General features: G+C 74.0%; 28 protein-coding genes and 1 pseudogene. 11 read left to right on the top strand and 18 right to left on the bottom strand.

The window, feature by feature from the left end:
• Window positions 1–202 precede the first annotated feature (202 nt).
• The 3 genes from IE329_RS35755 to IE329_RS35745 all read right to left on the bottom strand — a co-directional run bounded on the left by IE329_RS35755 (window position 203) and on the right by IE329_RS35745 (window position 3,837).
• On the bottom strand, window positions 203–1,336 hold the full coding sequence (locus IE329_RS35755) for an agmatine deiminase family protein (RefSeq protein ID WP_373311401.1): 1,134 nt from the start codon (window positions 1,334–1,336) through the stop codon (window positions 203–205).
• A gap of 149 nt (window positions 1,337–1,485) precedes the next feature.
• Entirely contained in the window at window positions 1,486–2,649 is a 1,164-nt protein-coding gene (locus IE329_RS35750; protein ID WP_190215214.1) for an agmatine deiminase family protein, read from the bottom strand.
• Between the two features lie 630 nt (window positions 2,650–3,279).
• Entirely contained in the window at window positions 3,280–3,837 is a 558-nt protein-coding gene (locus tag IE329_RS35745; RefSeq protein ID WP_190215218.1) for a TetR/AcrR family transcriptional regulator, read from the bottom strand.
• Between the two features lie 290 nt (window positions 3,838–4,127).
• On the opposite strand from IE329_RS35745, the gene IE329_RS35740 reads away from it, so the two are divergent.
• Window positions 4,128–5,900 carry a serine/threonine-protein kinase gene (locus IE329_RS35740; protein ID WP_229928028.1) on the top strand — a complete coding sequence of 591 codons (1,773 nt, stop codon included), beginning with the start codon at window positions 4,128–4,130 and terminating at the stop codon, window positions 5,898–5,900.
• 130 nt (window positions 5,901–6,030) lie between these two features.
• Here IE329_RS35740 and IE329_RS35735 read toward each other — a convergent pair whose 3' ends face one another.
• The 4 genes and pseudogenes from IE329_RS35735 to IE329_RS35720 all read right to left on the bottom strand — a co-directional run bounded on the left by IE329_RS35735 (window position 6,031) and on the right by IE329_RS35720 (window position 9,505).
• Window positions 6,031–6,486: a hypothetical protein gene (locus IE329_RS35735; protein WP_190215213.1), complete on the bottom strand. Its 456-nt coding sequence runs from the start codon at window positions 6,484–6,486 to the stop codon at window positions 6,031–6,033.
• Window positions 6,476–7,117, bottom strand: a pseudogene (locus IE329_RS42130) (hypothetical protein); the annotation flags it as partial. The gene IE329_RS35735 and the pseudogene IE329_RS42130, both read right to left, overlap by 11 nt.
• Before the next feature lie 284 nt (window positions 7,118–7,401).
• Window positions 7,402–8,202, bottom strand: a complete 801-nt coding sequence (locus IE329_RS35725) for an MBL fold metallo-hydrolase (RefSeq protein WP_190215211.1) — start codon at window positions 8,200–8,202, stop codon at window positions 7,402–7,404.
• 292 nt (window positions 8,203–8,494) lie between these two features.
• Complete coding sequence (locus IE329_RS35720; protein WP_190215210.1) at window positions 8,495–9,505, bottom strand: GlxA family transcriptional regulator; 1,011 nt, start codon at window positions 9,503–9,505, stop codon at window positions 8,495–8,497.
• 212 nt (window positions 9,506–9,717) lie between these two features.
• Between IE329_RS35720 and IE329_RS35715 the strand changes: the two genes are divergently transcribed.
• Both IE329_RS35715 and IE329_RS35710 read left to right on the top strand, forming a co-directional pair.
• Complete coding sequence (locus tag IE329_RS35715; protein ID WP_190215209.1) at window positions 9,718–10,533, top strand: class I SAM-dependent methyltransferase; 816 nt, start codon at window positions 9,718–9,720, stop codon at window positions 10,531–10,533.
• A gap of 65 nt (window positions 10,534–10,598) precedes the next feature.
• Window positions 10,599–11,045 (top strand): DUF4259 domain-containing protein, encoded by a 447-nt coding sequence (locus tag IE329_RS35710; RefSeq protein WP_190215208.1) that lies wholly within the window; start codon window positions 10,599–10,601, stop codon window positions 11,043–11,045.
• 40 nt (window positions 11,046–11,085) lie between these two features.
• On the opposite strand, the gene IE329_RS35705 is transcribed toward IE329_RS35710, so the two are convergent.
• Window positions 11,086–11,976 (bottom strand): helix-turn-helix transcriptional regulator, encoded by an 891-nt coding sequence (locus tag IE329_RS35705; RefSeq protein ID WP_190215207.1) that lies wholly within the window; start codon window positions 11,974–11,976, stop codon window positions 11,086–11,088.
• A gap of 226 nt (window positions 11,977–12,202) precedes the next feature.
• Here IE329_RS35705 and IE329_RS35700 point away from each other — a divergent pair, with 226 nt between their 5' ends.
• From IE329_RS35700 to IE329_RS35685, 4 genes are all read left to right on the top strand, one after another.
• Window positions 12,203–12,937: an SDR family oxidoreductase gene (locus tag IE329_RS35700; RefSeq protein WP_190215206.1), complete on the top strand. Its 735-nt coding sequence runs from the start codon at window positions 12,203–12,205 to the stop codon at window positions 12,935–12,937.
• Window positions 12,938–13,224: 287 nt separating this feature from the next.
• Complete coding sequence (locus IE329_RS35695) at window positions 13,225–14,199, top strand: aldo/keto reductase (RefSeq protein WP_190215205.1); 975 nt, start codon at window positions 13,225–13,227, stop codon at window positions 14,197–14,199.
• Between the two features lie 120 nt (window positions 14,200–14,319).
• Window positions 14,320–15,171, top strand: a complete 852-nt coding sequence (locus IE329_RS35690; protein WP_190215204.1) for an aldo/keto reductase — start codon at window positions 14,320–14,322, stop codon at window positions 15,169–15,171.
• Between the two features lie 512 nt (window positions 15,172–15,683).
• Window positions 15,684–16,805 (top strand): hypothetical protein, encoded by a 1,122-nt coding sequence (locus IE329_RS35685; RefSeq protein WP_190215203.1) that lies wholly within the window; start codon window positions 15,684–15,686, stop codon window positions 16,803–16,805.
• A gap of 160 nt (window positions 16,806–16,965) precedes the next feature.
• Here IE329_RS35685 and IE329_RS35680 read toward each other — a convergent pair whose 3' ends face one another.
• The 4 genes from IE329_RS35680 to IE329_RS35665 all read right to left on the bottom strand — a co-directional run bounded on the left by IE329_RS35680 (window position 16,966) and on the right by IE329_RS35665 (window position 21,719).
• Window positions 16,966–19,200: an ATP-binding protein gene (locus IE329_RS35680; protein ID WP_190215202.1), complete on the bottom strand. Its 2,235-nt coding sequence runs from the start codon at window positions 19,198–19,200 to the stop codon at window positions 16,966–16,968.
• Between the two features lie 143 nt (window positions 19,201–19,343).
• Window positions 19,344–20,276, bottom strand: coding sequence for an alpha/beta hydrolase (locus tag IE329_RS35675; protein ID WP_190215201.1), 933 nt, complete (start codon window positions 20,274–20,276; stop codon window positions 19,344–19,346).
• Between the two features lie 456 nt (window positions 20,277–20,732).
• Entirely contained in the window at window positions 20,733–21,281 is a 549-nt protein-coding gene (locus IE329_RS35670) for a CGNR zinc finger domain-containing protein (protein WP_373311400.1), read from the bottom strand.
• Between the two features lie 75 nt (window positions 21,282–21,356).
• The gene (locus tag IE329_RS35665; RefSeq protein WP_190215199.1) at window positions 21,357–21,719 is read right to left on the bottom strand and encodes a DoxX family protein; all 363 of its coding nucleotides are present in this window, start codon (window positions 21,717–21,719) and stop codon (window positions 21,357–21,359) included.
• Window positions 21,720–21,974: 255 nt separating this feature from the next.
• On the opposite strand from IE329_RS35665, the gene IE329_RS35660 reads away from it, so the two are divergent.
• Window positions 21,975–22,826, top strand: a complete 852-nt coding sequence (locus tag IE329_RS35660) for a LysR family transcriptional regulator (protein WP_229928027.1) — start codon at window positions 21,975–21,977, stop codon at window positions 22,824–22,826.
• Between the two features lie 102 nt (window positions 22,827–22,928).
• Here IE329_RS35660 and IE329_RS35655 read toward each other — a convergent pair whose 3' ends face one another.
• From IE329_RS35655 to IE329_RS35645, 3 genes are read right to left on the bottom strand one after another with little or no spacing between them, the layout of a single operon-like run.
• On the bottom strand, window positions 22,929–24,029 hold the full coding sequence (locus IE329_RS35655) for a C45 family autoproteolytic acyltransferase/hydolase (RefSeq protein ID WP_190215198.1): 1,101 nt from the start codon (window positions 24,027–24,029) through the stop codon (window positions 22,929–22,931).
• Entirely contained in the window at window positions 24,026–25,786 is a 1,761-nt protein-coding gene (locus tag IE329_RS35650; RefSeq protein ID WP_190215197.1) for an amidohydrolase, read from the bottom strand. The genes IE329_RS35655 and IE329_RS35650 overlap by 4 nt, the downstream gene beginning before the upstream one ends.
• A 10-nt stretch (window positions 25,787–25,796) precedes the next feature.
• A complete protein-coding gene (locus IE329_RS35645) occupies window positions 25,797–27,347 on the bottom strand; it encodes a purine-cytosine permease family protein (protein ID WP_190215196.1) in 1,551 nt (516 codons plus the stop codon).
• A 213-nt stretch (window positions 27,348–27,560) separates the two neighbouring features.
• Between IE329_RS35645 and IE329_RS35640 the strand changes: the two genes are divergently transcribed.
• Together IE329_RS35640 and IE329_RS35635 are read left to right on the top strand one after the other, a co-directional pair.
• On the top strand, window positions 27,561–28,193 hold the full coding sequence (locus tag IE329_RS35640) for a TetR/AcrR family transcriptional regulator (RefSeq protein ID WP_190215195.1): 633 nt from the start codon (window positions 27,561–27,563) through the stop codon (window positions 28,191–28,193).
• A gap of 891 nt (window positions 28,194–29,084) precedes the next feature.
• Window positions 29,085–32,471, top strand: coding sequence for a CARDB domain-containing protein (locus IE329_RS35635; protein ID WP_190215194.1), 3,387 nt, complete (start codon window positions 29,085–29,087; stop codon window positions 32,469–32,471).
• A 237-nt stretch (window positions 32,472–32,708) separates the two neighbouring features.
• Here IE329_RS35635 and IE329_RS35630 read toward each other — a convergent pair whose 3' ends face one another.
• The 3 genes from IE329_RS35630 to IE329_RS35620 all read right to left on the bottom strand — a co-directional run bounded on the left by IE329_RS35630 (window position 32,709) and on the right by IE329_RS35620 (window position 40,111).
• Window positions 32,709–38,153, bottom strand: coding sequence for a tetratricopeptide repeat protein (locus IE329_RS35630; RefSeq protein WP_190215193.1), 5,445 nt, complete (start codon window positions 38,151–38,153; stop codon window positions 32,709–32,711).
• Window positions 38,150–39,577, bottom strand: a complete 1,428-nt coding sequence (locus IE329_RS35625) for an alpha/beta hydrolase (protein WP_190215192.1) — start codon at window positions 39,575–39,577, stop codon at window positions 38,150–38,152. The genes IE329_RS35630 and IE329_RS35625 overlap by 4 nt, the downstream gene beginning before the upstream one ends.
• A 231-nt stretch (window positions 39,578–39,808) precedes the next feature.
• The gene (locus IE329_RS35620) at window positions 39,809–40,111 is read right to left on the bottom strand and encodes a putative quinol monooxygenase (protein ID WP_190215191.1); all 303 of its coding nucleotides are present in this window, start codon (window positions 40,109–40,111) and stop codon (window positions 39,809–39,811) included.
• Between the two features lie 175 nt (window positions 40,112–40,286).
• On the opposite strand from IE329_RS35620, the gene IE329_RS35615 reads away from it, so the two are divergent.
• On the top strand, window positions 40,287–40,790 hold the full coding sequence (locus tag IE329_RS35615; RefSeq protein ID WP_190215190.1) for a DUF1269 domain-containing protein: 504 nt from the start codon (window positions 40,287–40,289) through the stop codon (window positions 40,788–40,790).
• Window positions 40,791–40,889: the final 99 nt, after the last annotated feature.

Raw genomic sequence — 40,889 nt, 5'->3', positions numbered from 1 at the left:
CCCTGCCCCGCTCCGCACGTCCCCTGCCCCGCTCCGCACGTCCCCTGCCCCGCTCCGCACGTCCACAGTTGCCGCACGACGGAATGCCCGGGGCGGACCTCACGGGTGGGCCTTACGGCGGCGGGCCTCGCACCTCGGCCGCCCGTCCGGCCCGGCCCCGGCGCACGGGGGCCGGGGCCGGACGGGGGCAGCCGGACGGGGGTCAGCCGGACGCCGGGGTACCGGGCTGGTCGTGGGTGGAGCAGTGGATCCCGCCGCCGCCGGAGGCGATGTTGTCGATCTTCAGCGGGACGATGTCCCGCCCGGGGAAGTGCTCGCGCAGGATCTGCTGGGCGCGGTCGTCGGCCGCCGCGTCGCCGAAGCGCGGCAGGAACAGCGACTTGTTGGCGACGTAGAAGTTGATGTACGAGGAGACGAAGGCGTCGCCGCGGCCGGTGATCCGGTCCGGGTCGGGCTGCGGCAGCTCGATCACCTGCAGCGGCTTGCCGCTCGCGTCGGTGGCCTCCCTCAGCACCTCCTTCGCCTGGGCCGCGGAGCGCGACCAGACGTCCTCGGGCGCACCGGGGAACGGCTGGTCCAGCAGCACGACGCCGGGCGCGGCGAACCGCACCAGGCAGTCCACATGGGCGTCGGTGATGTCCTGGTCACGCACGCCGGCGAACCAGATCACCTTCGTCACGCCCAGGGCCCGCTTGAGCTCGGCCTCGATCTCGTCCCTGGACCTGCCGGGGTTGCGGCGGTCGTTGACCACCGAACTCTCGGTGACCAGCAGGGTGCCGCGGCCGTCCGTCTCGAACGAGCCGCCCTCCGCGACCAGTGGGGTGCTGACCCGCTCGATGCCGTACCGGGCCAGCAGCGCGCCGGCCAGGGCGGTGTCGTTGCCGTGCTCCTTCTGCTTGTTGCCCCACCCGCTGAAGTTGAGATCGACGCCCTTGAGGGTGCCGGAGTCCTCCACGAAGACCGGTACGGTGTCGCGCGCCCACAGGTCGTCCACCGGCAGCGGGACGACCTCCACCCCGTCCCCGCAGGCGCGTTGCGCGGCCTCGGCCTGGGCCGGCCGGGCGAACATCACCACCGGCTCGTAACGGCCGACGGCCCGGGCCAGGCCGGCGATGTCCTGCCGGACGTCCGGGAGTTGGCTGTCCCAGATGCCGGTGGAGGCGGGCCAGGACATGAAGGTCCGCGCGTGGCTCTCCCACTCCGCCCCGAACCGTCGGGCGGACGGCGCGCCACCGCCGGGCGGGGCAGGCTCCGGCGCCGGCTCCTCGTCCCCCGACGGGGCGCAGGCGACACCACCGAGGGTCAGCAGGCCGACGCCGGCGGCGGCGCGCAGCATGGTCCGACGGGACAGGGCGAAATCTGGCACAGGACAACTCCGAGGGGAATGGGGTGACTTCGGCCGGGCGGCGGCGGCGCGGACGGGCCCGGCGAGCGGGCGGGGTGCGGCCACGGGCGGGATGGGGGGACGGACCGGTCCGCCCCGGGCTACGGCAGCGGCTCGTGCATGGTCGAGCAGTGGATCCCGCCGCCGCCGGCCATCAGCCGGTCGACGTCGAGCTGGACGACCTCACGACCGGGGAAAGCCGCGGCCAGTGCCTGCCGGGCCGCGGCGTCCTTGACCCGGTCACCGAACTGAGCCGTGATCACCGCGCCGTTGACCAGGTGGAAGTTGAGGTAGGAGTCGACGAACGCCGAGTCCCGGGAGCGCACGGTGTCGGGACCGTCGACCCGGAGGACCTGGAGCCTGCGGCCGCGGGCGTCGGTGGCCCGGGAGAGGATGTCGAACTGCTGACGGGCGTCGCGGGCCCAGGCGTCGTTCCGGTCCGCCGGGGGCAGCTGCACCATCACGACGCCCGGCCGGACGAACCGTGAGGTGACGTCGATGTGGTCGTCGGTGATGTCCTGGCCCTTGATGCCGGGCACCCAGATCATCTTGTCGGCGCCGTAGACGTGCAGCACCGCCTCCTCGACCTCGGCCCGGCTCCACCCGCGGTTGCGGTTCTTGTTGACGAGGCTGCTCTCGGTGGCCATCACGGTGCCGTCGCCGTCCGTCTCGATCGCGCCCGGCTCGCCCACGAAGTCGGCGGTGCCGAAGCGCAGGCGGTTGCGGCCCGCGATGCCGCGCGCGACCTCGGCGTCGTCGGCGTGGGTCTGCTTGTTCCCCCACCCGTTGAAGTTCAGGCCGACCGCGTCCAGCGCCCCGTAGCCGTCGCGCCGGAACACCGGGGCGGTGTCGCGCATCCACAGGTCGTCGGTGGGGATCGCGTCGGTGACCGTCACCCCGGGGCCGCACCGGGCGCGGGCGTCCGCGGCGGTCCCGGCGTCCGGGGCGCACAGCACCACCGGTTCGAACCGCGCGACGGTCCGCGCGATCAGCGCGATGTCCTCCTGGACACCGCCCAGCCGGCGCCCCCACACGGACCGCCGGGACGGCCAGGACATCCAGGTCCGGGCGTGCGGCACGTCGTCCGCGGGGACCCACCAGCGCGGCAGCGGCTCGTGCGCGGCCGGCGCGGCGGCCGCCGCACGGGAGCCGAGCGCGAGTCCCGCCGCACCCAGGCCCACCGCGCCCAGCAGGGAGCGCCGCGAGGGGCCGGCTCCGAAGAGGCGGTCGACGAGGGAAGGTCCCGCAGTGCCGGGGTCGTTCATAGCAGTCTCCAGATCAAGTATCGCCTGCGACCGGCCGGGAGGGCGCCCGGCGGCGTCCGACGCCGGTGCCGGACGGGGTACGCGGAGCGCACCGGGGGCCGAAGGGTCGGTCCTGGCCGGGTGCGCGGGCCGTACGGGGGCCGGACGCCGCCGTCCTGGCCGGCCGTGGACCGACGGCGGTCGCCGGGAGGGCGGGCCGTCCTCACACTCTCGCATTGACTGAATTTTCAGTCAAGAATGACTACAGAGGGCTCCCCGGCATCCCGGGCTGCGGTCGACCCGGGGCGGTGGCCCGGTGCCGCGGAGCGGTCGGAGCAGGGGTGACCAGCGACGTCCGGCCCCCGGCCACCCTCGGCCGGGGGCCGGCGATGCCCCTGACGGGCGCTGCGGCCTCCGACCGAGGCACCGCCCGGACGGGGCGGGCGAGCGTGACGCTCCCCACGGCCGGGCTGTCCGGCACGCAGCGGGGACGGACCGGACCGGCCGGGCGCAGCGCGGCGGGCCGTCCGGCCTTGCCCCTCGATGGCCGGCCGCGGGCCGGCTCCACCGGTCGGTCGGGGCGGCACGGGCGGCACGGGCTCGACGGCCGGGATGGGCCCGGACGGCCGGGGCGCCCCGGCCCGGTCCGGCCTATCGCCGGGCGAGCATCTCCAGCTCACCGTCGATGGCGCCGGCCATCAGCTCGCGGGCGTGGGACAACGGGAGGCTGCCGCTCAGCCAGCGCACGCTGAGGCCTTCGAGCAGGGCGGTCAGGCGTTCGGCCGAGCCGGCCAGAGCCGCGGCGCCGCCCATCGGCCGGACCCTGCCGAGCAGTTCGGCGATCTCCTGGACCCAGATCAGCGTGGACCTGGCGAGGTCCTCCCGCAGGTCGGGCTCGAACACCGCACTCGCCCGCAACTCCCCCCAGGCGGTGCTGTTCTCCCGCACCTCGGGAACGTCCTGGAACTCCAGCAGCAGGGTCTGCTCCAGTTCGGCCCTGGCGTCGAGCGGCGGGGCGCCCGGCTCGCGCTGCGTGGTGTAGCGCTCGGCGCGGTCGCTGATGAACTCCAGGGTCGACCGCAGAATGCCGGTGCGGTCCTTGAAGTGGTAGTAGATTAGCGCTGTGGACACACCGGCCTCGGCCGCCAACTCCTCCACGCGCAGCCCGCGGACCCCGCGCCGGGCAATCACCCGCGCGGCCGCTTCCATGATCGAGGTTCTACGGTCTGCCACGGGGCAACACCCTACCCGTTGGCCCCACCAGGACAGAACCCTCGGACCTGACTGAAATTACAGTCGGCTAGAGTGCCTCCAGCAAGCCCGACCCACCTACCCCGACCCACCTACCCTGATCCGGCTGCCCTGATCCGGCTGCCCCGGCCGCCCGGGCCGGATCCCGCCGCGGTGCCGGCCCCGGCCGGTGGGCCCGCACCGGCCCGCGCCGGCCCCGGCCGCCGCACCGACCCCGCCCGACCACCCCCGAGCCGCCGGAGGCCATCGTGACCCCTGGAGACCGCACGGTCCCGCTGCCCTCGACCTTTCAACCGCTCTCGGCGGACGATCCGCGCGAGGTGGGCGGCTACCGCGTGTTCGCCCGGCTGGGCGCGGGCGGGATGGGACGGGTCTACCTCTCCTACACCCGGGGCGGCCGGCCGGTGGCCATCAAGGTCGTCCGGCCGGAGCTGGCGGAGGACCCGGAGTTCCGGCACCGGTTCGCCCGTGAGGTCGCCAGCGCCCGCCGCATCCACGGGCTCTACACCGCGCAGGTGGTCGACTCCGGGGTCGACGCCGCCCAGCCGTGGCTCGCCACCGCCTACGTGGCCGGCCCTTCCCTGCACCAGGTGGTGGACCGGTTCGGCGCCCTCCCAGAGCGGACCGTCCTGCTGATCGTCGCCGGTATCGCCGAGGCGCTGCAGGCGATCCACGCGACGGGCGTGGTGCACCGCGACCTCAAGCCCGCCAACGTCCTGATCGCCGCCGACGGCCCGCGGGTGATCGACTTCGGCATCGCCCGAGCCGCCGACAGCAGTGCGCTCACCTCGACCGGCCTGCGGATCGGCTCGCCCGGCTTCATGGCGCCGGAGCAGGTCCTCGGAGAGGCCGCGGGCCCGGCCACCGACGTCTTCGCGCTCGGCGCCCTCGCCGTCTACGTGAGCACCGGGACCCCGCCGTTCGGCGGTGGCCCCGAGTCGGCCACCATGTACCGCGCGGTGCACGAGGACCCGGACTTCGCCCGGGTGCCGGCCGGGCTGCGCCCGCTGCTGCGCCAGTGCCTGGCCAAGGACCCGGGACAGCGCCCCGGCACCCTCCAGGTGATCGAGGCCGCCTGCAGCCACCCCGCCGTCGGCGGACACCTGCGCTTCGCCGACGGCTGGCTGCCGCAGCCGGTCAGCTCCGAGATCCGGCGCCGCGCCGACCTGCCCACGGCCCCCGCCGGCCCGTCCGCCGCCGAAGTGGCCGCCGGGCCCGTCGCCGGCGAGCCCGTCACCAGCGGACCGGCCACCACCCTGGACCCGTCCCGGGCCGCGACCGCCGACGCACCGACCGCCCTCGTCCCGGCCCGCCCGCCGGTGACCGTCGCGACACCGGCCCCGGCAGCGGCACCAGCACCGGCACCGGCACCGGCATTGGCCCCGGGCGGCGAGCCGGGACAGGACCGCGACCGGCACCGGGGGCCGAGACGCCGGCGGACGGCCCTCACCGCGACCGCCGCCCTGCTGATCGGCGCGGCGGGCGCGGCCGCCGTCCTGCTCTCCCCGCTGCTCGGCGACGACCTGGCGGACGCCGGCACCATGGACGTCGTCCCGGGCAGCGCGCCTCCGGCCACGCCCCCGACCGGGCCTGCGACACCGGCCCCGAGCACGCCCGCCGCGCCGGCGACCACCGCCCCCGGCCCCGGCTACACGCCGGTGTACACGGGGACGGAACTGACCTCGCCGGACCCCACGTACGAGTTCGACATCAAGACCGGCCGGGTGGCCCCGCAGGAGAACGCGACCTGGTACCTGGGGCGCAGCGCCACCGAGTTCTTCGTCCCCGAGGACAGCGACACCTACATCGCCGCCGACGGCCGGCTGACTCCCGAGGACTGCGCCAAGGGCATCGAGAGCCGGCCCGCCACCACGCTGCCGTTCAGCACCCTGCGCGACGGCCGGGCCTTCTGCGTCCGTACCCAGGCCGGCCGCGAGATCGCCGTGGTGCGGGTGCTCTCGGCCGGCACCGAGGACGGTGCGGTGCGGATCTCCATGGACTACTACCGCCGGAACGGCTGACCCGGCTCGGGCCGGGGAAACCACGGTCGCGGCGCCGGGTGACCTGTCCCGGCGAGGCTTGAGCAGGCTCCGTCTCACCGCAGTCCGGCCACGGCGGTCACCGGCGGCCCAGAACTGGCGCGCGAGAGCGTCAGAACGGCGGTTCTGTGGAGCAGGTGCCGGTGTCGGCCCGGGGATCGTCCGCAGGTTCGGGCGGCGGGCCTTGCTGGAGGACTTGCACCGCTTCCCCGATCCGGCGCAGGCCGACGAGGAGCCCGGCCCGGAGCGAGGCGTTGCCGGCCGGGTGCCGTTCGAGGACGGCGAGGGCCTCCTCGGCACGGCCGGCCGTGGCGAGCAGTTCGGACCGGGACCAGGCCGCGTACCAGGTGTCGCCTTCCGGGTGCGTCCGGATCTGCTCGATCGCCTCGTCGCCCCGCCCGTGCCGGACCAGCCGCCCGGACAGCGGGACGGCCACGTGCCCCATCCGGTCGGACGCTGCGGCGAACGTCCCGTAGGCGGCGACCGGCATCGCCACGTCGCCGTGCTCCTCCAGGACCTCGGCCCTGACCGGTCGGGCGAACCTTGAGGCTGAGCTGGCAGTAGCCATCCACCCTTGTGCCGACAGCTGGAGCGAGGCTGGGCCAGGGGCGTCCTGCTCGGTCGGAGGCAGCGGACGTCAGGAGTTCAAGAAGGGTGGACCCCGGGTGGCCCTGGAAACTCGCACAGGCGGAACGGTAGTAGCAGCTCCAGTAGCTCACGACCCGCCGCTGAGTGCGCGCGAAGAAGGCCGGGTTGTCCACGATGAATTGCCCGTAGGCGAGATGGCTGCTGGTGCCGGGCATCGCGAGATCACGAAGCTCATCGCAGATGACGATCAGGATCTCCACGACGTACTCGCCGACCAACTGCACGACGAACGGGACGACCCACGGGTCCACGGAGCCGACGACCTTCGCCAGGTGGCGCTGCCTGACCATCCCGTCGTCGTGCCTTGAGTACAGGCAGTGCAGGAGTTGTCGCTGCCGCGACGAGAGCGACGCCAGCGCGTCAGTCGGCGGCTCGTCGTTGTAGAGGCGCCCGGGGATGGAGACGCGCTGGCCCTCTACGACGACCGAGAACGGGTCAAGCGGCCGGAATCGCGAAACAGGCATGATCGCCAGAGCGGCCTCGGCATCGCCTGAAAGCTCGACCGGGAACGCGTTGATCAACGGATCGCTGTTGCCGGAGAGCGGTTGCACGAGCTGAGCACAGGCGGACGCCCTGGCCACTCGGCCTACCCCTACGGCCCAACCTGGTCACGGTACGTGGTCACAGCACTGGGCGCCGCCTCCGACACGACGCCGGCCAGCGACGGCCAACGTCGTGCAGACGGGTCGGCGTGATGCGGTTTGCGGTTCGCGGTTCGCGGTTCGCCGTACGGTACGCGGTTCTCGGTCCTCGGTTCGCCCCGGAGCGGGTCACCCGGGAGCGAGGCTGACGGGCCGGTCGGCCGGCTCCGGCCCGGTCAGCCGCTGGTGGCCGGTCAGGCGGTCCGGGCCGGGCCGTCGGCGGAGCCCCGGCCGGGCTCGGACTCGGGCTCGGCCGGCCGGACGCGCAGGCGGCCGGCGGCGGCCGCCCGGTCGAGCCGCCGCTGTTCGCGGGCTGCCCAGTTGCGGACGCGCTCCGGGTCGAGCGGGACGCCGTGGCCGACATGCAGCCGGGCGGGCCCGAGCGCGAGCATCGCGCGGAGGCTGGTGAGGTTGCGCCGCGGGTCGTCGTGGAACGGCGGGTTGGCGGGGCGGCCGGGGACGAGGCCCATGAAGGAGTTGGCGATCAGGTCACCGGCGACCAGGTCACCGTCGTCGGTGAGGACGGACACCGAGCCGGCGGTGTGCCCGGGGGTCGGCATGATCCGGGCGTCGACGCCGAACTCGTGCAGCGCCAGCTCGCCGTCGAGGAGCACCTCCGGCTCGAACGGGTCGACGGCGACGTGGAGTTTGCGGTTGCGGGCCATCAGGCGCCCCATCCGGCCGGTCGGCAGGTACGGCTCCCGGACCCGGCCGGTGCGGTACTGCCCCAGGTCGGCGACGTGGCCGGCCACGGGGGCGCCGGTGAGGCGGTGGAGCTCGGCGGCGGACCCGAAGTGGTCCAGGTGACCGTGGGTGATAACGATCAGCCGGAGATCGGCGGGGTCGACGCCGTTGCGGGCGACGGCGTCGAGGATCCGCCCGGCGCTGCCCGGGGTCCCGGCGTCGACGAGCACGGGGTGACGGCCCAGCAGCAGGTGGGCGTTGACGGCGTGCCTGCCGAGGACGGGGATCGGGATGACCTTCGTACGGGACATGTGGGCTCCCTGTGGAGTGGGGTGGTCCTACGGGTTGCGGGGTTGCGGGGTTAGGGGCTTACGGGCTCCGCGGGTGCGTCGGTGGGGCGGGCGTCGATGGGCGTGCGGAGGCGGCGCGGGGCGCGCGACAGCGGCACCCGGCGCAGGTCGGTGCGTGCGAGCGGGACGTGGGCCGGCCGGCCGGGCGAACCGGGGCGTGCGGTGGGGGCCAGGGGCGCGATGCGGACCGGAACGCGTCGTGCGGACCGGACGCCCCTCCCGGCCGGTGTCCGGGCAGGGGGCCCGGACGGGGTCAGACCGCCGGCTGGTGGGCGGGTGCGTCGGGCGAGCGGAACCGCCGCCGGTACTCGGCCGGGGTGGTGCCCAGGCGTTTGCGGAACACCCGGTGCAGGGTCTCCACCGAGCCGAGGCCGGTACCGGCCGCGACGCCCGGCAGCGACCGCTCGCTCTCCTCCAGCAGCCGCCGTGCGGCCTCCAGCCGGACGGCCTCCAGGTAGTCGGCCGGGGTCCGGCCGGTACGGCGGCGGAACAGCCGGGAGAAGTGGCGGACGCTCACGTGCAGGTGGTCGGCCAGCACCGGCACCGGCAGGTCCTCCGCCAGGTGCTCGTCGATCCAGCGCAGCAGGTCCTCGATCCGGTCGTCCGCCGAGTCCTGGAGGGACAGCGGAACGCTGAACTGGCTCTGCCCGCCGGCTCGTTTGACGTACATCACCATGGCGCGGGCGGTGTTCAGTGCCAGCTCCTGCCCGTGGTCCTCGGCCACCATCGCCAGGGCCAGGTCCAGCACCGCGGTGACGCCGGCGCAGGTCCAGACCCGCCCGGCCCGGAGGAAGATCGGGTCCGGGTCGACCGCGACGAGCGGATGGGCGGCGGCCAGCCGCTCGGCGGTCAGCCAGTGCGTCGTGGCGGGCAGGCCGTCCAACAGCCCGGCGGCGGCCAGGATGTGGGCTCCCGCGCACAACCCGGCAACCCGGCGGGCGCCCGGCGCCGCCGCGCGGAGCCAGGCCGTCACCTCCGGGTCGACCACCGCCTCCACCCGCCCCGCGGTCATCTCCATCGCGCCGGCCACCAGCAGGGTGTCGATCCCGGCGGGCACCTCCGCCAGGGCCAGGTCGGCCACCAGCCGGACCCCCGAGGAGGTCGTCAGCTCGCCCGGCCGGGGTGCGGCGACCCGCACCCGGTAGCCGCGCCCGCCGGGCGCGATCAGCCGCGAGGCGATGGAGAACACCTCGGCGGGCCCGGTGACGTCGAGCAGCTCGACGCCCGGGAAGGCGGCGACGAGGACAGTACGGGGATCGGCCATGCCCCGATCCTCGCGCCGCGCCGCGGCGGCCGCAACGACCTGGTTCTGTCACATCCGGCCCTCGGCCCGAACGGACCGCTGGACCGCTGGACCGCTGGACGGCGGATGGCGGGCGGCGGGCGGCGGGCGGCGGGCGGGGCCAGGCGAACCGCCGACGGCCGTACCGCGCGTGTCCTTGACCGGGACGGGCCCGGCTGCGCCGTGGTGGTCGGATGGGCGAGCAGCGGTTCGACGTGTGGGCGGACGGAGCGGCCTACGAGCGGTACATGGGCCGGTGGAGCCGTCCGGTCGCGGACCGGTTCCTCAGCCGGCTCGACGCCGGGGGCGGTCCGCGGTGGCTGGACGTGGGCTGCGGTACCGGGGCCCTGACCGCGGCGGTGGCCGCCCGCTACCGGCCCCGCGTCGTGCTCGGGTTGGACCGGTCCCCCGGGTTCGTGGCCTCGGCGCGGGCGAGCACGCCGGCCCCGGCCTGCTTCGCGGTGGCCGACGCCCTGGCGCTGCCGGTGCGCGACGGAGGGTGCGACGGGGTCGTCAGCGGGCTGGCGCTCAACTTCCTTCCGGCGCCGGCGGCGGCCGTGGCCGAGGCCGCCCGGGTGGTCCGGCCCGGCGGGCCGGTCGCGGCGTACGTGTGGGACTACTCCGGCGGCCTGCCGTTCCTGCGCCACTTCTGGGACGCGGCGGCCACGGTGGACCCGGCGGCGGCCGCGCTGCACGAAGGCCGCCGGTTCCCGGTGTGCCACCCGGATCCGCTGCGCGGGCTGTGGACCGGGGCCGGGCTGCGGGACGTGTCGGTCACGGCGATCGAGGTACCCGCCGTCTTCGCCGGTTTCGCGGACCTGTGGGAGCCGTTCCTGGCCGGGCAGGGCCCCGCCCCCGGCTACGTCGCCACGCTCACCCCCCTCGTCCGGGACCGCCTGCGGGACGAGCTGGGCCGGACCGTTCCCACCCGACCGGACGGGTCCGTCGCGTTCACCGTCCGCGCCTGGGCGGTGAGCGGCCGACGGCCGGCCCGGGCCGGGGGCGGGTGACCGCCGGGCCGGTGCCCGCACGGCGGTGCGGTGCTGAAGCCGGAGGGCAAGCCGAGGAGATCACCATGGGCACCTGGGACATCGGCCCTTTCGGGAACGACACGGCAGCGGACTTCTCCTACACCCTGGACGAGACGCCCCCGGGCGAGCGGGAGAACCTCATCCGGACCACGCCGGCCCGCACCGTCCAGACCCGCGACTACCTCGACAGTCCAGAAGCTGTGGAGACCGTGGCTGCCGCCGCCCTCGTCGCGGCCCAATGCCCGGCCGGCGAGCCGATCACCACAAGCTACGGCCCTGACAACGCGTTGCCGCGTTTCGCCACCGATCTTCGGACACTTGCCGCCGAGGCACTCGGCCGGGTCCTCGCCGACGAGTCCGAACTCGCCGAACTCTGGGACGACAGCGGCCAGAGACCGCAATGGCGACAGAGCATCGCCCGCCTGCGAGCCGTCCTTGATCCGCGACCCGGGTCTCAGGAAGAGCCTGCTGCTCCAGGTCTGACCTGCTGACGCTGCCGTGCCCCCGGCACGCACGGCCGGCGCGACCCGCTCACCGGTCGTCCGGCTGGAGGGCCGGGGCCGTGGCCTGCGCGTCGGCTGCGGTGGCGGCGAGGCTGCCGAGGAGCTTGACCCGCTCCTCGGTCGGGGATCCCGTCGCGCTCGTGTAGGCATACATCATCCAGCCGGGGTGGTCGGGCAGTTCCACGCCCTCGTAGACGAATTCGAGGTCGCCGACGTCGGGGTGGTGGATGTGCTTGGTGCCGGTGCGGTGCAGGCGGACGGCGTGGGCGGACCAGCGGCTGCTGAAGGCGTCGCTGCGGGCCGCGAGTTCGCCGATGAGGTCGGTCAGGTCCTTGTCGCGCGGGTTGCGTCCCGCGGCCGTCCGGAGGTTCGCCGCGGAGGCGTCCGCGGCGCGCTCCCACTGCGGGTAGAAGGTGCGTGCGGCGGGGCTGAGGAAGATGAACCGGGCGCTGTTGTCGCGGGCGTCCGGGTCCGTGAGCAGCGGGGCGAGCAGGGCCCGGGCGAGCGGGTTGGTGGCGAGGATGTCGCCCCGCTGGTTGACGATCCACGCGGGTGCGCCGGTGATCGCGTCGAGGAAGCGCTGGAGCGAGGGCCGGACCGTCGACTGTGCGGGGCGCGAGCGGCGCCGGGCCGGTGAGGGGTTCGCCGCCCTGGCCAGGTCGTGCAGGTGCTCGGTCTCCGCCTCGTCGAGGCGCAGCGCCCGGGCGAGGGCGTCGAGCACTTCGGCGGAGACGCCGGCGAGGTTCCCGCGTTCCATCTTCGCGTAGTAGTCGCTGCTCATCCCCGCGAGCATGGCGACCTCCTCGCGGCGCAGGCCGGGCAGGCGACGACGGCCGCCACCGACGATCCCCGCCTGCTCGGGGGTGATCCGGTCGCGTCGCGTGCGCAGGAAGTCCCGCACCTCGGCCTGGTTGTCCATGTAGTCCACGGTACGGCCGGCCGAGGATCTGTAGGAGGGACTGCCAGTACACGTAAAGGCCGTCCCTCGCGTCCTCCACGGGCCGGTGCTGCAATGGCTACGTCGGGGCGGTCCGGATCTTCCGGGCCGCCGGGAGCGCCCCCGTCACCCGCGGTCCGGCGTCACCGGGCACCCGGCCGTCACCGGCGGCCGCCACGCATTGTCACCACGAAGGACAGGACACACGATGAGTCAGGACCAGCAGCAAGGACGCGTCGCCGTCATCACCGGGGCCTCCTCCGGCATCGGCGCCGCGACCGCCCGGTCCCTGCACGCGGCGGGCTACCGGGTGGCGCTTCTCGCCCGCCGCACGGACCGCATCAAGGCCCTCGCCGACGAGCTCGGCGACGGTGCCGTCGCCTGCTCCGCCGACGTCACCGACCGTGACAGCCTGGTCGCGGCGGCCGAACAGGTGCGGCAGGAGTTCGGCGGTACGGACGTGCTGGTGAACAACGCCGGGGTGATGCTGCTCGGCCCGTTCTCCGCCGAGCGGCGTGCGGACTACCGCACCATGATCGAGGTCAACCTGCTCGGGGCCATCACGGCCACCGAGGTGTTCCTCGACCAGCTCAAGGACGGCGGCGGCGACCTGGTGAACATCTCCTCCGTCGCCGGCCGGGTGGCCAACGCCGGCAGCAGCGTGTACGCGGCCACCAAGTTCGGCATCAACGGCTGGTCGGAGTCGCTGCGCAAGGAGCTGCTGCCCGACGTCCGGGTCACCGTGATCGAGCCCGGCGTCGTCGCCACCGAGCTGCCCACCCACATCACCCACGAGGCGACCCGCCAGGGCGCCCAGCAGCTCTACGACGTCGCCGAGGTCACCGCCGAGGACGTCGCCGAGGTCATCACCTTCGCCCTCCAGCGCCCCCGGCACCTGGCCGTTCACGAGATCCTGCTCCGGCCCGCCGGCCAGGCGCTCTGACCCGATGACCCCCTCGGTGCGCGAGCGGCGTGCGCGAGCGGCGTGCGCGAGCGGCGTGCCCGCCCGCAGGGGGGACGAGGACGCCGCCCCAACGCCCGCGCCCCGCTCCACCACCCGCGCCCCGCCCCGCCGCCCGCGCCCCGCCCCACCAGCCGTGCCGACGCCGACCGCGGCGCCGGCCGCAGCACCGGAGTCCTCCGGGCTTCCCGTCCCGGACGCCCGTGCGCGACGGGCCGCACCCGGTGCCGGCGAACCGGCATCGACCAGCGAACGAACAGGATCCTCCCGTGAAGCACATCCACCTGCGTGACCTGGACGTCTCCCGCATCGGCCTGGGAGCCATGGGCATGTCCCACGGCTACACCGGCGCCGGCACCGACGACGACCAGTCCGTCCGCACCATTCACCGCGCCCTGGACCTGGGCGTCACCCTCGTCGACACCGCCGAGGTCTACGGCCCCCGCGTCAACGAGGAACTCGTCGGCCGCGCCCTCAAGGGCCGCCGCGACCAGGTGGTGCTCGCCACCAAGTTCGGCCTGATCTCCCACACCGGCCGCACCGGCCCCACCGACAGCAGTCCGGCCAACATCCGCGCCGCCGTCGAGGGCTCCCTCACCCGCCTGGGCACCGACCGCATCGACCTGTACTACCAGCACCGCGTCGACCCGGGCACGCCGATCGAGGAGACCGTCGGGGCGCTGGCCGAGTTGGTGACCGAGGGCAAGATCCGGCACATCGGCCTCTCCGAGGCCGGCCCCGGGACCATCCGCCGCGCCCACGCCGTCCACCCGGTCACCGCGGTGCAGTCCGAGTACTCGCTGTTCACCCGCGACCCCGAGGCCCGCGTCCTGCCCGTGCTGCGGGAGCTGAACATCGGCTTCGTACCCTTCTCCCCGCTCGGGCGCGGCTTCCTGACCGGCACGATCCGCTCCACCGGGCAGTTCGACCCGGACGACTTCCGTGCCGACAACCCGCGGTTCACCGGCGAGAACTTCGGGCACAACCTGCGCCTGGCCGACCAGGTCGCCGCCGTCGCCGCCGAGACCGGCGCCACCCCGGCACAGGTGGCCCTCGCCTGGCTGCTCGCCCAGGGCGACGACATCGCGCCGATCCCCGGCACCCGCCGCGTGGCCCGGGTCGAGGAGAACGCCGGCGCCGACGCCGTCCGCCTCACCGAAGAACAGCTCACCCGGCTCAGCAGCCTGCCCCCGGCCGCCGGCGACACCCACAACGAGGCGGGCATGCGGATGATGGAGCGCTGACGCCCCGGGACCGGCCCGCGTGCCGCGTCCCACCCCGCCCACCGCCCCCACCCATGGGCCACCGGGCCTCCCGCTGACTGACCACCACCCACCGTCCGACGATCACCTCCAGGAACCTCCGTGCAGCACATCACCCTGAACAACGGCGTCCGGATGCCGGCCCTCGGCTTCGGCGTCTACCAGATCCCGCCGGACCGGACCGAGCAGGCCGTCTCCGATGCCCTCGCCGCGGGCTACCGGCTGCTGGACACCGCCGCCGCCTACGGCAACGAGGAGGCGGTCGGCCGCGCCGTCAGGAACAGCGGCATCCCGCGCCAGGAACTGTTCGTCACCACCAAGTTGTGGGTCCAGGACGCCCCCGCCCAGGAGAACACCCGGCGCGCGTTCGAGACGTCCCTGGGCAAGCTCGGCCTCGACCACGTCGACCTGTACCTGATGCACCAGCCCTACGGCGACGTGTACGGCCAGTGGCGCGCCATGGAGGCGCTCACCCGTGAGGGCCTGGCCAGGGCGGTCGGCGTCGCCAACTTCTCCCCCGACCGGCTGCTGGACCTGCTCCTCAACAACGAGATCACCCCGGCGGTCAACCAGATCGAGACCCACCCCTTCTTCCAACGCGGCCCCGACCACGCCCTGATGCGCGAACACGGCGTGCAGCACCAGGCGTGGGGCGGCTTCGCCGAGGGCAGGAACGACCTGTTCTCGAACCCCGTCCTCGCCGGGATCGGCGACGCGCACGGCAGGTCCGTGGCCCAGGTCGTGCTCCGCTGGCTGCTCCAGCGCGACATCGTCACCATCCCCAAGTCGGTCGACCCGGCCCGGATGGCGCAGAACATCGACGTCTTCGACTTCCGGCTCACCGACGACCAGATGTCCGCCGTCACCGCCCTCGACACCGGCGGGACCCTCTTCTTCGACCACCACGACCCGGAGATGGTCGCCTGGCTCAGCAAGCGCCGCCTGGACGACTGAGCAACGGGCCGGGACTACCGGCGTGGGGCCGGCCCGACGTACCGACGCGTCCCCCCAGCGACAGGACGACGGCCTTCGAGAGCGATCGACGAAGGCCGTCGTCGCGTGTCGCATCAGGTCAAGTACCCTCCGGCAGGCCGGAGTCCAGCAGGGCCGCCGACAACGCGGGACTGCACCCGTCATGTTCCTCCGGCCGACTCCCGACGACACGTGGTCGACCACGCGGCGCCCGGCCCCCGCAGGGTGAACTCTTGCCCCTGAGCACGGCGGACGACCCCCGGGACCGGAGCCGGCGGCGGTGTCACCCGATGCCCGGCGCCCGCCCTCGCCACCCGCGTCCTCACCTCTCCGGGGGACCCGAGGGACGTCGCATCCGCCGGAAACGGAGCGGATTGTGCCGTTCCCTGTGGCATTCAGGGGTTCTGGTCGTAGATTTGGTGTCAGGAACCGTGGTTGACGATGCGACAGGAGTGCTTGTGGCAGGCGAAGCAACGTTCGGTACGGACAGTGGTGTGGGATCGACGATCGCGCTGCTGGAGGCGCAGTTGCCCGCCGCGCGGGAACGGCGGGGCCGGCTGGAGGAGGAACTCGCGGCCGCCGTCGCCCGGGAGAGCGCCATCACCAGCGTGCTGGAGGGCCTGCGGGCCCTCTCCGGCACGCACCTCGACGGCCAGGCCGAGCCGCGGGACGCCGTCGAGGCCCCCGTCCCCGACCCGGCCCCCGACCTGGCCCCCGACCTGGCCCCCGACCTGGCCCTGGGCCCGGACGAGGCCGCGGGGACGGTGACGTCGACGTCGGGCGGACAGGGCACCGCGGCGGACTCCTCGGCGGAGGGCCCGGCCCAGGACCCGGTACAGGACCCGGCGGACACCGCACCGGTTTCCGCCGAGCCCACGGCGGAACCCGCCGCCAGGCCCGCGCGGAGGACCACCGGCCGGAGCGCGGCCACCCGCGCGGCCGCCAAGAGGACGACGGCGGCGAAGAGGACCACGGCGGGAAGGAAGGCGAGCACGGGAGGGAAGGCCAACGCCGGGACGGCGGTCGCGGCGACGGCGAAGGGCGCCGCACCCGAGTCCCAGCCGGGCGAAGTCCCGGCAGTGGTCACCGTCCCGAAGAAGCGCACCAGCAGGAGCGCGCCGAAGGCCGTGCCCGACGCGGCTCCGAACGACGCCGGGCCCGCGACGGTCGAGAAGGCCGCGGCTCCGGCGAGGAAGGCGGCGCCCGCCAAGGCGGCCTCCCGGAAGGCGACTTCCCGCAAGGCGGCGTCTGCGAAGCCGGCGCCCAAGAAGGTGGCGCCCAAGAAGGCCGTGCCCGCGACGGAGGCCGCACCGGCCACCGTCGACGCCCCGGCTGCTGCGACCGCCGCTCCGGTCGACGCGGGCCCTGCCAAGGCGGCTTCGGCCCCGGGCCGTCGTCGGCTGGCCGATGCCGAGGGCGTCCTGGCCGTGCTGGCCCAGGCGCAGAACCCGCTGCGTGCCCGGGAGGTGGCCGGCCTGCTGGGCCTGGACGGCGCCGACGCGACCGTCAACGCGATCCGCACCCGGCTGGAGCGCCTCGCCAAGTCCGGTCATGCGCAGCGCCCCGGGCGCGGCCTCTACACGGTGGCGGCCGACCGGCCGGGCACCGCGGGCTGAGGCACGGCGGGCCGAGGTACGGCGGGGACCGGTGGTGGTGCACCCCCGGTCCCCGCCGGGGGTGCACCGGCGCCGGTCGGGCAGGCAGATCGGCGGGCAGGTCGGCAGGCGGATAGACCGGCGCGGTGCCGCTCGCCGCAGGGCCTCCGCCCGGTACCGCTCAGTGCAGGGCGTCCGCCTTGGCCCGCATGTCCGCGGCGCGTGCGACGCGGAGCTGGGTGAACAGCTCGGCGGCCCGGTTCCAGTTCGTACGGGCCTCCTCCTTCGCACCGAGTTCCGCCTGGGCGGAGGCGAGGTTGTCCAGTGCCTCGGCCATGTTGTAGCGGTCGTGCATCTCCTCGAAGACCTCCAGGGCCCGGCGGTGGCCCGCGACCGCGTCGTGGAGGTTGCCGAGGTCCTGGTGGGCGTAGGCGATGGTGCCCCAGGCCCCGGCCTCGTAGCGCCGGTCGCCGGCCTCCCGCAGGATGGGGATCGCCTCCTCGCACCTGGCGACGGCCTCCTGGTGATCGCCCAACTGCACCAGCCGCCAGGCCGCGTCCGTGAGCGCACGTCCGACCTCGTTGTGCTGGCCGAGGCTCCGGGCGACCGTCAGGGCGTCGAGGGCGTGCCGCAGGCCCTCGGCGGGTCGTTCCAGGTAGAGGTACACCCAGCTGACATCGCGTTCGGCCCGGGCCCGGCGTTCGACGGGCAGGCGGTCCAGGTGCTGGAGGACGAGGCCGAGCGGGCCGTCGACGTCCTGGAGGCGGCCCGTCTCGATGAGGGCCCGGACCAGATTGTGGCCGGCCCTGTTGATGGTGACCGGGTCGTCGGCCTCCAGCGCGGCTTCGAGCGCGCTGCCGGACGCGGCGATCTCCTCGCTCCAACGGCCCTCCACCTCGTTGTAGGCCGCCCATTCGAGCGTGAGGTTCAGGCGGTGGCGCAGCAGGGCCGGGTCCGCCGCCGAGCGCTGGACGGCGAGGAAGGCCGGGTCCTCCTGGCCGTACCAGTCGAGGGCGTCCTCGCGGCTTTCGAACGCGACCTGGACGACTCCCGGCTCCGGGGCGCCGATCGGCAGGGCGAGGGACCGGGACAGGAAGTGGTTGGCCGCGTGGGCGTTCTGGCGCAGGTAGTCGAGCAGCCGGCTCCGGGCGGCGAGGAGGTCGTCGCCCTCCTGGCGCGCCAGTTCGGCTCCGTAGGCACGCAGGAGGTCGTGCAGGACGTAACGGCCGTCGGCGTCGCGGGAGAGCAGGCTGGCCGAGGTGAGTTCGCGCAGGTGCCGTCGGGCGGCCGGCAGCTCCGCGCCCGCCAGGGAGGCGGCGGCCTCCGCCGACACCGCCGGCCCCGGGTGGAGCGCCAGGCTGCGGAAGAAGCGTGCCGCCTGGTGGGTCAGCGAGTGGTACGAGAGGGAGAGGACGGCACGGACGTCGGCCCGCCGGTCCTCCCCCGCCAGGGCGTCGAGGCGCGGTTCGGTCCGGCGCAGGTCCCGGACGGCCGTGCTGAGGGACATCATCGGGGCGGCGCTGAGCTGGGCGGCCACCACGGCGACCGCGAGCGGCAGGCGGCCGCACAGTCCGACCAGTTCGGCCGCCGCCTCGGGCTCGGCCAGGCAGCGCTGCTCGCCGATCCGTGCGGACAGCGCCGCCACCGCCTCGGCCTCCGTCCACACGTCCAGGCCGACGAGGGCGGCGCCGTCGGTGGCGGCGAGGCCGGCGAGCTGGTTGCGCGAGGTGATGATGGTCAGGCAGCCCGGGGAGGCGGGCAGGAGGGGCCGGACCTGCTCCGCGGACCGGGCGTTGTCCAGCAGGACGATCATCCGCCGGTCACGGGTCCGCTTCCGGAACATCGCGGTGCGCTCTTCGGTGCCGGGTGGGATCTCGTTGCTGGCGACGCCCAGCGCGCGGAGGAATCCCCCGAGGGCGGCGCCGGGGTCGAGGGGGCTGCGGGCGTCCTCGAAGCCCCGCAGGTTCACGTACATCTGACCGTCCGGGAAGCGGTCGGCCACCTGGTGCGCCCAGTGCACCGCCAGGGCGGTCTTGCCCACGCCGGCCATGCCGCCGATCGCCGAGATGACGACGTGCCCGCCCTGCCCGGAGGCCCGGTCGGTGTGGCCGAGGACGCCGGCCAGCTCCGATTCGCGGCCGCGGAAGGCGGCGAGGTCGGGGGGCAGCTGCTGGGGCACCTGCTGGGTGCGCCGGGTCGAGGCCTGGACGAGGAGCCGCCGGTCGGTGCCCTCCAGCTCCAGGACGTCCATCAGTTCGTTGAGCGTGGCCTGGCGGGGCAGGCTCCTGCCCCGCTCCATGTCACCGATGGCCCGCACGCTCACCCCGGATGCCTGGGCGAGTCCTTCCAAGGTGAACTGGCCGCGCAGGCGCGCCTCGCGCAGCAGCTGACCGAATGTGCCTTCGTCCGTCCCCATCCGCAGGAAGGTAGATCAAGTCGACGCCCTTCACGGGCGATGTCCGCATGGCGGACCTGTTTGTCCCACGGACGTCCGCCCGCGCCCCCGGCGTCGGTCGCCGGGCCGGACCGGCAGTGCCCGCCCGGCCCGGCCCGGTGGTGCTACGCGGTGCCGGTGAGGTGGTCCGTGAAGAAGGCGGCGAGCCTGTCGACCGCCGGGTCGACGTACTCCTTCCGGTCGTAGAGGTCGACGTGGCTGGCGCCCTGGATCCAGTGGAGTTCCTTGGGGCCGGTCGCCCGCTGGTGGACGTCGACCGCCATCCAGGAGGTGACGGCGCGGGTGCCGGCGATCTGCAGCAGGGGGCGGGGGCCGATGAGCGGGACGGCGTGGAAGGCGTCGAAGGAGGCGAGCCTGTCGATGCTGGGCCAGGCGAAGCTCTTGGCGGACCGGTCGTGCCGGCCCCGGTCGGTGCAGTAGTACTCGAATCCCTCGACGGCGTGTTCGCCGCCCGCCGCGCCGGCCTGCTCGGCGGTCTCGGGGAAGATCGGCAGCGCGCCGGGGTCCTCGCCCCGGGCCGCGGCGGTGCGGGCCCGCGCGGCGGCGTCGAGCAGGCTCCGGAAGACGGCCGGGTCCTGGGTGCCGTCGGCGCCGAGGCGGAACTGGCGGGCCACGTCGACGCCGCTGACGGTGGCGACGGCCCGCACCCGCCGGTCACCGCCCGTGGCGGTGAGCGCGTATCCGCCGGAGGCGCAGATGCCGAGCAGGCCGATCCGGCCGGCGTCGACGTCGGTGCGGGTGGTGAGGTAGGAGACGGCGGCCTTGAAGTCCTCCACCCGCTGGCCGGGGTCCTCCAGGCCGCGGGGGACGCCGCCGGACTCGCCCTGGTGGGCCGCGTCGAAGGTGAGGGCGAGGAAGCCGCGCTCCGCCAGCCGCCGCGCGTACAGGCCGGAGGACTGCTCCTTCACGCTGGTGCCGGGGTGGCCCACCACGACGGCGGGAAGCGGCCCCGGGGCCCGGCGGTCGGGGTCGGGGAGGTGGAGGTGGGCGGCGATGTCGATGCCGTTGCTCCGGAAGGTCACGCTGCTGGGGGTCATGGGGGCTCCTGGTGAGAGTCGGACTGCCGGCGAGCCGCAGGGCGGCGGGCCCCGCGGACAGGCAGCCACCGAGGTGACGGCCGGCCGCTACGGACGGCCGCCCCGCGGTGAGCACTCCCACCGTGACCGGTCGAAGGGGGATGCGGCATGCGTCAAATGACGGCCGGTCGGGTCACCGTCACCGGGCCTGCCGCCTGGACCGGGCGGGGCCGGAGCGGCCGGAGTCCTTCCGAGCGTCGTCGGGAGCCGCCCCTCTCTTAACCCCTTCGAGCAGTTACGTTCGGCGGTTCACTCGACCCCGTGCAGGAGATGTCCCGCAGCTCGGAGGGAGGCAGGAGATGACAGCCGGCTGCACCCGCGGGGTGGCCGTGGCGGGAGAAAAGACCGAACTGGCCGAGGCCGCTCACCAGTTGTGCCCTCACTCGAAGGCGGCCCGGGGCACCGGCCCGGTGATCATCAAGCGCTCGGCTCACCGCTGTGGCGCGCGCGGTAGGTGGCGGCCTTGACCCGGTTGCCGCAGGTCTTCATGGCGCACCATTCACGCCGGTGACCGCGCGAGCGGTCGAGGTAGACCTGGGTGCACTCGGGCCGGGAGCACTCACGGAGCAGCACCGCGTCGTCGCCGCCGAGGATCTCGACGGTCTCGCGGGCGAGCGCCGCGAGCCCCTGGGCCGCACCGCCGGTCCTGGTGGCGCCGTCGGCGTGCAGGCGAAGCGTCACGGGCAGTCCCGCGGCGTGCTTGTTCACCTCGGCGATCGCCCGCGGCGGGAGCGCCTCGCCGTGGAGCCGGGCACCGATGAGCGAGTACATCGACTCGCGCAGGTCCAGGGCGACGGCGAGGTCGGTCTCGTCGGCGCCGGGCGCGGCGTCGAACATCCCGGCCTCGACGAACCAGGCGTCGAGGTGCCGGGGGGCGGCCAGCTTCTCCCCCGGTGCCTCGTTGCGCCGCGCGCGAAGGGTCCCGACGAAGTCGAGGGGCAGAGTCCCGCAGGGAAAGGCATGCATCACATAACTATTCTGACCGGTTGCTGCCCTGCCGGGCAATCCGCCCCACGGGGGCCGCCCCTGCGGGTGACCCGGTCACAGCTGACCGGTGGCCAGCCAGACGGTCGCGGCAGCGGCCGTGAGGAGCCCGACGTTGAGGCCCACCTGGCGGTCCTCGCCGGTCAGGTGCACGGCCACCGCACCGATCTGCAGGAGCACGAACCCGACGGCCGCGGCCAGGGCCGACCAGGGCGCGATGCCGGTCGCGGGCGGCAGGATCAGCCCGACGGCGCCCAGGACCTCGACCGTTCCCAGGGCGCGGACGGCGGGCAGCGGTACCCGGTCGACCCAGGCCATCATCGGGCGCAGCTGGTCGGGGCTGCGGATCACCTTGAGCGCGCCCGCGTAGAGGTAGAAGGCGGCGAGCAGGCCGGCGACGGTCCAGTAGGCGACGGTCATGAATTCCCTTTCCTGGTCACCGCTCGTCGGTGACCCGATGGTGCCGGGGAGCCCCGGAGCCGGTACGTGAGCCCGGGCGGTCGGCCGGACGCCCGGAGGGCCGGGCCTCCCGGCCGGGCCGGCCACCGATCCGGCGGGCCGGTCCACGGCCCACCGGGCTCCCCGTCGTGGTCATGGTCCGAGTGCACCGCCGGGGGCCCGCCGGTGTCCAAGACCTGTTCCGGCACGCCGATACCCCTCGGGTATCGTTGCAGCGTGGAGCTACGTACCCTGCGCTACTTCGTGGCGGTCGCCGAGGAACTCCACTTCGGGCGGGCGGCCGCCCGGCTGCACATGAGCCAGCCGCCGCTGAGCCGGGCGATCAAGCAACTAGAGGCGGAGGCCGGTGCCCTGCTGTTCACCCGCTCGCCCGCCGGCGTCGCGCTCACCCCGGTCGGGGCGGTGCTGCTCGACGAGGCGCGGGCCCTGCTCGACCAGGCCGAGCGGCTGCGCCTGCGGGTGAGCGCGGCCGCCGGCGGCGCGACCATCACCATCGGCATCCTGGGCGACGGCACGGACCCCGGCACCACCAGGCTGGCGGCCGCCTTCCGCGAGAGCCACCCCGGTGTCGACGTCCGCGTCCGCGACACCGACCTGACCGACCCGACCTGCGGGCTGCGCGCCGGACTGGTCGACGTCGCCCTGACCCGCGCGCCCTTCGACGAAACCGCCCTGACGGTCCGTGGGCTGCGCACCGATCCGGTGGGGGCGGTGCTGCGCGCCGACGATCCGCTGGCCCGTCGCGAACACCTGAGGCTCGCCGACCTGGCCGGCCGGCGCTGGTTCCAGTTCCCGCAGGGCACCGACCCGGTCTGGCAGTCGTACTGGAACGGCGGCGAGCCGCGCGAGGGGCCGGTGGTGCGCGTCGTCCAGGAATGCCTGCAGGCCGTGCTCTGGAACGGCACGATCGGGCTGGCCCCGCTCGGGCACGACCTGCCGGCGAACCTGGCCGTCGTCCCGCTGGTCGACATGGCGCCCAGCCGGGTGGTCGTGGCGTGGAACGACGGGGACACCAATCCGCTGATCCGGTCGTTCGTCGGGATCGCGACGGCCGCCTACCACCCCTGAGCAGCGGGCGCGGCGGGCAGCGGGAAACACGTACGGGCCGGTGGTCGTTCCCCGTACCTGGCCGGGCCGCACCGGCCCGGCCAGGTGCCGGGACTCCGCCGGTCACACCCGCAGGGTGCGCCAGGGGCGGGTCGCGTGCTCGGCGGGGGTGCCGTCCAGCACGCGGGCGGTGCGGGCGGCCGGGTCGAGGACGACGGTGGCCAGGCTCGCCCAGCGGTGCCCCGGCGGGCCGGTCAGGTCGGGGAGACAGGTCACCGGGGGCTCCCCCGGGCCGGTCACCAGCCGCTCGACCAGGTGCCCCGCATGCTCGACGGGTTCGCGGGCGATCCGGTCGCGGAGGAAGGCGTACCGCTCGCCGGAGTCGGGCTGGTAGAGCCGGCTCTTCTCGTGCTCGGCGGGCACGGCGGTGAGGAAGTGATTGGTGCGCAGGAGCGTCCCGGGGGCCGCCTCGGGCGCCTCGAAGATCCCGGCCGGGCTGAGGTCGAGGAGCAGGGCCTCCCGTTCGTCGAAGAGCAGGAAGGACCCGGACGAGGTGAGGGGCGCCTCCCGCAGGATCTCCCTCGCGTGCCGGGCGCTGCCGGCCTCCTCCAGGACGAGCGCGGCCAGCATGTGGACGGGTACGCCGCCGACGCGGTCGTCCCGGTGGCCGAGGATGTTGAAGTGCAGGGCGACCCCGGCGCTGTTGACGCCGATCTTGGCGAGGATGCCGTGCTCGGTGATCCCGGTGTAGCGGTGCGCGGCGCCGGCGGAGTCGACGGTGTGCCAGGCGGCGCTGAGTTCGACGTGCCAGTCCCAGGTCTGCACGCCGACATGGGCGGTGGCCCCGGCGGCGGCCGGCAGGCGTCGCACGAGGGTGGAGCACTCGCCGGGCGGGACGGCGCTGCCGCGGGCGAGGATCTCGGTGCGGGCGTTGAGCGCGGCGATCCGCCAGGGTTCGACGGCGGCCCCGGCGGCGATGCCCTCGATCTGGGCGCACAAGCCGGGGCGGAAGGCGTCGACGGCTTCGAGGGCGCGGCCGGCGTCGTCGCGGACGGTCGCCGGGCGGATGCCCGCGAGGGCGAAGAGGCGGTCGTAGCCGTCCAGCGCCAGGTGGAGGGTGTCGGCGAGCTGCCGGCCCCGGGCGTGTCCGCGCTCGCGGGGGTCGGCGGCGTCGACGCGGACGTGCGCGCGGTGGTCGGGGCGGGGAAAGGGTGCTGAGGTCACGGGGTTCGTTCCTGTGCGGCGGGCCGGGGTGCGTGGAGCAGCGGGGTGCCGTCGACGACGGTGGCGAGGACGGGGTTGGCCGCCTGCTCCTCGGGGGTGAGGTGGAGCGGGTTGCGGGCGAAGACGGTGAGGTCGGCCAGGTGGCCCGGGGCGATCCGGCCGAGCCGGCCCGTGTCGCCCGCGGCGACGGCCGGGGCACGGGTCATCCCGGCGTAGGCCTCCCGCGCGGTGATCCGCTGGCCGGGCTGGACGGGGACGGCGTCGGGCTGCTCGACCGGGCGGCGCAGCTGGGCGTCGGCGAGTGCGGTGCGCGGGTCGGCGACGCCGATCGGCCAGTCGGAGCCGAGGGCGACCACCGCGCCGTGGTCGAGCAGGTCCCGGGTGCGCCAGCCGTGCGCGACCCGTTGCGGGCCGATCCGGACGGACCAGTTGTCGCTCTGGTCGGCGCTGGTCAGCCGGGTGGCGTGGGCGGGTTGGAGGCCGGCGACGACGCCGAGGGCGGCGAAGCGCGGGAGCAGGTCGTCGGGGATCGACTCGATGTGCTCGATGCGGTGCGGGGCGGAGGGCGCGTGGCCGGTCTCCTCGATCACGTCGAGGGCGGTGCGCACGGCCTGGTCGCCGATGGCGTGGGTGGCGGTGGGGATGTCGCGTTCGGTGAAGAAGCGGACGGCTTCGCGGTACCCGTCGACGTTGCGCCACAGCGGGTGGCGGTTCTGGCCGTGCAGGTCGGGGTGTTCGAACCAGGCGGAGCCGTTGTCGGCGGTGCCGTCCAGCATGAACTTGGCGCCCGCGACGTGCCAGCGGCGGCCGGCCAGCCGCTGCTGGGCGGCGACGGCCTCCCAGACCTCGCGGGTGGAGTCGGCGGGCACCAGCGGTGAGCAGCGCACCCGTAGCGGGAGGTCCCCGTCGGCCTCGATCCGCCGGTAGACCTCCTCGGAGGGCGGGGTGAAGTCGAGTGCGTGCAGGCCGGTGAGGCCGGTCGCGGCGAACCGGCGCAGTCGGTCGGCGACGTGTCCGGCGGCCTCGGCCAGGGGCACCTCGGGGTAGTGGGCGAGGACGAGGTCCATGGCCTGGAGTTCGACGACGAAGCCGGTGGGCCGCCCGTCGGGTCCGGTGGCGATCCGGGAGGCGTCGTCGAAGGTCTCGGTGCCGGTCAGGCCGACGCGGGTGACGGCGGCGGGGCTGATGACGAGGGAGTGCGCGTCGCGGGTCATCAGCGAGACCGGCACGCCGGGCAGGTGCTGTTCGAACGGCTCGCCGGTGGGTTCGGCGTCGAAGACGTTGATGTCGAGGTTGAAGCCGGTGACCCACGGCTCGATGCCCTGGCCGGTCGCCTCGGCGGGCGTGTCGGCGGGCTCGTCAGCAGACGTGCCGGGCGACGTGCCGGGAGATGTGCCGGCGGGCGGGCGGGCCGGGGTGTGGCCGGGGGTGCAGCCGGTGCTCCGGGCGGCCAGGTGCTCGGCGATGCGGGCGCAGACGTCGTCGAGGGTGGTCAGGCCGTCGAGGTCCAGCCCGGTGCCGGCCTCGATCGCGCCCCACACCGGGTGGGCGTGGGGGTCGGTGAGGCCAGGGGTGAGGGTCGCGCCGGGGAATTCGAGGACGGCGGTGGCGGGGCCCGTCCACCGGTGGAGGAGGTCGTCGCCGCCGACGGCGAGGATCCTGCCGTCACGGACGGCGACCACGGTGTCGGTGGCCGGGCCGGGCACGGGATCGAAGTTCTCGATCCGTGCCACGCGCACGATGAGGTCGGCAGTCATGGTCGGTCTCTCAGTGCTGGGGGGTGGTGGGCGGCAGAGTTGTCGCGGGGGGCTGGGCGGTGGCGGGCGGCGCGGCCGTCGCCGGGTGCGGGGCGATGACCGGGTGCGGGGCGGTCGCCGGGGGCAGCGCGGTGGCGGCGGGCAGCGTGCCGAAGGCCCGGGACAGGGCCCAGTACAGGACGGCCGAGCCGAGGACCCCGACGGGGACGGCGAGGTTGAGGCCGCCCATGGCCGAGGACAGCGGGCCGGCCCAGGAGCTGGAGCTCGCGCAGAGGGTGGCGGCCGATGCGCCGCCGAGGGTGGCCAGCACGCCGGCCCGGTTGACGCCCGCGCGGTACCAGTAGGGGCTGGTGCGGCTCTGGTCGTGGAGCTGCTCGCCGTCGTAGCGGTTGCGCCGCAGGACGATGTCGGTGGCGTAGACGGCCATGCAGGGGCCGGTGACGACGACGACGAGTTCCATCAGGGTGTTGACGGCGGTGAGGAAGTCGAACACCAGGAGGGCGAAGAGCGTCATGGCGGTGCCGATCAGGCCGACGACCAGGACGGCGACCACCCGGTGCAGCCGGACGCCGACGGACTGCATCGACAGGCCGGAGCTGTAGGCGGTGATGCCGTTGTTCGCCACGGTGTTCAGCACCACCGCGATGACGAGGACGGGGACGAACCAGGCCGGCACGACGCTCTCCAGCGCGGCCTGCGGGTCGCTCATGTCGAGGGTGGTGGCGGCGAGGGAGCCGACCGCGGTGAACAGGACGCTCGGCAGGAAGGCGCCGGACGCGGTCCACAGCGTGATGGCCTTCGGGCTGGTCTCCCGGGGCAGGTAGCGGGTGAGGTCGGGGCTGTTGGCGTAGGACAGCGGGGCGGAGGCGACGATGGTGAAGCCGGAGGCCAGGGCGACGAACCGGCCGAGGCCGGTGAGGGGTTCGGTCGGGGTGTAGGACCAGTTCGCACGGGTGAGGACCATGACGCCGACCGCGAGGAACACCACGGTGAGCAGGACGCTCAGCGCGCCGTAGAGGCGCACGATGGTGGCGTGCCCGTAGATCGCGACCAGGATGGTGGCGCCGGCGATCAGGCAGACGACCAGGGCGTCCACCGCCGGGGTGTCGGGCAGGCCGGCGCGGCTGGTGAGGCCGAGCCCGGCGACGGAGGCCGCCGACCAGTTCAGGGCCAGGTAGAGCGAGGCGATCAGCCAGCCGGTGAGCGCGACGACGGCCTTGTTGCCGACGACGCCGTACATCGCGCGGGAGATGACCGACCCGGAGGTGCCGGCGGCGGGGCCGCTGACCGCGATGAAGCCGGTGAGGAGCCAGAAGAGGTTGCCGGCGACGGTGACCGCCAGTGCCTCGGCGAGCGAGAGACCCGTCAGGACCAGGGCTCCGCCGACCACGAAGCTGAGGTAGCTCACGTTGGGTGCGGCCCAGAGGGTGAACAGTTCGCGGGCTGCGCCGTGCCGTTCGGAGTCGGGTACGCAGTCGATGCCGCGGCTCTCGAACGAACCGGCGCGGTCCTGTCCGGAGGGGGCCGCGGCCACGTCGGGGCCGCTTGCAGAACGCTCCATGGGGGTTCCTTCGGTGGGGGGAGGCGGCAGCACCGCGCCGGGCGGCACCGTTCCGAGTGGCACCGCGCTGGGCGGCACCTCGCTGGACGGGCGAGAGCCCGGGAGGGTGGGGCCAGGTGAGGGCTGGGCAGGAGAGGGCGAGGGCGGGCACCGGGTCGCTATTGATGCTGACACCAATAAGCTGTTGGTGCGACATCCAATAGGCTGTTCCGCATGACGTCAACCCCCCGGGCCGCCCGGACGCGCAAGACCGCGGAGGAACGCCGGCACGAGATCCTGCGGACCGCCGCCCGGCTGGCACTGGAACGCGGGCTGGAACGCACGACCATGCAGCAGGTCGCCGACGAGCTGGGGGTGCGCCCGGGCCTGATCGGCCACTACTTCCCGAGCATCGACGACCTGCTGTGCGAGGCGTTCGCCTGCGCGGTGACCGGCGAACGCGAGTCGCTGCTGCCGGCGGCCGACGCCGGACTGGCACCGCTCCGTCGCTTGAGCCGCCTGCTGCACCGCCTGAACGGCCAGGACTTCGTCGACTTCGGCCGGCTCTGGCTCAACGCCCGGCACCTCTCCCGCTACCGCCCCACGCTGCGCGGCGTGGTCGCCGAGCAGGAGGCGGTGATGCGCGACGCCCTCACGGCCGTGATCGAGGACGGCGTGCGCAGCGGCGACTTCACCACCCCGGACCCACTGGGGGCGTGCCTGGTCATCCTGGTGGCGATCGACGGGCTCGGCGCCTACGCGAACGACGAACCGCAGTTCACCCACCCCGCGCTCGACGTCCTCGTCTTCACCACGGCGGAGCGCGAACTCGGACTGACTGCAGGCATGTTGCGCGACGCGGGCTGAGCGGGGCACACCAGCCCGGCCGGGGCGGCCGAGCCGCCAGGCCGTCCCCGTCGCCCGGACCGCCCGGGCAGGAGCCCCCGGCCGCCGGTGGCGCGCGACCCAGCGGTCTCGTCCCGACCCGCGCCCCGGCCCCCACCCCGGCGGCTGCCGGCAGCGCCCGCAAGCGAGCGCCTCGCCCCACTGTCCGGCCCCGGCCGCGCGCCCGTGACCGACTCCACCCCTCCCCCGCGCCCTGACCGACCCGCGCCCTGACCGACCCGCACGCGACGGGGCAGCAGCCGACGGAACGGCGACACCCCGTCGTGCCGGCGAAGTCCGCGCCGCCCCACGGACTTCCGACGGAACGGCGACACCCCGTCGTGCCGGCGAAGTCCGCGCCGCCCCACGGACTTCGGCAACGTCCTCCGCCCAGAGCCGAGTTGACCACCCATCGCCGCCGCGCCGGCCGGGCGGATCACCGCACCTGCCCCGCAGGAGCAATCACCCCCGGACACGGCCGACGGCGCGGCCGGCGGACGCCGGGCACCCGAGGCACCGCCGCCCGAATCGCCTGCGGCGTTGACCACTGCGAGCTGCGGGAACATGCCGGCCCGGGCGGCCGGGGCGTCAGGACCGTTGACAAATTGGTTACTTGACGGAAATCTGTCACCCAGACAGCGCAAATGATTGACCGAGATACGCAAAAGCCTTTCACTCATGCTGTCGCCCTCCGCCGAAACCGTGTCGCGCGGCCCGGCGGGACCTCCCCCACCCTGTCCGACCGGCGCACCGGCACCCGCGCCCCTCACCCGGCTCCCCAAGTCGCCGCACACCTCGGCGGCCCCGAGGGCGGTCCCCCGGGGAAGGGCGCGGCGTCCCGCTGCCCGGCCACGAACAAGAGGACCCGAACAGATGAGACGGAAACACCAGGGCCGACGGCTGTTCGCCGGCACGGTGGTCGCCGGCCTGGTCGCCGTCGGGCTGACGCCCGTCAGCGCCGCCCACGCCGCCACCGGCCCCAACCTCGCACTCGGCAAGCCCGCCACCGCCAGCGGAGCCAACGGCGGGTACCCGGCGGGCAACATCACCGACGGCAGCCAGGCCTCCTACTGGGAGAGCCCCTCGGGGGCGTTCCCGCAGTGGGTGCAGGTCGACCTCGGCAGCAGCGTCAACGTGAACGAGGTGGCACTGAAGCTCCCGTCCTCCTGGGGCTCCCGCACCGAGACGCTGAGCGTCCTCGGCAGCACCAACGGTTCGGCCTTCAGTACGCTGGCCGGCTCCACCGGCCGGGTGTTCGACCCGTCCGGGGCGAACACCGTGGACATCACCTTCCCGGCCGCCGCCGTCCGCTACGTCCGGGTGCAGGTCACCGGGAACACCGGCTGGAACGCCGGCCAGATCTCCGAACTGGAGGTCTACGGCGAGGGCGGCGGACCGGTCGACCCGCCCGTCACCGGCTCGAACCTGGCGCGCAACAAGCCCGTCGAGGCGACCTCGACGACCCAGTCCTACACCGCCGCCAACGCCGTCGACGACAACGTCTCCACCTACTGGGAGTCGGCCGGGTTCCCGTCGGCCCTGACCGTGAAGCTCGGCTCCAACGCCGACGTCGAGGCCGTGGTGGTCAAGCTCAACCCCGACCCGGCCTGGGGCGCCAGGACACAGGCGATCCAGGTCGAGGGCCGGGAGCAGTCGGCGGCCGGCTTCACGACGCTGCGCGCCCGGGCCGACTACGCGTTCAGCCCGGGCAGCCAGAACACCGTGACGATCCCGGTGACCGGCCGCTACGCCGACGTCCGGCTGACGTTCTCCTCCAACACCGGCGCCCCCGGCGCGCAGGTCGCCGAGCTCCAGGTGGTCGGCACCGCCGCGCCCAACCCGGATCTCACCGTCACCGACCTGGCCTGGTCGCCGACCGCCCCGACCGAGGCGGACAACGTCACCGTCAACGCGACGGTGCGCAACGCCGGCACCGCCGCCTCCCCGGCGACGACCGTCAACGTCAGCCTCGAAGGCGTCGTGGCCGGCTCGGCCCCGGTGGGTGCGCTGGCCGCCGGCGCCTCGGCGACCGTCCCGGTCGCGGTGGGCAAGCGCCCGATGGGCAGCTACACCGTGTCGGCGGTGGTCGACCCCACCGACACCGTCGCCGAGCAGGACAACTCCAACAACAGCCGGACGGGCTCGACGAAGCTCGCGGTGGCCCAGAGCCCCGGCCCGGACCTCACGGTCACGGGCATCGCCTCGAACCCGGCCTCCCCGGCCGTCGGGGCGGCCGTCAGCTTCACCGTGGCCGTGCAGAACCGCGGCACCACCGCCGTCGCCGCCGGCTCGGTCACCCGCCTGGCCGTGGGCGGCACCACGCTGAACGGGACGACGGGCGCCATCGCGGCCGGCGCGACCGCCCAGGTGCCGGTCAGCGGCACCTGGACCGCCGCCAGCGGCGGCGCCACGCTCACCGCCACGGCGGACGCCACCGGGGTGATCGCCGAGACCAACGAGAACAACAACGTGTTCGCCCGCTCGATCGTGGTCGGCCGCGGCGCCGCGCTGCCGTACACCGAGTACGAGGCGGAGGACGCCCAGTACAACGGCGTCCTGCTGCAGTCGGACCAGAAGCGCACGTTCAGCCACACCAACTTCGCCACCGAGTCCTCCGGCCGCCGGTCGGTCCAGCTCAACTCCCAGGGCCAGTACGTGGAGTTCACCTCCACCAACGCCTCGAACTCGATCGTCGTACGCAACTCGATCCCGGACGCGCCGGGCGGCGGCGGCCAGTCGGCGACGATCAGCCTCTACATCGACGGCACGTTCAACCGGAAGCTGACCCTGTCCTCCAAGCACAGCTGGCTGTACGGCAGCACCGACAGCCCCGAGGGCCTGACCAACACGCCGGGCGGCGACGCCCGCCGCCTGTTCGACGAGTCCAACGCGCTGCTGCCGCAGTCCTACCCGCCGGGCACCAAGTTCCGCCTCCAACGGGACGCGGGCGACAACGCCGCGTTCTACATCCTCGACCTGGTCGACCTGGAGCAGGTCGCCCCGGCCCTCCCGCAGCCGGCCGGCTGCACCTCGATCACCGCGTACGGCGCCGTTCCCAACGACGGCATCGACGACACGGACGCCATCCAGCGCGCCGTCACGGCCGACCAGAAGGGCGAGATCGGCTGCGTGTGGATCCCCGCCGGCCAGTGGCGGCAGGAGCAGAAGATCCTCACGGACGACCCGCTGAACCGCGGCCAGTACAACCAGGTCGGCATCAGCAACGTGACGATCCGCGGCGCGGGCATGTGGCACACCCAGCTCTACACGCTGACGGCGCCGCAGGACGCGGGCGGCATCAACCACCCGCACGAGGGCAACTTCGGCTTCGACATCGACGACAACACCCAGATCTCGGACATCGCGATCTTCGGTTCGGGAACCATCCGCGGCGGTGACGGCAACGCCGAGGGCGGTGTCGGCCTCAACGGCCGGTTCGGCAAGAACACCAAGATCAGCAACGTCTGGATCGAGCACGCCAACGTCGCCGTCTGGGTCGGCCGCGACTACGACAACATCCCCGCCCTGTGGGGCCCGGGCGACGGCCTCGAGTTCACCGGCATGCGCATCCGCAACACCTACGCCGACGGCATCAACTTCGCCAACAGCACCCGCAACTCGACCGTCTTCAACTCCTCCTTCCGCAACACCGGCGACGACTCGCTCGCCGTCTGGTCCAACAAGGCCGTGAAGGACCAGTCGGTCGACATCGGCCACGACAACCACTTCCGCAACAACACCGTCCAGCTGCCCTGGCGCGCCAACGGCATCGCGGTGTACGGCGGTTACGGCAACACCATCGAGAACAACATCGTCTCCGACACGATGAACTACCCGGGCATCATGCTGGCGACCGACCACGACCCGCTGCCCTTCTCCGGACAGACCCTGATCGCCAACAACGCCCTGTACCGGACGGGCGGCGCCTTCTGGGGCGAGCAGCAGGAGTTCGGGGCCATCACCCTGTTCGCCTCCTCGCAGGACATCCCCGGCGTCACCATCCGCGACACCGACATCTACGACTCCACCTACGACGGCATCCAGTTCAAGACCGGCGGCGGGGCGACCCCGAACGTCCAGGTCAGCAACGTACGGATCGACAAGTCCGTCAACGGCTCGGGCATCCTGGCCCACGGGGGCGCGCGTGGTTCCGCCACGCTCACCAACGTGACCATCACCAACTCGGCCCAGGGCAACGTCCTGATCGAGCCCGGCTCACAGTTCGTCATCAACGGGACCCCGAACACCCCGGCCCCGTAACCGCCCCACCCGCACCGACGCCCTGACCGGCGAGGGCCTCCGGGCCGTGGGACCCACCCCACGGCCCGGAGGCCCGCCGCATTCCCCGGCCGGCCGGACCTCGGCGGCCCCGGCTCGCCCGGGGCCCCTCCTGGGCCGGGCCGCGGCGCGCCGGGCCGATGAGTGCCCTGGTCGCGTAGGCCTGCCGGCTTCTGCGCCGCTCTGCCGGACGGATCGCGGAACGGCGAGTGCCGGTGATCAATCCGTCGTCGCCGCCGACAGGCGATCGGCGAACCCCCCGAGTGCGGCAGCAGCTTGCGGGCGGTGGCGGGCGAGCGAGCGGAGGCGGCCCGCACCGGCGGCGCGCTGGACGGGTGTCCCCTCCCGCGCGGCATCGGCGAACAACGCCTCCGGCGACGCCTCGTGACCGGCCTCGCAGACCGCGACCACCGCCGCCAGGTAGGGCGCCACGAAGGGTACGCCGTTCAGTGCGGGGGCGGCCCTCAGCAGGGGACCCAGTCCGGCGGTGTTGCCCCGGTCGATGAGGTCCATCGCGGCGTCGGCTGCGGCGGCGGGGTCGCAGACGGCGTCGTAGATCTCCGGCACGTCCAGATGGTCGGCCAGTTCCAGGATCCCGAGGTGCTGGCGGGCCGCCGGGTCGTCCGGCCGCGATGCCAGGAGGTCGCGGGCGAGCGGATCCGTCGCCAGCCCGGGGTGGCCGCGCAGGTGGTCCATGTCTTCGGCCCAGCCGGCGGCGGCGAGCCACCCGTCGACGAGGACGGTGGCCTCGTGGAGCGCGCGTTGCTCGGCCGCGACCTCCTGGAGACCGCGCGCCGCGACGGCGCGCAGGAGGTCGTCCAGTTCGACGATGGGAGTGATCTCCGGGTACACCGTACGGACGTGAGCGACCAGGGCACGGTCCGGGCCGTCCTCCAGAAGGGACGGCGACTGCCGCAGGAGCTCCTCCTTCTCCGGCCAGTTCCCCGCGGACAGCCACGGCTCCAGCTGGTCCAGCGACTCCTCGGGGAGCTCGACCGTCGCCCAGTCGGGCAGCCCGGGCAGGGCCCGGGTGATGGCGGACTGCGGGCCGCTCTCCTCACGGAGCAGTTCGACGAGCATGCGGACCGCGCGGCGCGCCGGGCCGGTCTGCTTGTTCTCCGTCGTGTCGTGGACGCGCCGGGCCGCGTCGAGAAGGTCGTCGACGGCCCCGGAAGGATCGTCGTTGACGTGCCGCCAGTGGCCTCGATAGGTGAGGAGGGCCGCGGCGGAGCCGGGGTCGAAGCGGGACACCACGTCGTCGGACGTGGCCATTGCCGCAGGCCCGTTGCCACCGGCCCGGAACTGGCGGTGGAGGTTCTTCAGGGAGATACCGAGGTCGATCAGGTAGGCCTCGGAGTTCCTCAGCGCCAGGGCACAGTTGAGTTCCACGGCCTCGCTGACGGACGCCATGGCAGCCGGCGAGTCGCCCGCGTCGTGCTGCCGGTTGGAGAGGTTGGTGAGCGCCCCGGCGAGGGCCGGGAGGTGGGACGCCCGGTTCTCCGCCACGAGCGCACGGCAGATCCGGACGGCTTCGGTGATCGTCACCATCGCCGCCGCCGGCTGCCCCGCGTCAGCCTGCCGGTTGGAGAGATTGCTCAGCGACGAGGCCAGCCCGGGCAGGTGGACGGCGGGATCGTCCGCTGCCAGCGCACGACGGATCTCGACAGCTTCGGTGATCGATTCCAGTGCCGGCTGGTCCTCGCCCGCTTCCTCCTGCTGACCGGAGAGGTTGTTGAGAGCCAGGGCGAGTTGGGGACGGTGCAGGGCGGGGTTCTGGTCCGCCAGGGTGCGCCAGATGCGGACGGACTCGGTGATCGACTCCAGTGCTTCCGGTGCTTGCCCGGCGCCTGCCCGGTGGACGGAGAGGTTAGTGAGCGAAAGGGCAAGATCGCCGAGGTGTACCGCAGGATTCTCCTCCACCAGGGCACGGCGGATGGTGACGGCCTCGGTGACCGACTCCAGCGCCGGGCCCGGCTGTCCGGTCTCGGACTGCGCGTTGGACAGGGTGGTCAGGGCCCTGGCGAGTTGAGGGAGGTGTGCAGCGCGGTTCTGCTCCACCAGGGTGCGGCTGATCCGGACGGCTTCGACGGCCGAGCCGAGCGCCTCCTGCTGCTCACCCACATTCATCTGACGGACAGCCAGATTATTCAGCTCCAGAGCCAGTTCAGGCAGGTTCTCGGCAGGACTCTCCGCCACCAGGGCCCGGCGGATCCGGACGGCTTCGGTGACGGACACCAACGAGCCCGGTACGTCACCCGAGTCGGCCTGTTGGACCGAGAGGCTGTTGAGTGACATGGCGAGGCCGGGGAGGTTCGCGGTGTCCCGCTGCACCAACGCTCGGCGGAGCCGAACGGCTTCCTCGGCGGACACCAGTGCCCCGCGATGGTCGCCGGTCTTCGACTGCTGGCTGGCCAGGTTGTTGAGGGCTGTGGCGAGCTGAGGAAGATACGCCGCCGGCTCCTGCTCCGCCAGGGTGCGGTAGTACTGGACGGCCTCGCGGATCGACACCAGGGCCTCGCGCCAGTTGCCGACCGCTCCCTGCCGGACACTGAGGTTGGTCAACGACAGTGCCAGATCTGGGAGGTGGGCTTCGAGGCTCTCCGCCACCAGGGCCCGGTGGATCCGAACGGCCTCGGCGACAGGGGCCACGGCCTCCCGAATCTCACCGGTGCCTGCCAATTGGTTGGACAGGTTGTTCAGGGCCGCGGCGAGGTCGGCGAGGTGGGCTTCGGGGTTCTCCGCCACCAGGGCCCGGCGGATCCGGACGGCCTCGGTGATGGCGGGCCCCGCAACCTCCGGATCGCCGGCCTTCCTGTGGTGCACGGAGAAGTCGCTCAGGACGGAGGCGAGGCCGGGGAGGTGGGCTTCGGGGTTCTCCGCCACCAGGGCCCGGCGGATCCGGACGGCTTCGGCGATGGACAACAGCGCGGCCTGCCGCCGGCCTGAGTCGGCCTGCCTGGCCGCAAGATTGCCCAGCAGGTGGGCGAGGGCCGGGAGCTGGGCGGCCGGGCTGCGCACCGACAGATCGCGGCAGATCTGAACGGCGCGGGTGATCGACTCCAGCGCGGCCCGTGAGTCTCCCGCCTCCTGCTGGCGCAGGGCCAGGTTGTTGAGTGAAGTGGCGAGGTCGGGCAGGTGTTCGTCCGGGTCCTTCTCCGCCAGGGCGCGGCGGATGGCGACGGCCTCGGTGATCGACGCGAGTGCGGGGCCCAACCGGTCGAGCTCCGCCTGCCGGAGCGAGAGGTTGTTGAGGGAGAGGGCGAGGTCCGGCAGACAGGTGTCCGGGTCGCTCTCCGCCAGGGTGCGGCGGATGCCGACGGCCTCGGTGACCGAATCCAACGCGGCGCTCAACCGGCCCAGCTCGGACTGCTGGTTGGACAGGTTGGTGAGGGTGGTTGCGAGGCCCGGGAGGTACTCGTCCGGATGGTCCTGGGCGAGGGTGCGGCGGATGCCGACGGCTTCGGTGACCGACTCCAGCGCGGCCCGCCGGTCACCCATCTCGCCTTGCCGTACGGCGAGGTTGTTGAGCCAGTTCGCCATCGCGGACTGTGATTCCTCGGAGTTGGCCCCGCTCTCCCGAGGCCGTGAGCGCTGGGTGGCGATCAGGGCGAGCCGGGGCAGGAAGGCGTGACTGACGGGAAGCTCCCCGGCGAGTTCGGCCAGCGGCAGTGGAGTCGGGTCCGCCTGTGCAAGGCGTTCGAGGGCTCGGACGAACGGTCCGCCCTGTGATGTGGCAACGTCCAGAGCGGCCCGCCAGAGCCTGGGTACGGCATCGAGTGCTGCCACGGCCGCGTCGGATCCGCCGTCGAGGTGCGCGGTGGTGGCGAACCGCGAGATGCCGACGCACACGTTCCGGAGTTCGGCCTCGTTGGCCAGCTGCAGGCAACGGGAGAGCAGATCCGGTCGGGCTGTCATGATCGTTGTGCTGAGGTGGGTACCGACAGGGTCGGGCCGTACCGCGACGGTGCCGTCCTCGGGCGCCTCGGGCAGCAGGTCCTCGAACAGGCCGACCATTTCGCGGCGCCAGGAGCCGTCGGTGGCGAGGTCCGGAATGCCTTTGAGGACCTGCCCGATCCGGCAGCGCTTGGGCGCAAGGAGTGTGAGGAGGGCCCCTGCCTCCCGTAGAACCTGGAGGACGTCGTCGGAGGTTCGGCCGATCTGTGAGCTGTAGGCACGCTCCCAGTACTGGAACTCGTGGTCGAGGATGTGTTCGTACAACCCGGGTGCCTCGGTCGGGTGGTGCGCACCGGGGAAATGGGCTTCCAGCCAGGCGAGCATGACCAGGTCGAGCGTGGTCCACGGGCCGGAGGCGAGGTCGGCCGGCGGGGCCGCGCCGAGGACGGCGGCCTCGGCGGCCCCGAAGGACCTCAGGGCGGATCGGTACACCCCGGCCTGGCGCGGGTGCTGCGGTGCGAGCGGGACGTTCCTCAGCGTGTGGCGGTGGTCCGTCCGCCGGAGGTCCACGGCGATCTGATTGTCCCACCAGCCGGCCACCGAGCGGGCGGTGAGCAGCAGGCAGGTCGGCGCTTCGCGGTCCCGCAGCACGCGCAGCAGGTTGATGACGTCGGTGGTCCTGTGGTCCTCGGCGTAGTCGACGACCACGAGCAGGGGTGACGCGACCCGACCGAGCCAGGCGCAGTCCTCGGAGTGCGGTTCGCGGTTGAAGAAGCCGCTGTACCAGCCGTCCTGGGCCAGCTGGTGGGCGAGTTCGGCGGCGAGGCGGGTCTTGCCGGCGCCGCCCGTGCCGTGCAGCAGCGCGATGCGGGTCCGCGCACCGCCGCTGTCGGCCGCCTGGAAGTACTCACGCAGGGAGTCGAGTTCGTCGCGGCGCTGGAAGCGGATGATGTCGTGGCGGGCCGACAGCAGCTTGAGCGGGCCCGCCTCGTCCGGCTCCGTGGGCAGGGGGTGGTAGGGCGGGGTGAGGACCGGGGCGGTGGGCTTGTCCGGCAGTGGGTGCGGTTCGATGCCGGAGCGCCCGAGTTCGATGTCCAGGGCGGCACGCAGGCGGTTCTCCGCCACGGCTTCGCGAAGGAGCCGTGCGCCCCGGGCCACCGCCTCGGCCCAGGGACGGGGTTCACGCCCTTCGGAGCTGCTGCCCGACTGTCGGGCGGCAGCGGTGATGTCGATCACCAGGTACGTGCCGGGCTCGTCCTCGGCGTCGGCGAGGTCGTCGAGGAACCCCTCCGGGAGCGACTGCCAGTCCGGCCGGAGCTCGTCCGCCCGGTAGTCGGAGTCGTGCCCACCGCCGCCGGAGCCGCCCAGCCAGACGGCGACCAGGGCGTGGGCGGGGGCACCGGGCCGGCCGGTGGTGACGAGGAGGAGGGGGTGGAGCCGGGCGTCGAGGCACGCTCCGGCGTAGGTGACCGCCAGGTCGAGGCAGGTGCCGTGCCGGGGCAGGTGCAGCACCTCGTAGGGCGTGCGGATGATCTGCCTGCCGGGCGAGCTGCTGGCCGGCTCGTCGGCGTAGGTGATCCGCCGGGCGGCGAACGCGTCGTACAGGGCGCGGGCGCGGTCGAGTGGAGCCGACCGTCCTTGCGCGGGCACCGGGAGGGCGAGCAGGGCGTGGGGTGTTCCGGGGTCGGCGCCGCTTCCGCGGCTGCTCTGGACGTAGGCCGGCAGCCCGGCGGGCGCGTCGGTGGGCCATCGGGGCCAGATCGTGCTCACTGCTCGTACTCCGAGTCGTCGGTGGCGATGACGGCGACCGTGTCGCCGGTGGTCAGCCGGTCCACGTCGGGCACACCGGTCGCGGAGACCTCCAGGTGGCAGGCCCCGGCCGGAAGGCTGTCGAGGACGGCGTGCCAGGAGGAGCCGTCGGTGGCGCGAACCGCCTCCCTCCACGGTGCGGGTGCTGCCGTCCGGTCCCCGGCGGTCCGGTACCGGAACCGCACCCGCGTCCGCTCGTCGGCCTGCGTGCCGTGGAGGGTCACGCGGAACGGGACGGGCCTGCCGGCGGGGGCGGCCTCGTCGAGGTCGAGCCCGAGCCAGGGGCCGTCCGGCGTGTCGCCGCGGACCGCCGTGAGCGGCTCGCCCTCGTGCTCGGCGAGGAGGTCGACGACGGCGGCGGTGGATGCGAGGGCCAGGTGGCGCTCGGTCACCACGTGGCGGGCGTTGAGGTCGGTCCCGGCGTCGATGGGGATCGCGGATATCGCCGGCACGGTACCGTCGCCGTGCCAGGTGGGGTTGGGCAGCCACGGTGCCGCCTCTTTGGTCACCGTGATGCCCGACGAGGTGAGCAGGCCGTGCTGGAGCGTGCCGTGGCCGCGGCTGAACACCGCCGTGAGCAGCGGGCGCTGCGGTGTGCCGGCCAGGCGCGTCCAGGCCGTTTCGATGTCGCGGTGGACCTCGAAGGCGGCCTTGGCCCGGACCGCGAACGCGGGATCGGCGTCCCACTGGTGCGGGTACAGCGGATCGACGCCGTCGGGGTCGGCGAGTGCCGGGTAGCGCGGCAGCAGCTCGTACACCGAGGGCCACGTCCGGAGCACACGGGTCAGCCCGGCGAGCCGGACCGGTCCGACGGGCAGTCCGTTGACAAGGACGTCCAGGGCCTTCGGCGCGCCTCGGTGCGGGGTCCCGAGGGTGATGAGCGCCTTGCAGAACGGCGCACCGCCGCCCGGGCCGAGCCAGTGGCGGGCCACCAGCCCGCCCATCGAGTGCGCGACGACGATCACCCGGCGATGCCGGGCGGTGGTGTGCAGGTCGCCGAGGCGGGCGGCGATCTCGCTCCTGAGACGTTCGGCCGCGTGCCGGACCCCGAGGCGGAAGTCGTACGGGAACAGCAGGACGTCCGCCCCGGTGTCCGGCGGTTGCCCCGGGCGGGCCGTGTCGATGCGGACGTCCCCGAAGTGGTGGACGATCCTGCGGACGAGCCGTCCGTAGCCCGGGACGACGAACGGGCCGGCGACCGTGATGTCCGGCAGCACGTCGACCGGACGGAGCTCCGGTGTCTCGTCCAGCCCCAACCTGGCGGGACGGGCCAGCGCCCCGAGCAGTCGCCGCCGGTGCGCGTCCCAGTGCGGCGCCCCGTCGGACGTCTGCAGGACGCTTCCGCCGATGCCCGGCACCACCACGACCAGATGCTGCAACGGCACCGGCGACTCCCTCTTCCACGGCCGACGTTCGGAACTGACGCACAGTCACAGGGGTGCGCATCCGACGGTACTGCTGCCCCGGCCGGGACGGACGGGAATCGGCGACATGGGTGCGGCGCCGAGGACCTCGCGGTAGGGGCTCGGCGGCGCGGGCACCGGCACGGCACGGACGAGGCGTGCGGGTGACCGGCGCCCGCCGTGGCCCGGAACCGCCCGCCCGGCCGGGCCCGGTCAGGCCAGCGGTGCGGCGTCCAGCCGGATGACCTCGGCCGGTCCGGCCCGGAACGCCGGACTCGCCGCGTCGGCCTCGGTCATGTGCGGGGTCACGTCGTGGGCGGCGAGGGCGGCCTCGGACGACCACCGTTCGACGAGCACGAACCGGTCGGGCTCCCCGGTCACCTGGTGCAGGTCGTACCGGAGGCAGCCGGGCTCGGCCCGCACGATCGGGGCCAGCCGTTCGAAGGCGGCGATCTGGTCGCCGCCCCGGCCGGGCCGGGTGGTGATCAGGATGACGAGGTGTACCGGCTGTGACATGCGCGGAAGGCTACCCGGTGGGCCGGCCGGGGGTGTTGGCCGGGCCGGCTCCGGGCCGGCCGGCCCGGCGGTGCGCCGGGGCCTCACCCTTTCGGGCCCGGCGCGCGGCGCGGGCCGCCGGGGGATCCGACGATGAAGGTGCGCGACCCTGCCCGCCCGGAGATCGGAGACCGTGATGCCAACCCTGACGGTGTGGCGTTTCCCCACCCCGACCGGGGCCGACGCCGCCCTGGAGAGCCTCAAGGAGCTGCACCGGCAGCAGCTGATCACGGTGCAGGACGGTGCGGTGGTGAACTGGCCGGAGGGCGCCAAGAAGCCCAGGACCCGGCACCTGGCCAACCTCACCGGGCGGGGCGCCCTGGGCGGTGCGTTCTGGGGGATGCTGTTCGGAGTGATCTTCCTGGTGCCCATCCTCGGCATCGCCGTCGGCGCCGCCTTCGGCGCCCTCGGCGGCTCGCTCGCCAAGGCCGGCGGCATCGACGAGGACTTCATCCGGCAGGTGCGGGAGAGCGTCACGCCCGGGACGTCAGCGCTGTTCGTGCTGAGCTCGGACGCCGTGCTGGACCGGATCCGGACGGCCTTCGAGGGCTGGGACGCCGAGCTGATCCAGACGAACCTCTCGGCCGAGGAGGAGTCCCGGTTGCGCGAGGCCTTCTCCGAGGACCACGAGACGCACTGACCCCACTGATCTCCACTCATCCCCACTGAACCCCACTGAACCACGTGAGCGGCACGCTCCTCGGCGCCGCGCGGACCGGACGGCCTCGCCGCCGTCCGA

Source organism: Kitasatospora indigofera, assembly GCF_014655955.1.
Taxonomy (GTDB): Bacteria; Actinomycetota; Actinomycetes; order Streptomycetales; family Streptomycetaceae; genus Kitasatospora; species Kitasatospora indigofera.
Note: the sequence above shows the minus strand (reverse complement) of the source record. Positions and strands in the feature narration are given on the sequence as shown.

What these genes read in the sequence shown, in the direction of transcription:
- IE329_RS35755 (WP_373311401.1), bottom strand. Translation starts at nt 1,336, where the DNA reads ATGCTGCGCGCCGCCGCCGGCGTCGGCCTGCTGACCCTCGGTGGTGTC.
- IE329_RS35750 (WP_190215214.1), bottom strand. Translation starts at nt 2,649, where the DNA reads ATGAACGACCCCGGCACTGCGGGACCTTCCCTCGTCGACCGCCTCTTC.
- IE329_RS35745 (WP_190215218.1), bottom strand. Translation starts at nt 3,837, where the DNA reads ATGGAAGCGGCCGCGCGGGTGATTGCCCGGCGCGGGGTCCGCGGGCTG.
- IE329_RS35735 (WP_190215213.1), bottom strand. Translation starts at nt 6,486, where the DNA reads ATGGCTACTGCCAGCTCAGCCTCAAGGTTCGCCCGACCGGTCAGGGCC.
- IE329_RS35725 (WP_190215211.1), bottom strand. Translation starts at nt 8,202, where the DNA reads ATGTCCCGTACGAAGGTCATCCCGATCCCCGTCCTCGGCAGGCACGCC.
- IE329_RS35720 (WP_190215210.1), bottom strand. Translation starts at nt 9,505, where the DNA reads ATGGCCGATCCCCGTACTGTCCTCGTCGCCGCCTTCCCGGGCGTCGAG.
- IE329_RS35715 (WP_190215209.1), top strand. Translation starts at nt 9,718, where the DNA reads ATGGGCGAGCAGCGGTTCGACGTGTGGGCGGACGGAGCGGCCTACGAG.
- IE329_RS35710 (WP_190215208.1), top strand. Translation starts at nt 10,599, where the DNA reads ATGGGCACCTGGGACATCGGCCCTTTCGGGAACGACACGGCAGCGGAC.
- IE329_RS35705 (WP_190215207.1), bottom strand. Translation starts at nt 11,976, where the DNA reads ATGGACAACCAGGCCGAGGTGCGGGACTTCCTGCGCACGCGACGCGAC.
- IE329_RS35700 (WP_190215206.1), top strand. Translation starts at nt 12,203, where the DNA reads ATGAGTCAGGACCAGCAGCAAGGACGCGTCGCCGTCATCACCGGGGCC.
- IE329_RS35680 (WP_190215202.1), bottom strand. Translation starts at nt 19,200, where the DNA reads ATGGGGACGGACGAAGGCACATTCGGTCAGCTGCTGCGCGAGGCGCGC.
- IE329_RS35675 (WP_190215201.1), bottom strand. Translation starts at nt 20,276, where the DNA reads ATGACCCCCAGCAGCGTGACCTTCCGGAGCAACGGCATCGACATCGCC.
- IE329_RS35670 (WP_373311400.1), bottom strand. Translation starts at nt 21,281, where the DNA reads ATGCATGCCTTTCCCTGCGGGACTCTGCCCCTCGACTTCGTCGGGACC.
- IE329_RS35665 (WP_190215199.1), bottom strand. Translation starts at nt 21,719, where the DNA reads ATGACCGTCGCCTACTGGACCGTCGCCGGCCTGCTCGCCGCCTTCTAC.
- IE329_RS35650 (WP_190215197.1), bottom strand. Translation starts at nt 25,786, where the DNA reads ATGACTGCCGACCTCATCGTGCGCGTGGCACGGATCGAGAACTTCGAT.
- IE329_RS35645 (WP_190215196.1), bottom strand. Translation starts at nt 27,347, where the DNA reads ATGGAGCGTTCTGCAAGCGGCCCCGACGTGGCCGCGGCCCCCTCCGGA.
- IE329_RS35640 (WP_190215195.1), top strand. Translation starts at nt 27,561, where the DNA reads ATGACGTCAACCCCCCGGGCCGCCCGGACGCGCAAGACCGCGGAGGAA.
- IE329_RS35635 (WP_190215194.1), top strand. Translation starts at nt 29,085, where the DNA reads ATGAGACGGAAACACCAGGGCCGACGGCTGTTCGCCGGCACGGTGGTC.
- IE329_RS35620 (WP_190215191.1), bottom strand. Translation starts at nt 40,111, where the DNA reads ATGTCACAGCCGGTACACCTCGTCATCCTGATCACCACCCGGCCCGGC.
- IE329_RS35615 (WP_190215190.1), top strand. Translation starts at nt 40,287, where the DNA reads ATGCCAACCCTGACGGTGTGGCGTTTCCCCACCCCGACCGGGGCCGAC.